The organism is Rheinheimera sp. A13L, assembly GCF_000217935.1.
In the GTDB taxonomy this organism is placed as follows: Bacteria; Pseudomonadota; Gammaproteobacteria; order Enterobacterales; family Alteromonadaceae; genus Pararheinheimera.
In genome coordinates this window covers 115,099-158,215 of record NZ_AFHI01000071.1, presented here as the reverse complement: position 1 = coordinate 158,215, position 43,117 = coordinate 115,099, and the positions used below count along the sequence as shown (strand labels likewise).

At 46.0% G+C, this 43,117-nt stretch carries 35 protein-coding genes (1 of these 35 cut by a window edge); 12 read left to right on the top strand and 23 right to left on the bottom strand.

The genetic code is table 11. The annotated features are described in order from the left end of the window. Positions 1 to 38 precede the first annotated feature (38 nt). Together RHEIN_RS19510 and RHEIN_RS19505 are read right to left on the bottom strand one after the other, a co-directional pair. Positions 39 to 923 (bottom strand): sugar phosphate isomerase/epimerase family protein, encoded by an 885-nt coding sequence (locus tag RHEIN_RS19510; protein ID WP_008900708.1) that lies wholly within the window; start codon positions 921 to 923, stop codon positions 39 to 41. A gap of 270 nt (positions 924 to 1,193) precedes the next feature. Continuing rightward, on the bottom strand, positions 1,194 to 3,119 hold the full coding sequence (locus tag RHEIN_RS19505) for an alpha-amylase family protein (RefSeq protein ID WP_008900707.1): 1,926 nt from the start codon (positions 3,117 to 3,119) through the stop codon (positions 1,194 to 1,196). A gap of 194 nt (positions 3,120 to 3,313) precedes the next feature. Between RHEIN_RS19505 and RHEIN_RS19500 the strand changes: the two genes are divergently transcribed. After that, on the top strand, positions 3,314 to 4,264 hold the full coding sequence (locus tag RHEIN_RS19500) for a carbohydrate kinase family protein (protein WP_008900706.1): 951 nt from the start codon (positions 3,314 to 3,316) through the stop codon (positions 4,262 to 4,264). Positions 4,265 to 4,316: 52 nt separating this feature from the next. Here RHEIN_RS19500 and RHEIN_RS19495 read toward each other — a convergent pair whose 3' ends face one another. Together RHEIN_RS19495 and RHEIN_RS19490 are read right to left on the bottom strand one after the other, a co-directional pair. Beyond that, entirely contained in the window at positions 4,317 to 4,517 is a 201-nt protein-coding gene (locus RHEIN_RS19495; RefSeq protein WP_008900705.1) for a hypothetical protein, read from the bottom strand. Positions 4,518 to 4,719: 202 nt separating this feature from the next. Further along, positions 4,720 to 5,361 carry a DUF2726 domain-containing protein gene (locus tag RHEIN_RS19490; protein WP_008900704.1) on the bottom strand — a complete coding sequence of 214 codons (642 nt, stop codon included), beginning with the start codon at positions 5,359 to 5,361 and terminating at the stop codon, positions 4,720 to 4,722. A 220-nt stretch (positions 5,362 to 5,581) separates the two neighbouring features. Between RHEIN_RS19490 and aceB the strand changes: the two genes are divergently transcribed. Next, on the top strand, positions 5,582 to 7,186 hold the full coding sequence (gene aceB / locus RHEIN_RS19485) for a malate synthase A (RefSeq protein WP_008900703.1): 1,605 nt from the start codon (positions 5,582 to 5,584) through the stop codon (positions 7,184 to 7,186). A 36-nt stretch (positions 7,187 to 7,222) separates the two neighbouring features. Here the strand turns inward: aceB and RHEIN_RS19480 are convergent, their stop codons facing one another. Further along, a complete protein-coding gene (locus tag RHEIN_RS19480) occupies positions 7,223 to 8,164 on the bottom strand; it encodes a LysR family transcriptional regulator (RefSeq protein ID WP_008900702.1) in 942 nt (313 codons plus the stop codon). Between the two features lie 180 nt (positions 8,165 to 8,344). On the opposite strand from RHEIN_RS19480, the gene RHEIN_RS19475 reads away from it, so the two are divergent. Together RHEIN_RS19475 and RHEIN_RS21095 are read left to right on the top strand one after the other, a co-directional pair. Continuing rightward, entirely contained in the window at positions 8,345 to 9,943 is a 1,599-nt protein-coding gene (locus tag RHEIN_RS19475) for an isocitrate lyase (RefSeq protein ID WP_008900701.1), read from the top strand. 462 nt (positions 9,944 to 10,405) lie between these two features. Next, a complete protein-coding gene (locus RHEIN_RS21095) occupies positions 10,406 to 12,013 on the top strand; it encodes a methyl-accepting chemotaxis protein (RefSeq protein ID WP_008900699.1) in 1,608 nt (535 codons plus the stop codon). Between the two features lie 18 nt (positions 12,014 to 12,031). On the opposite strand, the gene RHEIN_RS19465 is transcribed toward RHEIN_RS21095, so the two are convergent. From RHEIN_RS19465 to RHEIN_RS19450, 4 genes are all read right to left on the bottom strand, one after another. Beyond that, positions 12,032 to 12,355, bottom strand: a complete 324-nt coding sequence (locus RHEIN_RS19465; RefSeq protein ID WP_008900698.1) for a DUF3718 domain-containing protein — start codon at positions 12,353 to 12,355, stop codon at positions 12,032 to 12,034. Between the two features lie 206 nt (positions 12,356 to 12,561). After that, the gene (locus RHEIN_RS19460) at positions 12,562 to 13,293 is read right to left on the bottom strand and encodes a LytR/AlgR family response regulator transcription factor (RefSeq protein ID WP_008900697.1); all 732 of its coding nucleotides are present in this window, start codon (positions 13,291 to 13,293) and stop codon (positions 12,562 to 12,564) included. Next, positions 13,280 to 14,365 carry a sensor histidine kinase gene (locus tag RHEIN_RS19455; RefSeq protein WP_008900696.1) on the bottom strand — a complete coding sequence of 362 codons (1,086 nt, stop codon included), beginning with the start codon at positions 14,363 to 14,365 and terminating at the stop codon, positions 13,280 to 13,282. Before RHEIN_RS19455 ends, RHEIN_RS19460 begins: the two co-directional genes overlap by 14 nt. Next, complete coding sequence (locus RHEIN_RS19450) at positions 14,362 to 15,420, bottom strand: sensor histidine kinase (protein WP_008900695.1); 1,059 nt, start codon at positions 15,418 to 15,420, stop codon at positions 14,362 to 14,364. The genes RHEIN_RS19455 and RHEIN_RS19450 overlap by 4 nt, the downstream gene beginning before the upstream one ends. 346 nt (positions 15,421 to 15,766) lie before the next feature. Here RHEIN_RS19450 and RHEIN_RS19445 point away from each other — a divergent pair, with 346 nt between their 5' ends. Continuing rightward, on the top strand, positions 15,767 to 17,284 hold the full coding sequence (locus tag RHEIN_RS19445) for an alanine/glycine:cation symporter family protein (protein ID WP_008900694.1): 1,518 nt from the start codon (positions 15,767 to 15,769) through the stop codon (positions 17,282 to 17,284). 68 nt (positions 17,285 to 17,352) lie between these two features. Continuing rightward, positions 17,353 to 17,877 (top strand): GNAT family N-acetyltransferase, encoded by a 525-nt coding sequence (locus tag RHEIN_RS19440; RefSeq protein WP_008900693.1) that lies wholly within the window; start codon positions 17,353 to 17,355, stop codon positions 17,875 to 17,877. Between the two features lie 22 nt (positions 17,878 to 17,899). Here RHEIN_RS19440 and RHEIN_RS19435 read toward each other — a convergent pair whose 3' ends face one another. Continuing rightward, positions 17,900 to 19,075: an MFS transporter gene (locus RHEIN_RS19435; protein WP_008900692.1), complete on the bottom strand. Its 1,176-nt coding sequence runs from the start codon at positions 19,073 to 19,075 to the stop codon at positions 17,900 to 17,902. 98 nt (positions 19,076 to 19,173) lie between these two features. On the opposite strand from RHEIN_RS19435, the gene RHEIN_RS19430 reads away from it, so the two are divergent. Beyond that, positions 19,174 to 20,061 (top strand): LysR family transcriptional regulator, encoded by an 888-nt coding sequence (locus tag RHEIN_RS19430; RefSeq protein WP_008900691.1) that lies wholly within the window; start codon positions 19,174 to 19,176, stop codon positions 20,059 to 20,061. On the opposite strand, the gene RHEIN_RS19425 is transcribed toward RHEIN_RS19430, so the two are convergent. Beyond that, a complete protein-coding gene (locus RHEIN_RS19425) occupies positions 20,027 to 20,269 on the bottom strand; it encodes a hypothetical protein (RefSeq protein WP_008900690.1) in 243 nt (80 codons plus the stop codon). The two genes, RHEIN_RS19430 and RHEIN_RS19425, sit on opposite strands and share 35 nt — an antisense overlap. 175 nt (positions 20,270 to 20,444) lie before the next feature. Between RHEIN_RS19425 and RHEIN_RS19420 the strand changes: the two genes are divergently transcribed. Continuing rightward, positions 20,445 to 21,458, top strand: coding sequence for a DUF2817 domain-containing protein (locus RHEIN_RS19420; protein WP_008900689.1), 1,014 nt, complete (start codon positions 20,445 to 20,447; stop codon positions 21,456 to 21,458). A 4-nt stretch (positions 21,459 to 21,462) separates the two neighbouring features. Continuing rightward, entirely contained in the window at positions 21,463 to 22,248 is a 786-nt protein-coding gene (locus RHEIN_RS19415) for an alpha/beta fold hydrolase (protein ID WP_008900688.1), read from the top strand. A gap of 313 nt (positions 22,249 to 22,561) precedes the next feature. Here the strand turns inward: RHEIN_RS19415 and RHEIN_RS19405 are convergent, their stop codons facing one another. The 4 genes from RHEIN_RS19405 to RHEIN_RS19390 all read right to left on the bottom strand — a co-directional run bounded on the left by RHEIN_RS19405 (position 22,562) and on the right by RHEIN_RS19390 (position 26,736). Then, positions 22,562 to 23,161: a hypothetical protein gene (locus RHEIN_RS19405; RefSeq protein WP_008900687.1), complete on the bottom strand. Its 600-nt coding sequence runs from the start codon at positions 23,159 to 23,161 to the stop codon at positions 22,562 to 22,564. A 138-nt stretch (positions 23,162 to 23,299) separates the two neighbouring features. After that, positions 23,300 to 23,974, bottom strand: a complete 675-nt coding sequence (locus RHEIN_RS19400) for a tRNA-uridine aminocarboxypropyltransferase (RefSeq protein ID WP_237704475.1) — start codon at positions 23,972 to 23,974, stop codon at positions 23,300 to 23,302. A 62-nt stretch (positions 23,975 to 24,036) separates the two neighbouring features. After that, positions 24,037 to 25,782, bottom strand: a complete 1,746-nt coding sequence (aceK, locus tag RHEIN_RS19395; protein ID WP_008900685.1) for a bifunctional isocitrate dehydrogenase kinase/phosphatase — start codon at positions 25,780 to 25,782, stop codon at positions 24,037 to 24,039. A gap of 54 nt (positions 25,783 to 25,836) precedes the next feature. Beyond that, positions 25,837 to 26,736 carry a hypothetical protein gene (locus tag RHEIN_RS19390; protein WP_008900684.1) on the bottom strand — a complete coding sequence of 300 codons (900 nt, stop codon included), beginning with the start codon at positions 26,734 to 26,736 and terminating at the stop codon, positions 25,837 to 25,839. Between the two features lie 188 nt (positions 26,737 to 26,924). Between RHEIN_RS19390 and RHEIN_RS19385 the strand changes: the two genes are divergently transcribed. Together RHEIN_RS19385 and RHEIN_RS19380 are read left to right on the top strand one after the other, a co-directional pair. Next, positions 26,925 to 27,863 (top strand): SPFH domain-containing protein, encoded by a 939-nt coding sequence (locus RHEIN_RS19385; RefSeq protein WP_008900683.1) that lies wholly within the window; start codon positions 26,925 to 26,927, stop codon positions 27,861 to 27,863. A gap of 20 nt (positions 27,864 to 27,883) precedes the next feature. Next, positions 27,884 to 28,357, top strand: a complete 474-nt coding sequence (locus tag RHEIN_RS19380; protein WP_008900682.1) for an NfeD family protein — start codon at positions 27,884 to 27,886, stop codon at positions 28,355 to 28,357. Between the two features lie 77 nt (positions 28,358 to 28,434). On the opposite strand, the gene RHEIN_RS19375 is transcribed toward RHEIN_RS19380, so the two are convergent. Beyond that, positions 28,435 to 30,978 carry an EAL domain-containing protein gene (locus RHEIN_RS19375; protein ID WP_008900681.1) on the bottom strand — a complete coding sequence of 848 codons (2,544 nt, stop codon included), beginning with the start codon at positions 30,976 to 30,978 and terminating at the stop codon, positions 28,435 to 28,437. 270 nt (positions 30,979 to 31,248) lie between these two features. Between RHEIN_RS19375 and RHEIN_RS19370 the strand changes: the two genes are divergently transcribed. Next, positions 31,249 to 32,310, top strand: a complete 1,062-nt coding sequence (locus RHEIN_RS19370) for an alpha/beta hydrolase family protein (protein WP_008900680.1) — start codon at positions 31,249 to 31,251, stop codon at positions 32,308 to 32,310. Here the strand turns inward: RHEIN_RS19370 and RHEIN_RS19365 are convergent. The 7 genes from RHEIN_RS19365 to folE2 all read right to left on the bottom strand — a co-directional run. Continuing rightward, complete coding sequence (locus tag RHEIN_RS19365) at positions 32,307 to 33,038, bottom strand: cupin domain-containing protein (protein WP_008900679.1); 732 nt, start codon at positions 33,036 to 33,038, stop codon at positions 32,307 to 32,309. The genes RHEIN_RS19370 and RHEIN_RS19365 overlap by 4 nt on opposite strands. Positions 33,039 to 33,059: 21 nt before the next feature. Beyond that, complete coding sequence (locus RHEIN_RS19360) at positions 33,060 to 33,311, bottom strand: TIGR03643 family protein (RefSeq protein WP_237704468.1); 252 nt, start codon at positions 33,309 to 33,311, stop codon at positions 33,060 to 33,062. Between the two features lie 78 nt (positions 33,312 to 33,389). Beyond that, complete coding sequence (locus RHEIN_RS19355) at positions 33,390 to 34,418, bottom strand: DUF2804 domain-containing protein (protein ID WP_008900677.1); 1,029 nt, start codon at positions 34,416 to 34,418, stop codon at positions 33,390 to 33,392. A gap of 59 nt (positions 34,419 to 34,477) precedes the next feature. Then, positions 34,478 to 36,385: a propionyl-CoA synthetase gene (locus RHEIN_RS19350; protein ID WP_008900676.1), complete on the bottom strand. Its 1,908-nt coding sequence runs from the start codon at positions 36,383 to 36,385 to the stop codon at positions 34,478 to 34,480. 248 nt (positions 36,386 to 36,633) lie between these two features. Next, positions 36,634 to 38,046: an FAD-dependent oxidoreductase gene (locus RHEIN_RS19345; RefSeq protein ID WP_008900675.1), complete on the bottom strand. Its 1,413-nt coding sequence runs from the start codon at positions 38,044 to 38,046 to the stop codon at positions 36,634 to 36,636. An 11-nt stretch (positions 38,047 to 38,057) separates the two neighbouring features. Next, entirely contained in the window at positions 38,058 to 42,524 is a 4,467-nt protein-coding gene (gltB, locus tag RHEIN_RS19340) for a glutamate synthase large subunit (protein WP_008900674.1), read from the bottom strand. 459 nt (positions 42,525 to 42,983) lie between these two features. After that, positions 42,984 to 43,117, bottom strand: partial view of a GTP cyclohydrolase FolE2 gene (folE2, locus tag RHEIN_RS19335; RefSeq protein ID WP_008900673.1) — the 3' end only. It continues 793 nt past the right edge of the window; 134 of the gene's 927 nt are visible here — the last part of the coding sequence; its start codon lies beyond the right edge, outside the window — the gene reads right to left on this strand; it ends in the stop codon at positions 42,984 to 42,986.

Sequence of the window (43,117 nt, the reverse complement as noted above, 5' to 3'; positions counted from 1 at the left end):
GGTGTTGATACCAGCCTTTTTCTTATCAAAACCTGTTGTTATTTCATATCTGCGATAATGGCCTGCAAACCTTTTAATGAAGCTTCAACGCTTTGCATGGGTGTTTTACCTGCAGGATAAGACTCCTGTTCTACCACCAGCCACTGGGTGCCCCCTATGGTTTTATTGGCGGTGATCAAAGCTTTCCAGTCTGTTGTGTCTTTACCAATAATTGGATCTTCCGTATTTCCAGGCTCTGGGGCTGAGGCCTTGTAGTGTGTGGTCACAGTGCGGCCCGGATAGGCTTTGATAAAATCTACCGGATCTTTACCTGCGACTTCTGTCCAGCCCACGTCTTGCTGCAAAATGACTTTGCTGTTGGTGTTTTTGCCAATCACATCCCATGGCGTTTTGCCTGTCTCTCCCAGCATTTCTGGTTTATGGTTGTGATAACCCACCTGCATACCTAATGGCGTTAGTTTTTCCTGCACTGCCGCTAAATCTGCAGCTACAGCTTTTGCGCCTTCAACAGTAAAAGCGCGCTGATCCATAGGAATAATTAAATAATGACAGTCTAAAGCCTGATAAAAAGCGACAGTGGTTTCAAACTGCTCTGGGCTGAATTTTTCGAAAGGTACATGAGCACCAGAGGCTTTTAATCCCAACTGGTTTAAAAATGCTTTTAAACCAGCAGCATCATTGGCGTATTTGCCAAAAAAGCCTGCAAACTCAACCCCATCAAAACCCATAGCGGCGAGCTTGGTCAGTGTGCCTTCAAAGTCTGCCTGCATGGCATCTTTGACTGACCATAATTGCACACTCAGTTGAGGTTCAGTCGCTGCAACCGCACCTGTATCGGCATAGCTGAAGCCTGCAGCAGTACTGGCTAAAATCAGGCTGAGTACCTGCGCAGTTTTTGTCAGTTTCTTCTTTAAAAAAAGCATAACCCTGTCCTTTTTTGTATTAATGAAAGCGGTTTCAGAGTGCTTGATTTTGGCTTGCAGATCAATGCTAAATGCGTTGGTTGGTTGGTTGGTTGGTTGGTTGGTTGGTTGGTTGGTTGGTTGGTTGGTTGGTTGGTTGGTTGGTTCTTAGCGTATTAAGTTCTGAGGTTGTGCTGTTTTGAACTGAAACTGGCTTAATTAAAAAAATAGCCCCTTTGCAGGGGCTTCAAAAGTCAAACACCCGGGGAGGTGTTATCAGGGAATCGACTCTCATTGTGCCGGAGTTAACCACAGCACCTGATAAGGTAAAAGTTGCAATGTGCCAGCAGCTTGCTGTTGAGCGGTCAGCTCGTCGAACCATAATTGGCCCGCTAAAGAGTTGCAAAGCTGAGCATGTTCAGAGAAATTCACTACAGCCACCAGATGTTTACCATCCAGTCGACGCCGGTATAAAAACAGATGTGGATTGTCGTCCAGCAGTATGTCTGTATTGCCAGAGCCTAATACGGGTAACATAGATCTGGTTTTAATTAAGTGCTGTAACTTCTGATAGATCCGGCCGGATAAGCTATCGGCTGAGTTTGCCGAGGCGAGTTGCTGATCAGTGACTGCCACTCTGTTCACCCAGCGGCTGTCGTCTTTTTTCGCCGGATCCAGCACATAGCTGTAATCATTTTTTAAACCCAGTTCATCACCCATATATAACAGCGGCAAACCACCAATACTTAAAATGACTGAATTGAGCAGGTAAATCCGTTGCAGTGCATGCTCCAGATGTAAGGCATTGTTTTCGATTTCAGCTTTTTCCACCCCAACCAAAGACGATAACATACCCGCCACACGGCAATCGCCTGTCACAGGGTTTTGCTGAAAAGGTACACCAGCAGCAAAACTGCCTTCAAACTGACCTGTGTAAAACTGATTTAAAAACTGGCGGTGATGATCAGGATTGATCCCCAGTTGCCAGGCGATAGTGTCATCAAAAGTCCAGCCTATATCGTCATGGCAACGAATGTAATTCACCCAGCTGCAACGGGGGTCAATGGCAAAACGCTTGCGCAAGGATTCTGTGAGTAATCTGGTGTTGCGGGTCGCTAAACTATCCCACAACAGCGCCATCAACAGCGGGTTATAGGACAACTGGCATTCTTCTGGTGCTATGTATTTCACCACTTCATCCGGGTGAACTATAGCTTCAGATTTAAACTGCAAAGCCGGAGCTGCAATACGGGCTACTGCATTAAAAGCTTTAATTAAACTATGGGCTTTGGGCAGGTTTTCGCAGCTGGTCCCCACTTGTTTCCAGACAAAAGCCAAAGCATCTAAGCGCAGCACAGCAGCACCCTGATTGGCCAGAAATAACATCTCTTCAGCCATGGCATTAAACACCGCCGGATTGGCGTAATTCAAATCCCACTGAAAGCTGTTAAATGTGGTCCAGACCCATAAGCCCGAGCTTTTATCCTGAGTAAAACAACCCCGGCGAATTTCCGGGAAAATTTCACGCAAGCTGGGCGCAAATTGATCGCGTTCTTGTTCCGTCAGGAAAAAATAAAACTCACGATACTCTGCATCACCGGCTTTGGCTTTTTCTGCCCAGCGATGTTCGTCGGAGGTGTGGTTAAAAACAAAATCCAATACCGGCTTAATGCCTTGCTGATGTAACTGCTGCATCAAATCTGCTAACTGCTGCATTGAACCCAGCTGAGGCATAGTGTTGCGATAATCTGATACGGCATAACCGCCGTCACTGTTCGGCTCTGGCGCTTTAAACAGTGGCATCAGATGCAAGTAGTTAATACCACTTTGTTTTAAGTAGGGGATGCGTTTTGCAAGACCTTGAAAATCTTTGGCAAATAGGTCGACATAACAGGCTGCACCTAAAGCACTGGTGGCCTTATGCCAGTCTTGTGGTTCCGCATCTTCAAGTCGCAAATAGGCCGGACGCTGCGCCGAGCTTTTTGCCAGCAGCTTTAGCAACTGCTCCAGATGGTAGTAGCAGTCGTAGTGTTCGCCGTATAAGCTTAAATAAAGTTCAAGCAAAGCGGGCAGCTGTTGCTGAAGCCTGGTTTTCAACTCTGGCCAGCTGTCTTTTGCTGCTGTTTTTAAAGACTGACTTAATCGTTTAAGTGTCTTTTCGCTTTCAAATTGCAACAGCTCTGGGTTTTCCAGCAGCTGTGCTGTGGTTTTTTGCATATAAACAGGTCCGGACCTACAGTGTGATATGCCTAATAGAACTTCATTTTCTCTGTTTTGGCAAGACTTTTAACTGTGAAATGTTTAAATTCAGTGGTGATTATTTACACTTCAGGTTTAAATAGTTAAAGTTGGTCTGAAACGTTTTAGTTTTTGACCTCATTGTACTGGGGTATTTAAGGGGAATAAGGCAGATGAAACCGACTCCGGTTTGTTGTTTTGGTGAAGTACTGATCGACTTTTTACAAGATAAGGCCCAGCCAGGTCTGTTTCATCGTTTTGCTGGCGGAGCTCCGGCTAATGTGGCTGTGGCAGTGGCCAAATTAGGTGGCCAGAGTAAATTTATCGGTATGCTGGGCAAAGATATGTTTGGTGATTTTTTGCAACAGGAACTGCAAAGTTATGGCGTGGATTGCAGTGCAGTGCGCCAGACTATGGATGCTAAAACGGCCTTAGCTTTTGTGGCGTTAAATGATCAGGGCGATCGCAGTTTTTCATTTTACCGGCCGCCTGCCGCAGATTTACTTTATAAGGTGGAGCATTGTCCGACCGACCTTTGGCAAGACAAAGGCATTTTGCATTTATGCTCCAACAGCCTGACCGAACCTGATATAGCCCAAACCAGTTTCGCTCTGGTGCGACTGGCCCAGCAACATGGCTGGCTGGTATCGGTGGATGCTAATTTACGTCACAATTTATGGGCTGAAGGCAAAGCCAGCATCGAGCTGGTGACACAATTACTGGAAATGGCTGATCTGGTGAAGTTAAGTGAAGATGAACTGACTTACCTGGCTGGTGAGCAAAGTACTGAACACTGGTTACAGCATATTCTGGAGTTTCGACCTTCATGGCTGGTGGTTACAGCTGGAGCAGAACAAGTGCAGAGTTACAGTAAAACAGATTCTTTTTCCGTTGCTGTGACTGCTGTGCCTGTGCTGGATACTACAGCTGCAGGTGATGCCTTTGTTGGCGCCTGGTTATTTCAGGCCGCGCAGCTGCTGGATTCAGGTTGTAGTGTCGCTGATTTACTGATGCAAAAAGAATTGCAACAGCAGGTGATCCGCAAAGCCATTAAAGCCGGGTCCCTGACCTGTCAGAAGTTCGGCGCTTTTGCTGCTTTACCTACAGCAAGCGAATGGAATTAAAGCTGTTTGCTTAACAAAGAAGAAGGGCTAACTTGCGTTAGCCCTTCTTTACTTACACCTTGATGTCAATATTCTGACCCAGGTTGCCGACAGAAACCGGACTTGGCGACTGCAATGCCGGAGACGAATTTACAGCGCTTTCCAGCAACTGCATTGTTTGTCTCCCTTCCTGTTTTTGCTGGGATTTTGCCAGACTGGCACCCAGTAGTTCATAGCTCTGGCTGACTGCAGCTGAGCCTACGGATTGTGTCATAGTCACTCCCATGCCATATTTCCAACCATCTTATCGGCAAAAGGATCGCGGACTTTAGAAAAATTTTCAGGATCGATTAAAAAAATGAAGCCGCTCGTTGCAGCGAGCGGCTTCGGTCTTTAGGCGAGCGGAGTGACTTATGTTCCAAATGCCTGAAGTTGTTGAACTCTTTCTAAAAGTTCGTCTGTTAGCAGCTGAGCTGTCAGTGGATCATGGCCGTTGACTGTGAACGAATACCACGCTCCGGAATAATCGAAGGCAAAGTGCTTGCTTCAACCACGGGTTGCAAAGGGCGTATCGGCCGCGTCGGGCTTTTCTTCACAGTACCTTTTAATAAAGGTTCTGGTTTTAGACCACTTTGACCAATTTTCGCTGCTAAACCTTGCTGGATATCTGCTATGGAATAGCCTGCTTTAATTTTCATCCGTACGTAAGGAATACCAGCTGCTTCAAAAGCACCGCTGACAAACCAGTCTGGCACAGCTTTATGACCGTCTTTACTGTTATTGTTCACCAGATCAACAGCGGCCACAATGCTCATGTCATCAGGGTCACACAAGACAAAATCCAGGTACTTGGCATTCAGTTTTACCGAAGCTGCGATACGGGACTTGGCATCAACATTGCTTTTTAATTCAAGAATATCGGCCATTTTTACTCTGTTCATGACTTTGTACTTACCTTTAACGGCTTGTTCCAGCATGTTCAGGTAAGAGCGTTCGACCTGAGTAAAAAGGCTGCTTTTTTTACTAAATGGAAAGGGATTGCCATGGCTCATAAAACGGCTGGCTAAAAAAGCGGCAACCACAACCAATACGGCTAAGACTAAAATTAAAACTTCCATTAATGACCTCCGACAAACTTTTGACTCTGCAGCTCTCATTGGTTGACTGCAGAGTAGATAAAGCATAAGACGTGCCAACAAGTTAGTGTATATGCTCTAATTTGTATAAGTTTGCTGAATGTCTGGCATATGGCCTATTGATGGTTGAAATGGTGGGGTTCGACCTCTGTTCGGCTTATAGTGAACAGACTTCCTATTGCTACAGACAAGGAGCAACACAATGACAAGCAGCAACACTGCAGGATTAGACATCAAAGGCCGTTTACCGGCTGAGTTCCAGACTATTTTAACGCCGGAAGCTTGCCGTTTGGTGGTTGAACTGACCCGCGAGTTTCGTCCTGCTTTAAAGCAGTTACTGCAGCAACGTACAGCAGAGCAGGCGCGTTATGACAGCGGTGCTTTACCGGATTTCCGTGCTGAAACTGCCTATATTCGTGATGGCAACTGGACAGTAGCTGCTATCCCTGCCGATTTACAGGACAGAAGAGTAGAGATCACCGGCCCTGTCGATCGCAAAATGATCATCAATGCGTTAAACGCTGATGTAAAAGTTTTTATGGCCGACTTCGAAGATTCGCAAGCGCCAAGCTGGGATGGCGTGATAGAAGGGCAAATCAACTTACGTGACGCCAACTTAGGCACCATCAGCTACAGCGACCCACAATCTGGCAAGCAATATGCGCTGCGGGATAAACAGGCCTTATTGATAGCCCGTGTCCGTGGTCTGCATTTATGGGAAAAACATTTAGAAGTGGATGGCGAGCCAGTTCCGGGTTCGCTGGTTGATTTTGCTTTGTACTTTTTCCACAACTACCAAACCCGTTTAGCCAATGGATCTGGTGTGTATTATTACCTGCCGAAGCTGCAAAGCTACAAAGAAGCTGCCTGGTGGGATGCGGTTTTCCGTTTTACTCAAACTAAATTTAATCAGCCTGTCGGCACTATCCGCGCAACTGTACTAATTGAAACCTTGCCTGCAGTTTTTGAAATGGACGAAATTCTGCATGCGCTGCGTGAGCATATAGTGGCGTTGAACTGTGGTCGTTGGGACTATATTTTCAGCTATATCAAAACCTTAAAGAATCATGCTGACAGGGTATTACCAGACCGTCAGGTCGTGACTATGGATCAGCCATTTTTATCAGCTTATTCAAAGCTGTTGATCAAAACCTGCCATAAACGGGGTGCTTTGGCCATGGGTGGTATGGCGGCCTTTATTCCGGCGAAAGATCCTGTAGCAAACCAAGCTATTTTAACCAAAGTGACTGCGGATAAAGAACGTGAAGCCAGTAATGGCCATGACGGTACCTGGGTGGCGCATCCGGGTTTAGCAGCCACTGCCAATGGGGTCTTTAATCAATACCTGACAGATGGCAAAACCAATCAGCTGCATATCAGCCGCGCTGATGATGCGCCTGTGACTGCCGCCGATTTATTGGCGCCAAGCAGTGGTGAGCGCACAGAAGCAGGTATGCGTATCAATATCCGCGTGGCTTTGCAGTACATAGCGGCCTGGATCAGCGGTAAGGGTTGTGTGCCTATTTATGGCCTGATGGAAGATGCGGCTACAGCGGAAATTTGCCGCACCTCCATTTGGCAGTGGATCAAACATGGCAAAACCTTAAACAATGGCCAGTTGGTGACCAAAGACTTGTTTGCCCAAATGCTGCAGCAGGAAGCTGCTGTGGTGCGGCAAGAAGTTGGCGAGGAGTTGTGGCAACAACAGCAGTTTGAGCGAGCACAGGCACTGTTGCTGCAAATCACCACAGCCGATCAACTGGTCGATTTCCTGACTCTACCAGCTTATGAGCTGTTAACTGCTTAAAAAACGAGGAGCCAGAGCCAAAGCTCTGGCTCCTGACTACAAATGCAGCTCGTCTGCGACTTCTGTAATTAAGCGCCGCAACCAGATATGACTGGCATCCTGATGCAATAACGGACTCCAGATCATTTTCAGCTCTATTGATGGAATTGGGAAGGGCGGATCCAGCACTTTCATCGTCGCGTCATTCTGATACAAAAGCGCAGCCTTTAAAGGCAAGGTCGCAATCAAATCGGTTTCTACAGCTAAGTGCATAGCCACGTGATAATTACGGGTAAATACGCTGATGGTGCGCTGTTTACCAAACTTTGCCAGTGCTTCATCCACCCAACCCAATTTTTGTACATCGGCCGGATCCATACCCACACCTACACCAAAGCCAGTTTTGCTGACCCAGATATGCTGGGCTTTTAAATAAGAGTCTAAATTAAAGTTACCAAGAATCGGATTTAAACTATTGACCAGGCAAGCAAAACTATCGCGCCATATGGTCTTTTGATGAAAAGACTGTGGCAGTTGATCAAAGCGGTTAATTGCCATATCCACTTTGCCGTTTTCCACATCATGAAAGGTAACATCTGACGGCGTCATAATATCTAGTGAGGTGCCTGGTGCCTGAGCCCGTAGCTTTTTCAATAAGGCCGGTATAAGAGTGGAAGCCGCGTAATCACTGGCCATAATACGAAACACCCTATGGCTGTGTTCTGGCTCAAAATCTTTGTTGGGTTGTAAGGTTTCCTCCAGGGTTAGCAAAACCCCACGTACTACAGGTGCTAATTCCTTGGCGCGTTCTGTTGGTACCATACCGTCCGAAGTACGCACCAGAATAGGATCGTTTAATAAATCACGCAGCCGTTTTAAGCCATTGCTCATGGCAGGTTGAGTGATATTCAACTGGTTGGCAGCCCTTGTCACGTTCTTTTCCCGCAACAATACGTCCAGGTACACCAACAAATTCAGGTCAATTTTACTGATATTCATTTGTTTCCACTTTTTATGGCTGATGAAGTCTTGCTTGCATGCTTTATATATTCACACAATGAATGATGAGAATCAAAAAAATCAGCTATATGAATCTGCATTTTGAAACCTATAGTGAATGTCAACAGAGGCACTTACCAAATGCCGGCTAAACAAAAGACAACATAACGAGGATGCATCATGTCAGCTTATCAACAGATCATTAAACAACTGGAACAAAGCTGCAAAGCGCAAGGAGCAGGCTGGAATGCTATTAATGCTGAGTCTGCTGCCCGCATGCAGTTACAAAACCGCTTTAAAACAGGTTTGGATATAGCGCAGTACACTGCTGATATTATGCGTGAAGACATGGCAGCTTATGATGCGGACAGCAGCCAGTACACTCAGTCTTTAGGCTGCTGGCATGGCTTTATCGGTCAGCAAAAGCTGATCGCTATCAAAAAACATTTTGGCAGCACCAAACGTAAATACCTGTATTTATCCGGTTGGATGATTGCAGCTCTGCGTTCAGAGTTTGGTCCTCAGCCTGATCAATCTATGCACGAAAAAACGGCAGTACCGGCTTTAATCGAAGAGTTATACACCTTCTTAAAACAAGCCGATGCCCGTGAATTAGGTGGTTTATTCCGTGAATTGGATGACGCCCGCGCTAAAGACGATCAGGCCAAAGCTGCTGAAGTGCTGGCTAAAATCGACAACTTTGAAACTCACGTCGTACCTATTATTGCCGACATAGATGCGGGTTTTGGTAATGCCGAAGCCACTTACTTACTGGCGAAAAAAATGATTGAAGCCGGTGCCTGCGCCATTCAGATTGAAAACCAGGTGTCGGACGAAAAACAATGTGGTCACCAGGACGGTAAAGTCACAGTGCCTCATGCTGATTTCTTAGCCAAAATTAATGCGGTGCGTTACGCCTTCTTAGAATTAGGTATTGAAAACGGCATTATCGTGGCCCGTACTGACTCTTTAGGTGCTGGCTTAACCAAGCAAATTGCGGTGACTGATAAAGCCGGTGATTTGGGCGATTTATACAACAGCTTCCTGGACGGTGATTACATCCAAAGTGCTGACGATATTCAAAACGGCGATGTGGTGGTGAAAGCCAATGGCAAGCTGTTAAAGCCAAAACGTTTAGCCAGTGGTTTATTCCAGTTTAAGCAGGGCAGCGGTGTGGATCGTGTGGTGCTGGACTGTATTACTTCGTTGCAAAACGGCGCTGATTTATTGTGGATTGAAACCGAAAAACCTCATGTCGGTCAGATTGCTGAGATGGTCAATCGTATCCGTGAAGTGGTGCCCAATGCCAAGCTGGTGTACAACAACAGCCCGTCTTTTAACTGGACACTGAACTTCCGTCAGCAAGTATTTGATGCATGGAAAACAGCAGGCAAAGATGTGTCGGCTTATGACAGAGCCAAACTGATGAGTGCAGATTACGATACAACAGAGCTGGCGTTGGAAGCGGATAACCGCATCCGTACTTTCCAGGCTGATGGTGCCCGTGAAGCTGGTATTTTCCACCACCTGATCACTTTGCCTACTTACCATACAGCGGCCTTGTCGACTGACAACTTAGCTAAAGAGTACTTCGGTGCTGCAGGCATGTTGGGTTATGTCGAAGGGGTGCAACGTAAAGAAATTCGCCAGGGCATCGCCTGTGTTAAACACCAGAATATGTCTGGCTCTGACATTGGTGATGACCACAAAGAGTACTTCTCTGGAGAGGCTGCGCTGAAGGCTTCAGGGAAAGACAACACCATGAATCAGTTCTCCTAACCAACTGATTTATGGTCAAGTAATTGCTGAACAACGGATAATTACTCAAAGTAATTGATGTTGCAGCCAGGCGGCAAGTGCGAACATCCCCATGAACATAGTTGTCCTATGTGATTGGGGTGAGCGCTCGAAGTCAACAACGCTGCGGCTTCAAGTACGAAGAGGATTTGATTTACGTGGTCGGGTTACACTGACATTGGCAGCCGCAAGGCTGCCTTTTTTGTATCTGCTTTAAAGGAGGCCCTGACCAAGCCCAACAAATTTAAGCCGGTAAATTGCCGCCATAATGGCAAATCCTTCTTTTTATTCATATTGATCCTCAACCTGATTTAGCTTGTCTACACTTAAAAAAACTTCCTGGTAAAGAGAAAGTTTTTTTAGATAATGCAGGTCCTTTTAGCCACTACTGCCACTTTTGAAGTGGTTTTTTTTGTTTTCAGCCAGTCCTTACCGGAGGAGCCTATGGCCCTGATGCTTCACTCTATACGCAGTAAAATTATTGCAGGTTATGCCGCTGTATTACTGGTGACAGTGCTTTGTGCTGTAGTGCTGATCAGTAATAACCAGCAGATCCGGCAGCGAGTCGATAATTTTACCGGTACTACTTTGCCTGTGCTGGTGCAACTTGATCAGTTGCTTTCGACCAGTAAAGATTTGGTGCTGGCCGGGTACTCTCTGTATGGCACAACACTTGATACAGAGGGATTTAAATCCAGACAACAACAGCTGGAACTGCAGCTGCAACAGGCCAATCAGAATTTACAACAACAGCTGAAGTTGTCTCTGGATACTGAATTGGGGGCTGTGCATCAGTCTTTGGAGTTGTTATCTGCTGAAATGGCAAAACCATCGGTGGATTGGGATAAAGCACGCGAGCATCTTGCAACTCTGACGCAAAACGCAGCCTCGCTTGCCGTGCGGCTGGATCAGTTAAGATCTGAAGTAGCGACGGAAGCAAATGCGGGATCTATAGCGATAGTAGAGCAACTGTCTGTTAGTTTTATCGTGATCTTGTGTCTTATTTCTGCGCTGGTATTGGTGGCCGTGGGGGCTTTTGTAATGGCCCAGCGTCAGATCGCAAGCCCCATTCAGGATTTGTCCGGCCAAATTACCCGATTGGCTCAGCAACGTGACCTGACTGTGATTTTTGATCAGCAACAGCAAGGAGAGCTGGGGCTAATGTCTGATAGCCTGACCACTTTACTGCAGGTGTTCAGTTCTGGCATGAAAGATGTTCGCAGTGCCATAGTTCATATAGGGAAAGCTGTATCTGAGCTCGGCCAAAGCACGGATTTATCAGCTCATTCGGTGCAACATTTACAGCGTGATATTGTTCGCCTTGTTGATTTAATGCAGCAGTTGGAACAGCAAATGTCGCAAAGTGTGGAGTGTTCCGCTTCAGCGTCTGAGCATGCTCAACAAGGCGCACAGCAATTGGCATTGGCTCAGCAGGAAGTGAAACACAGCAGTGACAGTATCCATAATCTGGCTAATGACATTGAAACAACGGCGTCCATGTTGCTGACCTTGCGGGTTGCAGGTGATCAGGTATCCACTGTGGTTAAAACCATAGCGGATATAGCGGCGCAAACGAACTTACTGGCATTAAACGCAGCTATTGAGGCTGCCCGGGCTGGCGAGTCTGGACGTGGTTTTGCGGTAGTAGCAGATGAAGTGCGAACACTGGCGACACGAACCCATCAATCCACAGTAGAAATTAACCGCATGCTGGAGACTATAGTGCAATCGATCCAGTCGGCTGTGACTACTATGGGATCTAATCAGCAACAGGCTGCACAGTCTGTGCAGCTGTCATTGGCGTTAGTCGACACCTTGCAAAAAAGCCGCTCCGTCATTTTGCAGTTAGCGGATGTGAGTCAGCAATCGGCCAGTATCGCCAGTGATGCACAACAGGATGTTGCACAAATACGGCAGCAGGTGCAGCAGTTCAGGCAGTTAGGGGATCAGGTGCTGGCAGGCAATACGCAAATTGGCCAGGCGGCCCAGTCTATGACTGAACTGGCTGGCCAATTAAACACTACAGTGTCGATGTTTAAAACCAAAGGTTAATCTCCTGATTTGCAGTGGTTACGGAGCCACTACGTCAGAAATTGACACTTTGCCTTTAGAGCGGTTTTCATAAGGTTCCAGCATAGAGACTACTTTTACTGCATTTGCGTTGCGGGCAAAAGTAACTAAAGGCTGGCCATTACAAACCACTTTATCGACAGCTTTTTGTTTGGAGAGCCGGCTGGCTTTCAGGGTTTTATTTAAGGCGATGCGATCATCATCCTGAGCATGGCTGCAGGTCTCGACCAGAACATTGTAAATATGTGGAGTAAAAGACGATTCTGCGCTGGCAGCGGCTGATAGGGTCAGTACCGCAGCTGCGAAAAATAATGGTGCTTTCATGGTGCTATCCTCTGAGTTGGGTTATGGCTTTTGCCATAACTGTATTTTGGCGCCCAAAGCCTTGGTTTTCCTGCCTTCTGTGACCAAAGGAATAGCAGAAGTGACCGGAGGTGATGGGTTACTTTTTGTTACTTTTTACGTAAAAAAGACACAAAAAAAGCCCGGGAATTTTTGACTTTCCCGGGCTTTCTGCCTTCAATATTTTCCTACTTTGTGGGTAATAATTGTGCTGACCAATCTGCTTTAAAACGTCTGGATGCAGCGACTGTCTGACCATTGGAGAGCAACAGCTGGTAGTCATTATTATGAGGTTGCACCTTATGCACATGGTGCAGATTCACTATAGTGGAGCGGTGCACCTGAGCAAACTGAGTGGGCAAACGTTGGATCAACTCCTTAATGGTTTCACGGATAATCAGGTTTTCACTGAGGGTGTATACACACATATAATTTCCTGCAGCTTCAATCATCAGAATATCTATATCATCCAGCAGCAAGGTGGAGGCACCGGTTTTAAAGGTCAGTTTATTTTGAGTGATGGCTGGTGGCATATCCTGTTGTTTATCCAAAGCTGTTTTGGCGTCCAGCAAAGTCTGGGCCAAACGCTGACGCGATACAGGTTTGAGTAAATAATCAAAAGCAAAATGCTCATAAGCCGAAAAGGCATAGTTGTCGTAGGCTGTTACCAGAATAATTAAAGGCGCTGCCATGGCGGAAGATTTATTCAGTTGTTTTAATACTTCGATGCCTTTGATCCCTGGCATTTGGATATCTAAAAACACCAGGTCCACAGCATTGCTTTGTAAATAAGCTAATACTTCATCACCATTATCAAAGCAGGCGTCTATCTGGATATTGGGGTAAGTCGCCAGTTTTGCTTTTAAATTACTGATGGCCAATGGCTCATCATCGGCTATTACAGTTCTAATCTGCTGCATGCAGTAACTCCAAAGGTAGGGAGATTTGTCCGGTGAATTTATCTTGTTGCTGACTAAAACTTAAGCTGGCTTTGCCATGAAACAACAAACTCAGACGTTCCGCCAGATTATGCAGGCTGCCAAAACTGGCTTGCTGCGGCCAGCCAGCCGCCAGCTGAGTTCCCGGGCCATTGTCAGACAGCTTTAGCACTAAAACTGAGGACTCCTGGCTTACTTCAACATCAATACAGGCATGGCCTTTCAATTCTGACACTGCATACTTGATGGCATTTTCTGCTAAAGGTTGCAGCAACAAAGGTGGAACTTTTTGCTGCAACGCCTGTTCATCCAATTGCCAGTTTACTTGCAGCCGCTCGCCAAAACGAACCTGTTGAATAGCCAGATAAGAAGCCAGAGCGTCCAGTTCTTCTTTGAGTGGGATCAAATGTTCAGTATGATTTTTCAGTGAATGCCTTAAGAAAGTGGAGAGTTGCAGGATCAGGTTTTCGGCATCCAGTCCTTTGTGTTGCACTATCAGTGAATTCAGCGCATTTAAAGTGTTAAACATAAAATGCGGATTAAGCTGATAACGTAATACTTTTAAGCGGGCAATACGTGCCTGACGGGCTAATTCCTGTTGTTGTCTGAATTGAGCTCTGTTTAACAGGTTGGCTTTGTAGACTAAAAACAACGCAAACCAGCCTGCGATCGGCAATAACACCAGATTAAAAGCTAAGGCGTAACGCAGCACAGACTCAGTTTGTGATTGCATAAAAGCGTAAGTCAGCATCAGGTGCTGACGCACTGGCGTCAGTACCAGCCAAAGTGGAATAAGCCAGTATGCCAGTCGTAGAGCCTGCTGTTGGATGCTGATATTCAGTCCCAGCTCTTTTTGTCCCAGATAACCTGTCACTACAAAATTCACCAGGCTAATCAAAGCGTAAATCATCAGATAAGGAAATACGGTGCGATTCTCCAACGGCACCAGAACCGCTAAATGGACAAACTTGATCAGCAGATAACTTAGCCAGAACATTAAATGCCAGTACCAGAACCTTTCTTTGTCGACTTCAAACCTTGCCATTGAACTCATGCCGTTACTCCTTGTAACGGCAGTTGAATACACACCAGAAAACCCCGTTGCTTTGCTTGTACTACCAGACTGGCTGCTGTGCCAAAATGTTGATTCAGGCGGTTTTTTATATTGGTTAAACCTACGCCTGAACTTTGTCCCAATTGGGTGATGGCATGTTCGCCCGGACCGTCGTCTTCAACTTGCAGGCAAAGCTGACCATTGTGTTGCTGTCCGGCAATAGTAATAGTGGCGCCTTGTTGCTGGGTTGCTACGGCATATTTAATGGCATTTTCTACCAAAGGTTGCAGTAACAAAGCCGGGATCAGGTGTTGTCGAACATTCTGATCGATTTTCCAGTCAACTTTGAGTTTATTGCCAAAGCGGGTTTTCTGCAGCGCAAGATAGGCCTCTATAGCGGCCAGTTCATCGGCCAGTTGCACCAGGCTGTCTGGTGAACTACTTAAAGAATAACGTAAAAAAGACGCCAGTTGCTCTGACATCAGTTCAGCATCCTCAAAACGTTCTGCTTCTATTAAAGCGCAGACTGAGTTCAGTGCATTAAAGGTAAAATGCGGGTTTAACTGATGTCGCAGAGCCTGCAATTCAAGTTGTTGTATTTTTTGACTTAACCGGGCTGATTCGGCCATGCGGAAATGCCGTTGCTGATTCAGAATGTAGGCCAGATAAAGTGCCGTCCAGACAAAAAATGCTAAGGTGTGGCTGTCGAGATTACTGATTAAAAAACGAAGATCGAAACGTTCATTTTTCATAGTGATCAGCCAGAGCGCATTCTCCAGCGGAATATAAATACAAGTCAGCAACAATGCGGCCAGCACTAAATGCCATATAGCAAAATTATGCTGGTTAATTTTATATTGCGACCAGACCAGCAAAGCGCCTGTCACCAACATGGTTGCTGCTTCGCTGATAAAACTTACACCCAGATAATGCAGAGTGTCAGGTTTTCGCCAAATCAAAAAATCCAGCGTCCAGCTAAAAACACTGAGTGAAAAAATAATAAACCAAAACAGGCAGTGGTAGCGCAGTAAAGGCTTGATTTGAAGACTAAACACTGGCTTGCTCCCACAGTGGTTGATGTAGCCAGTATAACCAAAGCTTTGATGAAATCGACAAGTGCAGTGGTTCACCGGACTTAAAGTTGTGACCAGCGGGGTTTGTCTGGTTGTACCTCTGCAGCCTTGATAGTGATTCAGCCTTGTCCGGCAAAATAACAATGGTCCTGCGCTTTTGGCTGCGGTATCTTGTTGCAGTTAAGTAAAGTGTTGATCAAAATGGCCAAAGCAGCGGATTAACGCAGAACTTTGGTCAATCAGCTTGCCGTCTGGCAATTGTGCTTTTGCTGTGGCAAATTATGCGGCGTTTTAAAAGTTAAACTCAGAATAATTATAAGGAAGGGAAATGGAAGGCTTTATTAGTACGCTGAACAGCATAGTCTGGAGCCCCGCGCTGATTTACCTCTGCCTTGGTGCAGGCTTGTTTTACTCAATTCTCACTCGTTTTGCTCAGGTGCGTCATTTCAAAGAAATGTGCAAACTGATGCTGAATAACAATGAATCCGACAAAGGGATTTCATCCTTTCAGGCTCTGGCTGTGTCTTTATCCGGTCGGGTTGGTGTAGGTAACATAGCTGGTGTTGCTGCAGCTATCGGTTTTGGTGGACCAGGTGCTGTGTTCTGGATGTGGATAGTGGCGTTTTTAGGTGCCAGTACTGCCTATGTCGAATCAACTTTAGGTCAGCTTTATAAAGTTGAAGAAAATGGCCAGTACCGTGGTGGTCCGGCTTATTATTTTGAGCGTTGTCTGGGCTGGCGCTGGCTGGGCATCTTGTTTGCTATCTCCGCTATTATTGGCTGCGGTATCTTTTTACCTGGTGTACAGGCTAATGCAGTCGGCAACGCTATTACTCAGGTTTTTGGTGAAGGTACGGCAGTGGTCACCAGCTTTGGTGAAGTCGGAAGTAACAAACTGATTGGCCTGGCTTTTATTCTGATTATTCTGGCTTTTATTATCTTCGGTGGTATCAAACGTATTGCTAACTTTACCCAAATAGTTGTGCCTTTTATGGCTTTGGGTTACATCGTATTAGCGCTTATTGTGGTATTCCTGAATCTGGACAGAGTGCCGGCAATTTTTGGTTTAATCTTTAGTGATGCTTTTACCGCTCAGGCTGGTTTTGGTGCAGCTATAGGCTGGGGTGTAAAACGGGGTATTTACTCCAATGAAGCAGGTCAGGGCACTGGGCCTCATGCTGCGGCAGCCGCAGAAGTGGATCACCCGGCTCAGCAAGGTTTGGTTCAGGCCTTCTCTGTTTATGTAGACACTCTATTTGTCTGTACTGCAACTGCCTTAATGATTTTGATCACTGGGCAATACAACGTGCAAACTGAAGATTTTAATGCGGTAACAGGTGCTGGCACTATGATACTGCAGAATATTGACGCATCCACTGTAGTTGCTTCACCAGCCTTTACCCAAATGGCTTTGCATAGTGTGTTTGGACAGTTTGGTCAGGTGTTTGCAGGTCTTGCTATTTTCTTCTTCGCCTTTACCACTATTTTGGCTTATTACTACATTACAGAAACCAATGTGGCTTACTTAAATCGTATATTAAACAACAGATTGCCGAATCTGGTGTTTAAGTTGATACTGATGTTTATGGTGGCTTACGGCACAGTCAACAGTGCTGGTTACATCTGGAATATTGGTGATTTGGGTGTTGGTTTTATGGCCTGGGTTAACGTGGTTGGTATCCTGGTTATTTTCTTCATGTACAAGCCGACCATGCGCTGCTTACGCGATTATGAAGAGCAAAAAAAGAGCGGTGGTCCTGTCACCTTTGACCCTGTGAAATTAGGCATTAAAAACGCCACTTTCTGGGAAAAACGGCTGGAACAACAACAGAAAGAGCAGAAGTAAAAACTGAGTTCTGATTAATCTGATCAACAAGGAGCCACACATGGCTCCTTTTTTATAAGAAGGAATTTATGTTGATTTGTGAAACCGAGCGTTTAACGTTGCGTGAACTTCAGCTAAGTGATGCTGAGTTTGCCTTAGGTCTCTATAACGATCCCAGCTTCTTACAGCATATAGGCGATAAAGGTGTTCGTACTGTTGAGGATGCAAAACAGAATTTGCAACAGGGGGCTATCGCCAGTTATGCACAGCATGGCTATGGTATGTGGCTGGTTGAAAATAAGCAGGGTCAGGCTATAGGTTTATGTGGCCTGATTAAACGTGACTTTTTAGCTGAAACCGATTTAGGTTATGCCTATCTGCCAGAGTTTTTTGGTTTGGGGTATGCGTATGAAGCCGCAAAGGCAGTATTGGCTTATGCTGCAGAGCACAGCGGTTTAAAAACGCTGGTTGCCATAGTCTCACCCACCAATCTTGCTTCTAAGTCTTTATTGCTGAAACTGGGTTTTGAGCAGGATGGTCAGGTGCTGGTGCCGGATAAAAATGAAATGGTCGATTTTTACCGTATTCATTTCACGAAAAAGCCTGACCTTTAAAAGCCAGGCTGTTTTTCGGTGATCAGGCTGTCTGAGCACTCAGTTTCTGATCCAGTTTGCCACTGATATGAGTCAGGCCATAAGCAAGCAATACGATTAAAGCTCCTATCCAAGGGGTGTACATTAAACCAAACTGACTGACTACTAAACCGCCGGCCCAGGCGCCAAAGGCGATGCCCAGATTAAAAGCAGCTATATTCAGACCACTGGCAACATCCACTGCTTTAGGAGCATAAATTTCTGCCTGGCGCACCACGTAAAGTTGCAAGCCCGGCACATTACCAAAAGCCACAGCGCCCCATAACAAGACAGTGAAAGCGGCCAAAATTGGCTGAGATGCGGTAAGACTTAACAGCAATAACACGCCTGCCAGACCTAAAAAAATAACTTTCAAGGCTGCTATAGGACCTTTTTTATCGGCGAGCTGACCACCCCATATATTTCCTGCTGCCACAGAGACACCATAAAGCAGCATAAGCAGGGCAATATGGTCTGTGCCAAAACCCGACACCTCTTGCAATATGGCCGCAAGGTAAGTAAATGCAATAAAACTGCCGCCATAACCTAAAGCTGTTGTGGCATAAACCATCAGTAAACGGGGTTCTGTCAGTACCTGTAATTGCTCAGAAAAAGTAGCAGATTTTTGTTGTGCTAAGTTGTTTGGCACCAGAATGGCTGAACCTATCATCGCAATAAAACCTAAAACAGCCACTGCATAGAACACTGCCTGCCAGCCCAGATATTGACCTACAAAAGTGCCCAAAGGCACACCTGTCACTAAAGCGACGGTCAAACCGGTAAACATTAAAGCTATAGCGCTGGCTGCTTTTTCTTTTGGTACCAGACTGGTGGCTATAGTAGAACCTATGGAGAAGAATACACCATGTGCCATACCTGTAAGCACACGAGCAAGCATCAGGGAGTAATAATCCGGTGCCATAGCACCCAGCAGATTACCCAGAGTAAAAAGCGCCATCAGTCCAATTAATAAAGCTTTGCGGGGCATTTTACTACTCAGTGCCGTTAATACCGGTGCGCCTATAGCAACACCTAAAGCATATAAACTGACCAGCAAGCCAGCTGAAGGTAAAGACACTGCCAGGTCGGCAGCAATCACAGGTAATAAGCCCACTATGACAAATTCAGTGGTGCCTATGGCAAAGGCGCTTAAGGTTAAGGCCCATAAAGCGAGTGGCATATAATTTCTCCGCAAATTTAAAGTGGCGGCAGTGTGCTGGATTTTGTTATTGTGAAAAATAGATGTAATGGCAAATATCTATTGCGAAGAGAGCAACAATGGCAGGACAGACCGAACAGTTAGATACTTTTGTCACAGTCGTGAAAACCGGCAGTTTTACTGCGGCGGCAGAACAACTGGGGCAAGCCACTTCTGTGGTGAGCCGCAGAGTGAAACAGCTGGAACAACGCCTCGGTGTTGCTTTGTTGCTGCGCACCACCCGCAGTTTACGACTGACATCTGAAGGTGAATGGTATTATCAGCAGGCCTGCAGCATTTTGCGCCAACTCAGTCAGGCCGATCATTTTTTAATGGACCGAAGCCACAAACCTGCTGGCAAGTTACGCATTGATTCAGCGACACCTTTTATTCTGCATCAACTGGTGCCGCTGGTTTCTGAGTTTCTGGCGCTTTATCCTGAAATTGAACTGACGCTGGATTCCTCGGAGTCTTTTATCCATCTGATTGAAAAACGGGTCGACGTGGCGATACGTTTTGGTGAACTGACAGACTCCAGTTTAAAGGCTCGTAAATTAGGTTCAGGCTTCAGGCGTTTATTAGCTTCTCCAGAGTATCTGGCCAGTTTTGGCACCCCAGACACCTTAGCTGACTTAGCCACACATCGTTGTATTGGCTTTAGTTCTGCTGAGAATTTAAACCGCTGGCCCATTCGGGATAAAGACGGAGAGTTGTATAAGATCACCCCTCATGTCTCAGCAGACAGCGGTGAAACTATTCGGCAATTGGCGTTGCACGGTAACGGTATCGCCTGCTTGTCGGGTTTTATGACGCAGGAAGATATAAGGGCAGGGCGCTTAGTACCAGTGCTGGAGCATTTACGTGAGCAGGTACTGATGCCTGTCTATGCTGTCTATTACAGCGAAGGTGAGGCAAACCCCAGAGTACGTTGTTTTATTGATTTTTTGACTCAGAAGCTGGTGTTGTAGGGGGCTGTTGCTGATTTTGTTGTTTTAAATACTCTTCATAAGTTCCGCCCTGACGTTCAAGACACTGAGCTTTAACCTGAGCCGGAAGCTGATTGCACTGAGAACGATGATCCCGTTGCATTCTTTCATACCACCATTCATCTGAGTTCCTGGGGCTGTATGAGCAGGCACTTTGCAACAGAACCAGCAGTAATATGGCAAAACGCATAAAGAGTCTCCGATGAAATGAGTGAATAAAAGTATGCATGGCTTAAGGGCTGATTACCAGAGTTTTGTCCCCGCACTCTAAGGTCATGGCTGTCATTAAAAGTTCATCAAAAAAACTAAAACCTCAGCCTTACAACCTTTTATTCTGGTGATAATTCAATTCATTGGCTTTGACTGTGCAAAACAAAAGACAACGTTCTCTGTTACCTGAACTGATCCGGCTGGAGGCGCTGATCGACACTTTACCTGCAACTGTAAAAGCCACAGAACTGGCCCGCTTTCAATCTGGCCTGCATTCATACCCCAGTTACTTAATTGAATTGGCTACTTTTGATGCAACTAAACCCACGCTGCTGTTAACAGGTGGTGTGCATGGACTGGAGCGTATTGGCTCTGCAGTGCTGATTGCCTTCCTGGAAAGTTTGCTGCAAAGACTGGAGTGGGACCATGGTTTACAGCATCAGTTAAGCCAGTTAAATGTTTTATTTTTACCTATGGTGAACCCCGTAGGTATGGCGACTCACAGACGCAGCAATGGCAATGGTGTGGATTTAATGCGTAACGCGCCAGTGCATTGCGAAGACAAAGCAGCGTTTTTAGTAGGAGGACAGCAGTATTCAGCTCGTTTGCCCTGGTTCAGAGGCAACCCGGAACAACCCGAAGCTGAAAATCAGGTGTTGTTTGAGTTGGTGCGGCAAAAGTTATTTCAAAGCTCTTTTAGCATGGTGCTGGATTGTCACTCTGGTTTTGGTCAGGTCGACAGGATCTGGTTTCCTTATGCTAAAAGCCGTAAACCTCTGCCGCATTTAGCCGAACTCTACCGCTTACGTCAGCTGTTGTTTGACAGCTATCCGCATCAGGCTTATCAGTTTGAACCCCAATCGCTGCATTATTTATGTCATGGCGATTTATGGGATTATTTGTACGATGAGTCGTTGCAGCACGACACTTTGTTTTTACCTTTAACTCTGGAAATGGGGTCATGGAACTGGGTGCGGAAAAATCCCTTTCAGTTGTTATCCAGTTTGGGTTTGTTTCATCCGGTAAAACCGCATAGGGTAAAAAGGGTGCTGCGTACTCATTTAACCTTGTTTCATTTTTTAATAGCAGCCACAGCCTCACATCAGCAGTGGCGGCGGGTGATGCATCCGCGGATGCTCAGACAAGAGGCAATGGAGTTATGGTACTGACCAGATGGAATTAACAACTGACCAAACTCCGGTGCTGCTGCTGCGTGGTTTATTGCGCGAAAGCAGACATTGGCTGAACTTTCCTGCCATGTTAAGTGAAAAACTTCAGCGGCCTGTATTGACGCTGGATTTACCTGGTTGTGGGGTGTTAAACCAACAGAGATCTGCCACTTCAGTGCCTGCTTTACGGCAACAACTGCAACACCAATGGGCAGAGCGCTACCCACAATATCAGGGGCAGCAACTTCATCTGGTGGCTATATCTATGGGTGGTATGTTGGCGCTGGACTGGGCACTTGATGCGCCACAGCAGGTAAAGTCTTTGTCGATGATTAACAGCAGCAGTGCGGGGTTAAGCCCGTTTTGGCACAGATTGCAAATGCGAAATTACTTCAAAGTGTTGTTATCTGTGTTGGCAGGCCCGATACAACGCGAAGAGCTAATATGGCAAATGACGGTCAGTTCAGCACTGCAGCCTGAGGTGTTAAAACAATGGCAGCAGTGGGCTATAGAACACCCTGTCAGTCGGATCAATGCTTTGCGCCAGCTTTGGGCCGCCAGCCGTTTTCGGGCTGAAGTGAGGCCACTTTGTCCGGTATTCATTCTTTCTGGTCTGGCAGATCAACTGGTGTCACCACTTTGCAGCGTAGCTTTAGCCAATCAACTGCAAGCGCCTTTACTGACACATCCTACTGCAGGTCATGACTTGCCTCTGGATGCAACAGATTGGCTGATAGAGCAGTTAACTGCTCATCTGGCATTTGGTCATGAATCTAGATTGCGGTGTTAACTTCATGTACAAGTTAGTTTTCGTACTCTGAATATAATGAGCACGTCAGTGGTTTGAGCTGGTTTAAACTCAGGGATATACAGCTTCTATTAGTTTGCTGCCATGCTGTTTTCAATCTGCTTGGTTTGGCTCCACCTAAGGATGAGGAATAGTCACTATTGATCTTGAGTTTGAAGATAAAACACATAAAGCCAGCATTGACTCAGGCACTGAAATAAATTTGATAAGCACTGGATATGAAAGAATAGCCTTGGTTTGGTAGTTGGCAGGCGCAGGCCGAAAAACAAGGCTGGCAGGCTCATATTGCAGCGCCTTAGCGCTGCAGAAAGTCAACATGAGGCTGAAGTACTGTACAAGGCAAATCCGTTAGCTGAGTTTTGTCAATTTCTACACAGACCTCTTTTAAATCACCCATGTAACTTTTTGATAGCGCAAGATAAAGTTTGTTGTCCTGCACTACAAAGGCCGCGATGTCGTGATCATAAAACTGCTTCCAAAAGTCAGTAACCAGTACAAAACTGCCTTGGGCGCGGTACAAAGTACTGGTTGTTCCTGATGTTGCTCCGGCCATGTTGTTGGTGTCAACAAAATACATAGCTCCATCAAAGGGCTGATAGGCAATGACAGAGTTGGGTTTACCTGTTGGGCCAAGCCAATAATAAAGCAGACTCATAAAGATAAAAGTTGTGACCTTGTGTTTGAACTTTGCTTCTTTGCGTTTTAGCCCTACAAAAAAACAAAGGGAACTCAGTAGTATCACTACTATAGTTTCTAAAGTGCCACCCACAATTTCCCAATAAAAGCTGAGGCCATTCCACAAAAATATCGCCCAGAGGTAAAAAGGAAAATACAATATAAGGTGAGTAACAGCAGCTGAGCTCAGCGTTTTATTCAGATAAGTATTCAATTTCAATAGAGCTCCGGGCAGTGGAAATTATCTGGGAATGTCTTTAATTGTGGCTCTGTCAACAGACGCTACTGTTGTAGCGAGGAGTTTGTTTTTAGTTGTTTTTTTTGTAAGCTTACTTTAATTAAATGTTTTAATTTAGTGTCATTTGAAAGTCAGATGAGGTTTTCCCGCTATGTAGTTTTTACGAAAGATTGCAAAATAGGCTGCCAGCTCCTCTGCTGCTTTCCCATCACCAGCCAACTCCAATACAGCAATACCTACTTCAGCAGTACAAAGCTGATGCTCATGAGCGGCTTCGCGCAACTGATACAAGGAACTTTGTTCTGGTTGAATGCCAAGCACAGGAAAGCCATCTAAATAAGGGCTTTTGCTGAACATCTTTTTGGCTTCTCGCCAGGTGCCGTCGAGCATTACAAAAAGTGGGATCTTTTCCCCAGTCTCAACCTGATTTATACAACGTTCAGGCACAGCGTACTGCTGTGGGAATACAACTATCGGGGCGTAACGGGGATTTTTTAGCAAAGCCAGAAGCTCTGGATCAGGTTGGGTTCTGTCCCAGACAAAAGCAAAGTTTTCTGGCGCTACATCTGCAATTAAACGCCCTGTATTGGTGGGTTTATAGGCTTCGCCTTTGTACATGACAAAACAAAAGGCACTGCGGCTGGATGCTGTGGGTTTGGCTGCGCAAATACAGTCAGGGACTGGCAATAAACACAAAGGGCAGCGAATAACCCGGCTACCACGGGCATTAAATACCCTGACCGTTTTTTGTAATTCGCGCGCTCGTAACGCCATCACTGAATTGATATGAGACACACCGGATCCTTTATTACCACCAGACACCATGCCTGAAGGCGCGGCGGCATTGTACTTAAGCCTTAGTCTTTTGCATACTCTGCTTCATACAAAGCTTTAAAGCGCTGGCTTTGTGGATAAGGAAATACATCTTCCACTATGCCATCACGAATACGCTGTTGTTTCTCCTGCCAGTAGCTTGCATCCATCAGTTCAGGGTGGCTTTGAATTAACATCTGACGTATATCATTTTGTGCTGTGACATAAGTGGTGATTTGCTCAGGAAATACGTCACCAGGGCCCACCGAGTACCAGGGCTCATTGCTTAACATATCATCGTAATTATCGGTTTTTGGAATAGTGCGGAAATTCACATCCAGCAGGTACTGTACTTCGTCGTAATCATAAAAAATCACACGACCATGACGGGTAACACCAAAGTTTTTCAGCAGCATGTCACCGGGGAAAATATTAGCAGCAATCATATCTTTCAGCGCCTGACCATAATCCGCCATCATTCTGGATTTTTGCTCGAAACTTGCCTGTTCTAAATATAAATTCAGCGGCAGCATACGTCTCTCAATGTACAAGTGTTTGATAATCACCATGTCATCTTCAATCTGCATTGAACCAGCAATGCTTTGTTGCAGCTCTTCCAGTAGTTCAGGGCTGAATCTGTTGCGCGGCAGGGCCACATCTGAATATTCCATGGTATCTGCCATGCGGCCCACCCTGTCGTGTTTTTTCACCAACAGATAACGGGCTTTGACAGTGTCGCGACCAAACTCCTTGGTTGGGGCAAATTTGTCGCGGATCACCTTAAACACATAAGGGAAAGAGGGCAGAGTAAATACCATCATGACCATGCCCCTGATGCCGGGCGCCGCAACAAACTGATCGTTGGATTTCTCCAGATGCGTCAACAGTTCGCGGTAAAACTCGGTTTTGCCTTGTTTATGCAGGCCAACGGACGAATAGAGTTCGGCCAGAGTTTTATGCGGCAGCAGCTCTTTCAGAAAATGCACCAAAGCCGAAGGCACTGTCATTTCCACCATAAAATAAGCACGGGAGAAACCAAAAATAATGGTCATTTGTTGTGGATCTGTAAGTAAGGTATCCACATAAATACCCTGATCCTCATCGTGCAACAGCGGAATAATAAAAGGCTGCTGACCGTCTGGTGTCACCACCCGCCCAACAATATAGGCGGCTTTGTTGCGGAAAAACAGCGACTTTAAAACATCAAACCGCACCAGATGCACAGGGAAATGACCATGGCTGGACTGACCTATAAAAGTACGGACCAACAAGCGGATATCCCGCTCTAAATCAACAAAAGGGGCTTGTAAATGAAAGCTGGCGACAATAGCTCTGATACTTTGTTTTAAACCATATTGAGCCGGAAAATAACTTTCATACACCGAAGCTATTGGAGCTGGTAAACGTTGTTTGCTTAAAGTGGACTCAACAAAAATATTCTGATTATGAAAATACTTGCGCTCGTACAAACGGCAAAATACCGAGTTATAAAAGGTTTCAGCCAGTTCAGCTTGCGGATGAAATAATAAATACTGCTGGTACTGCTGCTTCACCTGTTGCCACAAACAGTCATTTAATTCAGTGCCTGTGAGCTTTTGCTGGAGTAAGGTCAGAGTTTCGCTTACCCGTAAATCGTAATACGAAATTCGCTCTGAGCTGATACGTTGCAATTCCAGCCAGTTTTTTTGGGCATAACTTTGCTGGGCCAAAGCGGTAATTTTTTGAAACAAGCTAAAATGGCGGCGAAAGCCTTTTAAAATAAGATCAGCTATTTGTGTAGCTTGCAGCATAACCACATTTCCTGAAGTACCTTAGTTCAGAAATAACTGAAATCCGACCAGATATCAATTGCTGCTTTTAAAATCACTGCTTTGAAACCAATATCTGCTGTTATTTACAGGAGTATCAGGGCTTAACAGTGGGTTTTTAATGCTGATCCACTGCTCTGTTGTCTTATGTTGCAGCGGAAAAACATGGCGCGTCAGCTCCTGCTGCTGCATATGCTGAAGCAGTTCGCCATCATCAATCATTTGTTCCAGCCCTTGTTCAATCCACAAGGCCAAAGCCTCATTATTTTTATGGGTAAAAAAATAAATGGTAAAAGGGTAGTGCAGCATCAGTGAGTCATAACGTAGCAGTTCAGGGTATAAAGTGTGGCGTTGTTCCAGTTCAATCACCCCTTCATGCACACCACGCGGGAAATAATCACAACGTTTAGCCACCATCTGTTTGAAGATATTTTCGTAGACAGGGGCTTCTTCTACTTTTAAACCCGAGTTTCGCATAATGTCGACATCGGGCCAGAAAGCGCCCTGACAAGCGGTGAATTGCTGCAGCTGTTGCAGGCTGCGGATGGTATTAAATTTTGCGACTGAGTCTTTGTGCAGAATAAATTTGCGAAAGCCCATTAAGCCGCGTTCTAACGGAATACGGATAGCACGGAATTCCTGTTCTTTTTTCAGATCTGTACCCACCCAAAACACATCCAAAAATTCACCTTTATCCAGCTCGCGCAAAGCACGACCCTGTTCCATGATAAAAGTGGTTTTGAGTTCAGGTACTGTGCGTCCGGCAGCAGCTTTGCTCAGCGCTTTTTTTAATAAGCTGGTGTAGTACTGATGATTGATATCAAATTCTGAACGGGGTTTGGGGATCAATACCTGCTTCGCTGTTTCCGGGCTGCTGGCCTGAGTTTCAAAACAGCATATAAATGTGCAGACAAGCGTCAGTAAAAGCAACTTCATAACAAAACCTCAGGGTATCCACAGCGCTAAGTGTAAATGCCCGCACCACAAAGGACTAGTTTTATTGGCTGGCGTTTTGGCCTGATACACAATTTAATTGTTAATAAATTGAATATTATTCTTTGAAGGTCGCAAAAATCCGTTAAGCTATAAGTCATATTTAATTAGTTCATTCTTAAGGACAAGTTATGCTTGAAACAAATTTAATTGTTACAGCAGCTCTGGTACTGGCTGTGTTGATACTGATTGGCAAAACTGTGGTGATTTTGCCACAAAATATGGCTTACATTATTGAGCGTTTAGGCAAATATTATGAAACTCAAACGGCAGGTTTGCAGTTTGTTATTCCTTTTATTGATCGTATTGCCTACAGGGTTTCATTAAAAGAAAGCGCCATTGATATTCCAAGCCAGTCCGCTATTACCAAAGACAATATCAGTCTGACGATAGATGGCGTGTTGTATATCAAGGTGATGGAACCTTACAAAGCATCTTATGGTATTGATAACTATGTGTATGCGGTGATCCAACTGGCACAAACATCGATGCGTTCTGAAATTGGTAAGCTGGATTTAGATAAAACTTTTGAAGAACGTGACAGCCTGAACGTCAAAATAATCCATGCCATTAATCAGGCTTCTGCGGCCTGGGGCGTGCAGGTGATGCGTTATGAAATTAAAGATATTAACCCTCCGGCTTCTGTTTTGGATGCCATGGAAAAACAAATGCGCGCTGAACGGGAAAAACGCGCTTCTATTCTTGATTCTGAAGGTAAGCGTCAGGCCGCCATTAATATAGCTGAGGGTGCTAAACAAGCGACTGTACTGTCCGCTGAAGCGGAGCGGGAGCAGCAGGTATTAAAAGCTGAAGGTGAGGCTCTTTCTATTACCTTAGTGGCGGAAGCCAAAGCCAGAGCATTAACCATGATAGGTCAGGCAGCAGCTACTACTGAAGGTCAGGCCGCAGTGTTGCTGGACTTAGCCACTGAAGCCATTGCAGCGAAAAAAGCCATTGCCCGTGAATCTACAGTAGTACTGATGGATAACGATAAGTCTTCAGCCGGAAATACAGTAGCTGAAGCTTTGGGTGTGGTGGCTGCTATTCAAAAATCCGGGGTTTTGTCTTAAGGACTATGTAAGGATTATCTATGGAACTGAATCTGTTATCCGGCTTATTACTTCTGGCGTTGTTGTGTCTGGCTTTATTGCCTTTTGCTATTCCTGGTGTATTGGAAGTCTTACTGTCTTTGGCTATTGCAGCCTTTGTCAGCGCCGCCCTGATGTGGTTTGGCTTGTTGCCGGATGACACTAGTCTGGTTCTGCTTAGTTTGGCTATGTTAACGGCTTTGTCGGCTGTGTTGTTGTGGAAGCCTTTGCGTAAACTGCAAAAAACCGGCATCCGTTTGCAGGAAGACAGCGCTATTTCTGATTTTGTTGGTACAGAACTGGTGTTGACTGAGCAAGCAAATAAAGACAGTGACAGTCATATTCAGTTTTGTGGTCTGGAATGGCGGGTCAGGTTAGATCCGGAAGATGTCGCCCTGCTTGTTGAACCAGGACAAACAGTAGTGATCAGTTCCGCTATGGTTGGGCTGCTGCTGGTAAAAAGCAAAACCAGCTGATGCTGTTTTATCCCTGACGTCATAATGTTGTAGAGGCGGGCTTATGCTTGCCTCTGCATCAGTTGGTGTGGCGGAGTTTAGCTTAACCTGAAACCTTGCTGGTCAAAATCAAGCAGCCATTGGCTAAAAGTGGCAAAAGGCATAGGTTTAGCCAATAAATAACCCTGCACTGCATCAGCGCCCAAACGCCGGGCAAATTCCAGTTCTTTTAAGGTCTCTACCCCTTCTATTACTGTATAAAGCTGCAAAGACTTGCCTAACATCACGGCGTATCTTAAAACCGTATCGTCATTTAATCGTACCGCCTGACATAACAAATCCCGGTCAATTTTAAGTTCACCTAAAGGTAAACCCTGTAAACGGGCTAAAGAAGATTGCCCCACACCAAAATCATCCAAAGAAATCCGAATATTAGAACGCTCCAATAATTTAAGTGCTTGTTCTGAGTCTTTGACTAAATCAACAAAAGCGGTTTCGGTCAGCTCCAGTTGCAGCGGTACACTAGAGTAGCTGGTGCTTTTGACCGCTTCTATAACTCTTGAAATTAAAGCTGTGTTACGCAAATCCAGCGGAGATATATTCATCGACAAACGCAGATGAGCGCCGGCATCGGTCAGTTGTTTTTGCAGCAGCAAGGTTTTGTCCAGCACCCATTCGGTGACCTGACTGATCATGCCGGTTTGTTCAGCCAATGGAATAAAATCATCAGGTGCTATCTGGCCCATTTTGGGGTGATACCAGCGGATCAGTAACTCAGCAGCATGAATTTTTTGTTGTTTCATATCCAGAACAGGCTGCACATAGAGCTCCAGTAAGTCGTCCTGCAGTGCAATATTCAGCTCAGACAATAAGTGGATATGCTCCAGATTGTGTTCAAGATACAAAGGCTCATAAGGCAGGTAGTCGCCAGCTCTGTCGGCATGTTCTATTGCGGCTAAAGCTAAATCCAGCGTATCAACAGCTTTGGCGCAATCGGCCGGATAATGCACAGAGCTGTACACAGTGCCTAAGTCCAGTTGCAGATTGTCCACTTTTAACAAAGCGTCCAGTTGGTGCCTTAGCTGTTCAAACTGTGAGCGAAAGTCCGTTGGTGCAATCAGCACCGCATAACTATCCCGTTCCAGCGCAAACAAACTGGGATACTGTGCTTCTGTCTGGCGTTGCTGTTCACCCCAGCGTTTGAGTAGTTTGCTAAAACCTATAATGGTGTGATTGGCTTCCTCCACCCCTAAAGCCCGTTCAATCTGACGAAATCGTTGATGTTCTATCATCACCAGATAAAAATCACTGTTTCGTTGTTGATCCAGTTGTTCCAGTCTGTTGAGCAGCGCTTGTTTATTCGGTAAATCAGAAACATGTTCTTTTAATGCCAGATCCAGAGCTTTTTGCTGGATGCTTTGAATATGCTGTTGCTGATCAAGAATTTGCTGCTGAAAGGCAATTTTTTTATTTTTTTCCATATATAAATTTTGCAGCATGGCAAACACAAAAAACAATGCAGCTAAGGCATTGCCTATTTCCATAGCTGAATTGGTTAACACTACTTCAGGCAGGTAACCTTTACTACGCAGTATCATCACAGCTACACCAGTCAGCATGGTTAATAATGCCATCGACAGAAACAACGCATGAGCATGGCGTTTATGCAGTAACCAGAAACTGGCAAGCAACATCAGGCAGCCCGTCAAAGCCGTTAATTCTACTCCGGTTTTCTTCAGCCAATAGCCACCCAACCAAGGGCTGGCAAGCAGCAATAAGACAGCAAAAATCCGGATCAACTGAAAAGGCCACATCAACCAGTTGGGACTGTCGGTGGTGCGGAAAAATGACAGCATAAAAACAGATGCGAATAAAGAACCCAGCACTGCTCCATATTCAATCACCAGATTGAAGTCAGGTGAGTTTGGCCAGACATAAGCAAACAATAAACCGTTAATTTCCAGTTGTATTAATACCACTGTAAAAAACATGCCGGAAAAAGCCAAAAAATAGCCATGGCGATAAATCAGATAAAGCCCGGCGGAAAGTGCAATCAGGCATGAAAAAATACCGCTGAACAGGCTTTGGATAAACACCGCCTGATGTTCCTGCTGCTCCATTTCCTGGGTGCTGCTGCGTTGTAGCGGCAACATATTGGCTCCCTGATTGGTCACTTTAGCAAACAGCCACAAATCTTCCGTACTGGCTGGCAGCGGAATAACAAAATTCAGCGTGGGTAAAGGTCGCAGCTTATAGAGTTGCTTGTCTCCAAGCTGATAGCTGTGTAGCAGCTTTAATTGCTGATCCAGTACATAAAGTTCAACCTGATCTAAAAAGGGCGCCTGCACCGACAAGGCTGTTTCTGTGCTGCTGGCGCTCAGGCGGGTTTTATACCAGTAGGAACTTTGCTGATAACCCAGACTGGCGGTTGAGCCTGGCAGGAGTTGCCATTGATCGGTTGGCTGGAGCAGCACCTGCTGTAATTCTGAACTTTGTTCAGTGACAGGAAAATAATGCAGTGGATTGAGTGGTTTTAACATCTGCTGTGGCATCAGATGGACCAGCAGCAATGCGACGAGCAGCACTGCGCACAAGGCCAGAAAAAACAAAGTATGGAACAAAGGGTTTTGGCGGAAGGTCATAACAGCTCAAGCAGAAAGCACCTGATCTAACCTTAGCTGGCTGAATGGCAGATGCAACGCTCAAACTGATAAATCCAATAAAATTTCTACACCTAAAAACTCTGTTCGAATTTATTGAACAGCCTTATCAATTTTTATTGCTTTTTAATTGAGCAAGCAAGGCCGATACTTGCGTCACAGATTGATTGCAAGGGACAGATCCTTATTCAGTTCTGTCCGTATTCAGTCAGGCTGGCAAGTGCTGTCAGATTATGAGTAAAGAGGATTTATATGCGAACTGTGACCGGGATAAAAGCTTTAGGCTTAGCTGCATTAACAGGACTTCTGCTGATGTCTTTAAGTGGCTGTTCGCAAAAACAGGCCTTAACTTCTGTGGTTTGGCAGCAGCAATTAAATTTACCTTCTGTGCTGCATTCCACTGAAGTTGCTCAAAGCTTATCGCTGAATGTCGACGAAATCAGTTTTGATTGGCTGGATCAAAGCAGGGAGCGGGTTGTACCTGCTTTGTTGTTTAAACCTGCTCATCAGAAAAAAGCCAAAGCATTAATCGTATTTTCCCATGGTTTAGGCGGCTCGAAAGAACGGTACGCCTATTTAGGTCAGTACTGGGCCAGTCAGGGGTATGCCAGTTTGCATGTGCAACACGACGGCAGTGACCGCAAAGTATGGCGTGGTAACAGGCTGTTATTACCTTTGCGTTTAATGGATGCAGCGGATGCAAGCGAAGCTTTAGCCCGGGTACAAGATGTGAAGTTTGCTTTGGATAAAATTCTTGCCTCTGAACACGCAGCAGATTTTGATCAGCAGAATATTATGATGGCAGGTCATTCTTACGGCGCTAATACCTCTATGTTGTTAAGTGGTGCACAGGTGGAGCAAAACGGCGAATTAGTCAGCCTGAAAGATGACAGGATTAAAGCCGCCATTTTAATTTCAGCCCCGCCTTTTTATAACGACCAACCTCTGGATCAAGTGCTGGCAGCAGTGACTATCCCCACTTTGCATATCACCACCACTGAAGATGAAATTAAGGTACCGGGTTATTACTCATCTCCGGCAGACCGATTTGAGCTGTATTACGCTATGGCCAGCAGTTACAAAGTACTGGCAGTGTTCAGCTCAGGCAGCCACAATATTTTCTCAGGCTGGCGCCGCAGTGAAGACATAGCGCCACAGCAGCAAGTGATCAAAGCCGCCACACAGGCCTTATCCAGCGCCTTTATCGAACAAGTCACCACAGGAGATGGCCGTGCTATGAGCCTGTGGGCGCAACAACATCAGGCTGTGTTATCTGATTTTATTCGCTCAGATTTAGTGGCTGTGGTGAATTAAGTGTTTGCTTGGGGGGCGCTGATGTGGTCACCCAACAATTGTGCCCCTAAATGCCCCACTTTGACATAAATCAATGCGCCTTCAACACCAGTAAAAGGCTGGTGCTTGCTTAAGCCAGGGCTGCGTAACCAACTGCCTTTGGGGTAGCTGCCAAACTCGTCCTGAAACACACCTTCGAGTACGTAAATTTCTTCGCCACCAGCATGCACATGAGGCTGAAAGTTGGTATTGGGTGCCCAGCGCACTAAGGCCGTGTTGATGCCGTCGAACTGATGCAACGGCAGTACCTGTAAGCCCGGTACTAAACCTGGCTGCCAGTGCTGTTGCTCTGGTCGGATACAAAGTTGTTCTGTATCACCTTGGCTAAATTGCCACAGCTTCACCAGTAATAAGCAACCCTCTTTGGAAAAAGGTGCGTGTGAAGTGCCGGGGGGATTACGTAAGTAAGTACCTGGAGGGTAATCGCCATGTTCATCAGAAAAGGTGCCTTCAAGCACCAGAATTTCTTCGCCACCGCCATGCTGATGTGCGGCAAACTGACTGCCGGGCAAATAGCGCACTATGCTGGTGGCTTTGGCCACTTCTGCGCCCATTCTGTCGAAAGGTCTTCTGTGAATATCTTTGGCTGGAGACTCATACCAGAGTGCTTGCTCTGGCGTTTGCACAATACGCCGACTCAAATCAGTATTTATTTCACTGCTCATTTGAGCCCAGGGTAATAAAGTCATACTGTTTATCTCTTGTACTGACTATCTCTTGTACTGAGTAGGGCAGTAACCACGATTAATTTCCGGCGACCGTAACTTTAAATGTTTAGTAGTGCGGCCTGTTGTGCGTTTACGCCATAATTCAAATCCGCTGCGTTTTAGCTCTTTACGCATCAAATCAATCAGCTGGTGCTGGTTTAAGCCATATAAGTTTTCTATGGCTTCAAAAGGTGTTCTGTCTTCCCATGCCATTTCAATAATACGGGATAAGTCTTCAGGGCTATAAGTGTTCACTATGTATGTACTTGATATGTTGGACAGGCAACTGAATACGTTATTTTTTGTCTGTCGGACCATTAGTAAATCGCTAAGTTACCACTTGGCATAATGATCTTCTGCCAGCCCTTTTACCGCGTCCAGTTCTAATCTCGTGCCGTTTTGAAGCAATACAAACCCGCTATAAAGCCCAACATACTGGCGGAAGTTACTGGCAAGTAAAGCTATATTGACCTTCTCCTGACGGCAATACAAAGGTGTAAATTCAAGCTGAACTTCGCCGCAAAGACTGCTGACTTGCCACGCCTTAGTATTGTCTTTGCGATCAAACACAAAAGACGCAGGGCTTAGATGCTGAATGTGGCCATCAAACCAAAGCGCATTTTCACAAAGCCCGGTTTCATTGACACCAGCCGCCATATTCAAACCAAAAGCTTTGCCTTCAACCATGGCGTTGATACTGGCCCAGCGCCAACTGGTTTGGCGGCGCATAAAACCTGCCGAGAAATCATAACCAGCTAAAGCATTAGTTAAATCTAATGGGTTGCCCTGAAGTTCAAGCTGGCCTGATACCTTTAAAGCATTGGATTTTTCGGTGTAAGTAAAACCGTTGTAGCCCGTAGGTGCGCATAAAGCCAAAGGCATTTGCTCGGCTTTTTCTATGCTTAAATCAACTTTTAACTCGTTGGTGTCGATACTTAATTGCCAGTTTGTGGCGCTGGTTTTTATGGCCACTTGATAAGCGCCAAACTGTTGTTTAGCTTCGCCAGCAGAAGGTGAATCACTCATTTGGCAGCCCAAAGCACCAGGCAATAATAAGCCTTTGCTAACAGCCTGCTTTGTGTCAAAACGATACAAATAAGCAAAACCAGAATTGGCATACCGAATATCAGCAATAGCTACAGCCAGCAACCAGTCTGAACCTGTGACACAAATAAACTGAAACTGTTTATAGTTAAAATAGCGGGCGAGGGCGCTGGCTTTGTTATCCATCAGGTTTTGATAAACAAAATCCTGCACATTAAAATCCACAACGGAACCGTCAAACAAGCCAAAGGCTGGTTGGCCATTGGCTTGAATAAGTTGGGTCGGTGCTTTGGCAAGTACTGGCTGATAACTGCTCATAAGGCTTCTTAGTAAACACTTTGTTTTACTTTACTGCAAAGTAGTTAGGACGTGTTGACTTAGTTACCGCCAATTAAATCCTTTTGCTGCATAAGCTCTGCCAGCTCAGGTAAACAGGCCGGGTCGTCTATAGTCGATGGCACTGTATAGTCGCTGCCAGTGGCTATTTGCCTTAGCAATTTACGCAATATTTTGCCTGAGCGGGTTTTAGGTAAACGCTGGACTATAATGGCTTTTTTAAAACAAGCCAAAGCACCTATTTCCTGTCGCACCATAGCGATCAATTCGGCTTCCAGTTGGTTTTCACTTATATCCACACCATTTTTCACCAGCACCATAGCCAAAGGTTGCTGGCCTTTAATGGCCTCATAAATACCTATCACACAACATTCGGCGACGGCAGGGTGGCTGGCAACTATTTGCTCCATTTCACCTGTGGATAAACGGTGGCCTGCTACGTTAATCACATCGTCAGTGCGGCCCATAACAAATAAATAGCCGTCTTCGTCTATATAACCGCCATCGCCACTGGCGTAATAACCTGGGAAGGTTGATAAATAACCATCCACAAAACGTTCGTCATTGCCCCAGATACTGCTTAAGCAGCCAGGAGGTAACGGCAGCTTAAGCGCTATATAACCTTGTTGATTGGCAGGTACAGGCAAGCCACTTTCATCCAGAATTTCTACCTTAAAACCCGGCACTGGTACTGTGGATGAACCTGCTTTGGCGTTCATTAATTCAAGCCCAGCCGGATTGGCGCTGATAGGCCAGCCTGTTTCAGTTTGCCACCAATGATCGATCACTGGTTTGCCAATTTTATCGACCACCCAATGGTAAGTAGCAGGGTCAAGTCGTTCGCCTGCCATAAAAATATACTTCAGTGCAGATAAATCATAAGTTTGAAGCGCAGCTTGCGGATCTTCTTTTCGAATAGCCCGAAAGGCGGTGGGAGCCGCAAACAATACATTCACTTTATGTTCGGCACAGACCCGCCAAAAAGCACTGGCATCTGGCGTAAATACAGGTTTGCCTTCGTACAAAACTGTAGTGCAACCAGCGAGCAGGGGGGCATACACAATATAAGAATGACCAACCACCCAGCCCACATCTGAAGCTGCCCAGAATACATCGCCTGGTTTGGTGTCGTACACAGCCTGCATACTGTAATGTAAAGCCACTGCATGGCCGCCATTGTCCCGCACAACCCCTTTGGGTTTACCTGTGGTGCCTGAGGTATACAGAATATAAAGCGGATCTGTAGCAAGCACTGGCACGCAGGCAGCAGGTTCTGCCAGTAGCATTTGTTGTTGCCAGTCCAGATCCCGGCCCGCCACTAATTCACAGGGCTGATGCTGACGTTGATACACAATGCTGCCACTTACCTTGTGACTGGCTTTTTGCAAGGCTTCGTCCAGCAGAGGTTTGTAGGCAATAATGCGGTTAATTTCAATACCACAGGAAGCGCTGATAATGAGTTTTGGCTCTGCATCATCGATACGCATCGCCAGCTCATGTGAAGAGAAACCACCAAAAACCACAGAATGCACTGCGCCTAAACGAGCCACTGCCAGCATAGCTATGGCTGCTTCTGGGATCATCGGCATATAAATCACCACCCGATCACCTTTTTCCAGGCCATTGGCTTTGAGCACACCAGCAAAAAGCGCCACCTGGTCCCAGAGCTGTTGGTAGCTGTATTTTTTGCTGGTGCCGGTAACGGGAGAGTCATAAATCAAAGCTGTTTGATTGCCACGGCCTTGTTCAATCTGATGATCCAGCGCCATATAACAAGTGTTCATTACACCATCGCTAAACCATTGGTAATGATGATCATCCAGCTTTTTTAACATGCTGGTCGGCTTTTGATACCAGGCCAGTTTGTTGGCCTGCAAAGCCCAGAACTGCTCTGGATCTGTTTTTGCGAGCTCGCTATGCTGCTGATAAAGCGATGTGGTTGACGTCATAGAGGTACCCTGTCAGTTTTTAGTTATCGCTGTGCTTTTGTTATCTGCTTACTTTAGCTAACTATGATGCAAAGCGAACTTAGACTTAAGGTGCATAGACTTTAGGTGTAGTCCAGACAAACAGAAAACAAAAAGGCACCAGTGTTAGCTGATGCCCTTTATTGATACATTGGCGAGACAGGCGGGTACTGTAGGGGCTGGGCTTGTCCCTGCCCGTCAACCGCCCCTACAGTAAACCCGATATAAAATCAGACTTGAAGGTAATCCAATATCCCCTCAGCCGCCTTACGGCCCTGGGCTATGGCTGTGACTACCAGGTCTGAACCTAAAACCATATCGCCACCTGCGAAGATCTTTTGCTGGTTGGTCTGAAGTGGGTAGGTGCTTTTTTCGCTGGCCACTACGCGGCCTTTGTCGTCGAGCTCTACACCCATATCTTTTAACCACTGAGGTGGGCTAGGCTGGAAGCCAAAAGCGACAATCACAGCGTCCGCTTCTAATACCTGCTCAGAACCTGGCACTGCTTCGGCATTACGACGGCCTTTGGCATCGGCTGCACCCATAGCAGTAGTCACTACTTCAATACCACAGGCATGGCCTTCGTCGTTTAACTTGATGCCAAGTGGCTGCAGGTTAAACATAAATTCCACGCCTTCTTCACGGGCATTTTGTACTTCTTTACGTGAACCTGGCATGCTGGCTTCGTCGCGTCTATAGGCCAATGTGACTTTGCTGGCGCCCTGACGAATAGCGGTACGCACGCAGTCCATTGAGGTGTCACCACCGCCTAATACCACTACTTTTTTACCGGCAAGGTTCACATACTGGTGTTCTGTCTGCCAACCCATCAGATGGTTGATATTACCAATCAGATAAGGCAAGGCTTCGTACACACCAGCTGCTTTTTCGTTAACCAAACCACCTTGCATTGGGGTGTAAGTACCTAAGGCCAGAAAGACTGAATCGTATTCCTGCAGCAGGCCGTCAAAGCTGACATCCACACCCACAGTAGTATTTAAGCGGAACTCTATGCCCATAGCAGTGAAGATTTCACGGCGTAATTTCAGTACGTCTTTTTCCAGTTTAAAAGGCGGAATACCAAAGGTTAATAAGCCACCAATTTCCGGATAACGGTCAAATACCACAGGGGTAACGCCATTACGAATAAGCACGTCAGCACAGGCTAAACCAGCTGGGCCTGCGCCTATTACCGCGACTTTCAGATTGGTTTTCACCACAGCTGATAAATCCGGCCGCCAGCCCATTTCAAAGGCTTTGTCGTTAATGTACTTTTCAATAGAACCTATGGTGACTGCACCAAAACCTTCGTTGATGGTACAGGCGCCTTCGCATAAACGATCCTGCGGGCAAACCCGGCCGCAAACTTCAGGTAAGCTATTGGTTTTATGCGACAATTCAGCCGCTTCAATAATCTTGCCTTCGTTCGCCAGCTTCAGCCACTGCGGAATATAGTTATGCACAGGGCATTTCCATTCACAGTAAGGGTTACCACAGTCCAGACAACGGTCGGCCTGACCTGAGGCCTGAGTGTCTGTCATAGGCTGATAAATTTCTACGAACTCAATGGTCCGCTCACGGTGTGACTTCTTTGGTGGGTCAACCCGCTTTACGTCGATAAATTGATAAACATTCTGTGCCATAGTTGCCTCCCTTACATCGCCTGAACCCGCAGCTCATCAGAAGAGCGTGCGCGGTGACCAAGCAAGGTGTTGACGTCACTTGTTTTGGGTTTAACCAGTTTGAACTTGCTTAAGTAGTTGTTGAAATTCGTCAGGATCCGGTGCGCTTTTTCGCTTCCGGTAGCCTCAACGTGTTGATGCAACAAGCTACGTAAGTGCTCCTGTAAAATTGGTGTGCTGACATCCAGCGCTTCCACCAGTTCAGGGTTCACCCGCAGGCATAAGTCATCCTGTTCATCTAATAAATAAGCAAAACCGCCTGTCATACCGGCACCAAAGTTCACGCCGGTCTGACCTAAAACCATCACCACACCACCTGTCATATATTCACAGCAGTTATCGCCTGTGCCTTCTACAACCACTATGGCGCCTGAGTTACGCACGGCAAAACGCTCACCAGCACGGCCAGCAGCATAGAAACGGCCACCTGTTGCACCGTATAAACAGGTGTTACCTGCAATAGTGGCGTCGTCTTTGGCGTAGCTGACTCCCTTAGGCGGGAATATGGCAATTTGGCCACCTGTCATGCCTTTACCTACATAGTCGTTGGCATCACCTTGCAGGGATAAATGTAAACCACCGGCGTTCCAGACCCCAAAGCTCTGGCCTGCAGTACCTATGCAGTTAATCACAATAGGGTCGGTAGCCATGCCCTGATTGCCATGATGACGGGCAATAAAACCAGACAATGCAGCACCTACTGAGCGGTCTGTATTGCGGATAGGCACTGTTAAGCGGCCACCGGTTTTATGCACAACCATTTCAGAGCAACGTTTCACCAGTTCCTGGTTTAAGGCGCCATCGTCGAACGGGTCGTTGTTTTGTACGCAGAACAAGGATTTATCTGATTTAACACCAGAGGCCAATAAAATCGGGCTCAAATCTAACTTCAGTTGTTTCTGCGTTTGGCCTTCGCGCACAGACAATAAATCAGTACGACCAATTAACTGTTCAAGCGAAGTGACACCCAGTTCAGCCATCAGCTCACGCACTTCATGGGATAAGAACTTAAAGTAGTTCATTACCATTTCTGGCAAACCGTTAAAGTGATCGCGGCGTAAGGTCTCATCCTGAGTAGCAACACCTGTGGCGCAGTTATTCAGGTGACAAATACGTAAGAATTTGCAGCCTAAAGCCACCATAGGGCCAGTACCAAAACCAAAGCTTTCAGCGCCTAAAATAGCGGCTTTGACGACGTCTAAACCGGTTTTTAAGCCACCGTCCACCTGCAGCCGAACCCGGTCACGTAAACCGTTTTCAACCAGGGCCTGATGCACTTCAGCTAAACCCAGCTCCCATGGAGAACCAGCGTATTTAACTGACGTCAGCGGGCTTGCGCCTGTGCCACCGTCATAACCTGATACGGTAATTAAATCGGCATAAGCTTTAGCCACACCAGTAGCTATAGTACCGACACCAGGTTCTGAAACTAATTTCACTGAAATAAGCGCTTCAGGGTTGACTTGTTTTAAGTCAAATATCAGCTGAGCCAAATCTTCAATTGAATAAATATCGTGATGCGGCGGTGGTGAAATCAGTGTCACACCAGGTACTGAATAACGCAGGCGCGCAATTTCAGCTGTGACTTTTTCACCAGGCAACTGACCGCCTTCACCCGGCTTAGCACCCTGGGCTACTTTGATCTGAATGACTTCAGCATTCACCAGGTAATGAGGTGTAACACCAAAACGACCTGAAGCCACCTGCTTAATTTTGCTGTTTTTCTCAGTACCAAAACGGCGTGGATCTTCACCACCTTCACCTGAGTTAGAACGGCCACCTAAACGGTTCATTGCTATAGCTAAAGCTTCATGAGCTTCAGGGCTTAAAGCACCAATAGACATAGCGGCGCTGTCAAAACGCGGATAGAGCTGCTCAGCAGCCTGCACCTGATCTAAAGCGACAGGAGTGGCATTGGCTTTGTTTAAGCAAAATAAGTCGCGTAAATGCGCTACAGGGCGCTGATTAACGAAGTCGGAATAGACTTTGTAATCGGCATATTTGCCACTGCGCACCGCTTTTTGCAGGCTTTGCACTACATCAGGGTTATAAGCGTGGTATTCGCCATCATGCACATACTTCAGCTGGCCACCGTGATTCAGTGGTTTACGTTTTAACCAGGCACTGTTAGCGCGGATTTGCACGTCTTGCTGGAAGTCGGCAAAGTCGGCACCCTGAATACGCGAAGGTAAATCAGGGAAACACAGCTTCATCACGTTCTGGTTAATACCCACAGCTTCAAAAAGGTTCGAACAGCGATAACTGGCCACTGTCGAAATACCCATTTTTGACATGATTTTGTACAGGCCTTTGTTAATGCCTTTACGGTAATTCAGTACGGCCTGACGGGCAGTTAAATTGATGCTGCCTTTTTCCACCAGCTGTTCGATAGTCTCGTAAGCCAGGAATGGGTAAATACCTGTAGCGCCTAAACCTACCAATACTGCAAAGTGATGTGGGTCACGGGTGGTTGCAGTTTCGATAATAATGTTCGAGTCGCAGCGCAGCTGGTTATCCACTAAAGCGTGATGTACTGCACCCACAGCCATTGCGGCCGGAATAGGGATAAAACCTTGTTCTATGCGACGGTCTGTTAAGATCACCAGCACCACTTTATCTTCACGCACCACACGCACAGCTTCAGCGCATACACGGCGAACAGCGCTTTCCATATCTTCGTCATTTGGGTCGAAGTTCAGGGAAATAATATGGTGTTTGTAGTATTTCTCGTCTGCCGCTTTTAGCTGTTTTAAATCGCTGTACATCATCACAGGCGATTCAAACTGAATACGGCGGGCATAACCTGCTGTTTCACTAAATACGTTGTGTTCACGGCCTATGCTGGTTGCCAGCGACATCACATGAGCTTCACGTAATGGATCTATTGGCGGGTTAGTCACCTGAGCAAACAACTGACGGAAATAGTCGTAGAAAGTACGGGTTTTTTGCGACAACACAGCCATTGGCGTATCGTCACCCATAGAACCTACAGCTTCCTGACCGTCTTTTGCCAGCACAGAAACCACTTGTTCAATTTCTTCATAGCTGTAATTAAACAGCTTATGGAATACCATCATCTGATCGTCAGTGAAGACTCGTTTGCCTATTAAGTCAGTTTCAAACTGCTCGTAAGGCACTAAACGTTGTACGTTAGCTGACAACCATTGACGGTAGGGGTGGCGAACCATTAAATCCTGGTCAATTTCTTCTGAGCGCCAGATTTTTCCTGTCTGCGTATCCACAGCCAGCATTTCGCCCGGGCCAACGCGGCCTTTTTCCTGCACTTCATCAGGTGTGTAATCCCAGATGCCAACTTCAGAAGCCAGCGTGATTAACTTATCTTTGGTAATAACAAAGCGGGCAGGGCGTAAGCCGTTACGATCTAAGTTACAGGCCACATGCTGACCATTGGTCATGACTATACCGGCAGGACCATCCCAGGGCTCCATATGCATGGAGTTAAACTCGTAGAAGGCCTTTAAGTTATCGTCCATCACCTTATTGCCTTGCCATGCTGGTGGTACCAGCAAACGCATAGCACGGAATAAATCCATACCACCGGCCAGCAGCACTTCCAGCATATTATCTAAAGAGCTGGAATCTGACCCCGACTGGCTGACAAAAGGAGCAGCAGTGGGCAAGTCAGGTAATAAAGGCGACGAAAACTTGTATTGACGGGCGCGGGCCCATTGTCTGTTGCCTGTAATGGTATTAATTTCGCCGTTATGCGCTAAAAAGCGGAATGGCTGAGCCAAAGCCCAACGTGGCATAGTGTTAGTAGAGAAACGCTGGTGGAATACGCAAATGGCGGTTTCCATCCGAACGTCTGCCAAGTCCAGATAAAAACGCGGCAAATCTGCCGGCATCATCAGGCCTTTAAATACGGTCACCAGACAAGAAAAACTTGGGATATAAAAATCCGCATCATTGGTCAGCTGCTTTTCGATACGGCGTCTGACCATATAAAGGCGACGCTCTAAATCGTGTTCATTCCAGCCTGGCTGGGCACTGACAAAAGCCTGCTTAATTTGTGGCATAGAAGTGAGAGCTAAATCACCCAGCACAGAGGTATCCGTTGGCATATCACGCCAACCGACCAGAGTCAGTGTCTCACGGGTAATTTCCTGTTCAATAATAGCGCGAGCCAGTTCGGCCTTCACCGGATCCTGACTAAAGAAGAAGATGCCCACCCCATACTTTTTGCCCAAAACCCAGCCTTTCTCCTCTGCAATTGCACGGAAAAAACTATCTGGTTTTTGCATTAACAGGCCACAACCATCACCTGTTTTCCCATCCGCTGAAATTCCACCTCTGTGCTGCATGCGGTCTAAACCGCTGATTGCAGTGCGCACAATACGGTGGCTGGCGACGCCTTCTAAATGAGCGATCAGACCAAAGCCACAGTTCTCTCTTGCCTGACTGTGGTGATACAACGCCATGACTCTTCCTCCAAACCTGTCCTGAAAAATAAATATACCCTTAGTTTCTGAAGCTGCAGCTTTGTTGACGACGTTTTATCACTCGTTATCGCGCTGCAATATCAATTTAACTGGGTAAAAATGTTAGTTTATTGAATTATTATTCTTGTAAGTGGCGTTTTTATCCCTGAAAGAAAACAACAGCTCTGCTTTCAGTCAGTTAGGTGGTCCGCATAGTTGTTTTTATGGCGTTTAGACGTCTATCCATAAATAACCAGTTAGATATACCCAGTTCAGGCGGAAATTGCAAGACCAGTCTGGCGCATTTGTTCTACTATTTTATCTGAGGCACTGAACAGACTGATTTGTAATAAAATTACAGAAAGAAGTGGTTTTTACTGATTTCAAGGCAAAAGGGCGAAAAAAAAGGCCGCTGATGCGACCTTTTTTTGTAATTTACACTATATTTTTATGCGGAACTTATGCGTGATAGCCGTTTGAAACACCTTTGACTGTCACTGCAACTGCGTCATGCGCATGCAGAGATTCATAGTGGTTTACCCGCAGCCAGAAATCATCAAATTCAGACAATTGGTTCAGGGCGTGTTTTAAAC

What these genes read in the sequence shown, in the direction of transcription:
- RHEIN_RS19460 (WP_008900697.1), bottom strand. Translation starts at nt 13,293, where the DNA reads ATGCAGCAGATTAGAACTGTAATAGCCGATGATGAGCCATTGGCCATC.
- RHEIN_RS19365 (WP_008900679.1), bottom strand. Translation starts at nt 33,038, where the DNA reads ATGACTTTATTACCCTGGGCTCAAATGAGCAGTGAAATAAATACTGAT.
- RHEIN_RS19505 (WP_008900707.1), bottom strand. Translation starts at nt 3,119, where the DNA reads ATGCAAAAAACCACAGCACAGCTGCTGGAAAACCCAGAGCTGTTGCAA.
- aceK (WP_008900685.1), bottom strand. Translation starts at nt 25,782, where the DNA reads ATGCTGCAAGCTACACAAATAGCTGATCTTATTTTAAAAGGCTTTCGC.
- RHEIN_RS19425 (WP_008900690.1), bottom strand. Translation starts at nt 20,269, where the DNA reads ATGCGTTTTGCCATATTACTGCTGGTTCTGTTGCAAAGTGCCTGCTCA.
- RHEIN_RS19435 (WP_008900692.1), bottom strand. Translation starts at nt 19,075, where the DNA reads ATGCCACTCGCTTTATGGGCCTTAACCTTAAGCGCCTTTGCCATAGGC.
- RHEIN_RS19370 (WP_008900680.1), top strand. Translation starts at nt 31,249, where the DNA reads ATGCGAACTGTGACCGGGATAAAAGCTTTAGGCTTAGCTGCATTAACA.
- RHEIN_RS19480 (WP_008900702.1), bottom strand. Translation starts at nt 8,164, where the DNA reads ATGAATATCAGTAAAATTGACCTGAATTTGTTGGTGTACCTGGACGTA.
- RHEIN_RS19345 (WP_008900675.1), bottom strand. Translation starts at nt 38,046, where the DNA reads ATGGCACAGAATGTTTATCAATTTATCGACGTAAAGCGGGTTGACCCA.
- RHEIN_RS19385 (WP_008900683.1), top strand. Translation starts at nt 26,925, where the DNA reads ATGCTTGAAACAAATTTAATTGTTACAGCAGCTCTGGTACTGGCTGTG.
- RHEIN_RS19415 (WP_008900688.1), top strand. Translation starts at nt 21,463, where the DNA reads ATGGAATTAACAACTGACCAAACTCCGGTGCTGCTGCTGCGTGGTTTA.
- RHEIN_RS19390 (WP_008900684.1), bottom strand. Translation starts at nt 26,736, where the DNA reads ATGAAGTTGCTTTTACTGACGCTTGTCTGCACATTTATATGCTGTTTT.
- RHEIN_RS19455 (WP_008900696.1), bottom strand. Translation starts at nt 14,365, where the DNA reads ATGAGTTCAATGGCAAGGTTTGAAGTCGACAAAGAAAGGTTCTGGTAC.
- gltB (WP_008900674.1), bottom strand. Translation starts at nt 42,524, where the DNA reads ATGGCGTTGTATCACCACAGTCAGGCAAGAGAGAACTGTGGCTTTGGT.
- RHEIN_RS19380 (WP_008900682.1), top strand. Translation starts at nt 27,884, where the DNA reads ATGGAACTGAATCTGTTATCCGGCTTATTACTTCTGGCGTTGTTGTGT.
- RHEIN_RS19445 (WP_008900694.1), top strand. Translation starts at nt 15,767, where the DNA reads ATGGAAGGCTTTATTAGTACGCTGAACAGCATAGTCTGGAGCCCCGCG.
- RHEIN_RS19430 (WP_008900691.1), top strand. Translation starts at nt 19,174, where the DNA reads ATGGCAGGACAGACCGAACAGTTAGATACTTTTGTCACAGTCGTGAAA.
- RHEIN_RS21095 (WP_008900699.1), top strand. Translation starts at nt 10,406, where the DNA reads ATGGCCCTGATGCTTCACTCTATACGCAGTAAAATTATTGCAGGTTAT.
- aceB (WP_008900703.1), top strand. Translation starts at nt 5,582, where the DNA reads ATGACAAGCAGCAACACTGCAGGATTAGACATCAAAGGCCGTTTACCG.
- RHEIN_RS19500 (WP_008900706.1), top strand. Translation starts at nt 3,314, where the DNA reads ATGAAACCGACTCCGGTTTGTTGTTTTGGTGAAGTACTGATCGACTTT.
- RHEIN_RS19465 (WP_008900698.1), bottom strand. Translation starts at nt 12,355, where the DNA reads ATGAAAGCACCATTATTTTTCGCAGCTGCGGTACTGACCCTATCAGCC.
- RHEIN_RS19355 (WP_008900677.1), bottom strand. Translation starts at nt 34,418, where the DNA reads ATGAGCAGTTATCAGCCAGTACTTGCCAAAGCACCGACCCAACTTATT.
- RHEIN_RS19475 (WP_008900701.1), top strand. Translation starts at nt 8,345, where the DNA reads ATGTCAGCTTATCAACAGATCATTAAACAACTGGAACAAAGCTGCAAA.
- RHEIN_RS19350 (WP_008900676.1), bottom strand. Translation starts at nt 36,385, where the DNA reads ATGACGTCAACCACATCGCTTTATCAGCAGCATAGCGAGCTCGCAAAA.
- RHEIN_RS19510 (WP_008900708.1), bottom strand. Translation starts at nt 923, where the DNA reads ATGCTTTTTTTAAAGAAGAAACTGACAAAAACTGCGCAGGTACTCAGC.
- RHEIN_RS19490 (WP_008900704.1), bottom strand. Translation starts at nt 5,361, where the DNA reads ATGGAAGTTTTAATTTTAGTCTTAGCCGTATTGGTTGTGGTTGCCGCT.
- RHEIN_RS19495 (WP_008900705.1), bottom strand. Translation starts at nt 4,517, where the DNA reads ATGACACAATCCGTAGGCTCAGCTGCAGTCAGCCAGAGCTATGAACTA.
- RHEIN_RS19440 (WP_008900693.1), top strand. Translation starts at nt 17,353, where the DNA reads ATGTTGATTTGTGAAACCGAGCGTTTAACGTTGCGTGAACTTCAGCTA.
- RHEIN_RS19375 (WP_008900681.1), bottom strand. Translation starts at nt 30,978, where the DNA reads ATGACCTTCCGCCAAAACCCTTTGTTCCATACTTTGTTTTTTCTGGCC.